Origin of the sequence: Aeromicrobium halocynthiae (assembly GCF_039531385.1) — a bacterium.
Classification (GTDB): domain Bacteria; phylum Actinomycetota; class Actinomycetes; order Propionibacteriales; family Nocardioidaceae; genus Aeromicrobium; species Aeromicrobium halocynthiae.
In genome coordinates, this window is the sequence record NZ_BAAAPY010000010.1 from 54,046 (window position 1) to 95,774 (window position 41,729).

Sequence of the window (41,729 nt, forward strand, 5' to 3'; positions counted from 1 at the left end):
TGCCCGAGCCCCTGCACGGACGGATCGTGGAGATCATCTGCGGGACGGTGGCGCGAGCGTCGTCGCGACGCTGATGCACAGCTCTGGTTCGTCGCGCCCAGCCGGTTGCCTGCAGGACCGGTGACGTGGAACCGGCGAGGGCCGGGGAAGGCGAAGACGTCGTCGACGAGCGCTGCGTGGGTGTCGAGCACGAGGAAGGCCTCGGCAGTGGCGGGGTCGGCAGCAGGCAGCTCGACGTCGTCGATGGCGTGGTGCGGGTGCGTCGGTGGGGACGGACCACCGACGGAACGGGTGTCCTCCGCAGGGCCGTCCGCGGACCGGCGGGGCCCCGGCATCGCGGGCGGTATCGTCGTCCCGTGGCTGACGCAGACTTCCTGTACTCCGACCTGCTCCCCCTCGGCGCGGACGACACCCCGTACCGCAAGATCTCCTCCGAGGGGGTGGAGACGTTCGAGGTGGCGACCCCCGACGGCGGCAAGCGCACGTTCCTGCAGGTCGACCCCGAGGCGATCCGGCAGCTCACCGCCGAGGCCATGCACGACATCAGCCACTACCTGCGCCCGGCCCACCTCGCCCAGCTGAGGACGATCATCGACGACCCCGAGGCGTCCGGCAACGACCGCTTCGTCGCGCTCGACCTGCTCAAGAACGTCAACATCTCCGCCGGCGGTGTCCTGCCCATGTGCCAGGACACCGGCACCGCGATCGTCATGGGCAAGAAGTCCGAGGGCGTGCTCACCGGCGTCGACGACGGCGAGGCGATCAGCCGCGGCGTGTACGACGCCTACACCCAGCTCAACCTGCGCTACAGCCAGCTCGCGCCCCTGACCACGTTCGAGGAGAAGAACACCGGCACCAACCTGCCGGCGCAGATCGAGCTGTACTCCACTCCCGGCGATCCGGCCAAGCCCGAGTACACGTTCCTGTTCATGGCCAAAGGCGGCGGCTCGGCCAACAAGTCGTTCCTGTTCCAGGAGACCAAGGCGATCCTCAACCCCGACCGGCTGCTCTCCTACCTCGACGAGAAGATCAAGAGCCTCGGCACGGCCGCCTGCCCGCCGTACCACCTCGCGGTCGTCATCGGCGGCACGTCGGCGGAGTTCGCCCTCAAGACCGCCAAGTACGCCTCGGCCCACTACCTCGACCACCTGCCCACCGAGGGCTCCATGAGCGCCCACGGCTTCCGCGACCTCGACCTCGAGCAGCAGGTCTTCGAGCTGACGCAGTCCTTCGGCATCGGGGCGCAGTTCGGTGGCAAGTACTTCTGCCACGACGTCCGCGTGGTCCGCCTGCCGCGCCACGGCGCCTCGTGCCCCGTGGCGATCGCCGTCTCCTGCTCCGCCGACCGCCAGGCACTGGGCAAGATCACCCCCGAGGGCGTCTTCCTCGAGCAGCTCGAGACCGATCCCGCCCAGTACATGCCCGACGCCGGCACCGCCGAGGACATCCAGGGCGGCGAGGTCGTGCAGATCGACCTCAACCGGCCGATGGAGGAGATCCGCGCCGAGCTGAGCAAGCACCCGGTCAAGACGCGACTGTCCCTCACCGGGCCCCTCGTCGTCGCCCGCGACATCGCCCACGCCAAGATCGCCGAGCGTCTCGAGGCCGGCGAGCCCATGCCGCAGTACCTGCGCGACCACCCCGTCTACTACGCCGGCCCCGCCAAGACCCCCGAGGGCATGGCCTCGGGCTCCTTCGGGCCCACCACCGCGGGCCGCATGGACTCCTACGTCGAGCGCTTCCAGGCCGCCGGCGGGTCGATGGTGATGCTCGCCAAGGGCAACCGCAGCAGGCAGGTCACCGACGCCTGCAACGCGCACGGCGGCTTCTACCTCGGCTCGATCGGCGGCCCCGCCGCCCGCCTCGCGCAGGACTGCATCCGCAGCCAGGAGGTGATCGAGTACCCCGAGCTCGGCATGGAGGCGGTCTGGAAGATCGAGGTCGAGGACTTCCCTGCCTTCATCGTCGTCGACGACAAGGGCAACGACTTCTTCACCGACCCCTCCGGCGAGGTCACCGTCCCGCTCAGCGGGATCCGCGTCCGTTCGGCCGAGTAGCCCGTCCGTCGACCGCGCACCGGCACGACAGGGCAGACCATGCCCCGCTCGTCCACCGCCGATAGGCTCGACCACATGAGCCAGGACAACGCGCAATACCGGATCGAGCACGACACGATGGGCGAGATCAGGGTGCCCGCCGACGCCCTCTGGCGAGCTCAGACTCAGCGCGCCGTCGAGAACTTCCCCATCTCCGGCACGCCGATCGAGCCCGCCCAGATCCGCGCGCTCGCGCAGATCAAGGCGGCCTGCGCCCGCGCCAACGGCGAGCTCGGCATCCTCGACGCCGACGTCGCCGAGGCGATCGCCACCGCCGCCGATCAGGTGGCCGCGGGCGACCACGACGACCAGTTCCCGATCGACGTCTTCCAGACCGGTTCCGGCACGTCGAGCAACATGAACACCAACGAGGTCGTCGCGACACTCGCCACCCGGATCCTCGGGCGAGACGTCCACCCCAACGACCACGTCAACGCCTCGCAGTCCAGCAACGACGTCTTCCCGACGTCCATCCACGTGGCGGCGACGGCTGCCGCGACGCACGAGCTGGTGCCGGCGCTGTCCCACCTCGCCGAGAGCCTCGAGCGCAAGGCCGCCGAGTTCTCCGACGTGGTGAAGTCCGGTCGCACGCACCTCATGGACGCCACCCCCGTCACTCTCGGTCAGGAGTTCGCCGGCTACGCGGCCCAGATCCGCAAGGGCGTCGCCCGCGTCGAGTCCGCCGTCCCCGCCACGGCGGAGGTGCCGCTGGGCGGCACCGCCGTCGGCACCGGCATCAACACGCCGATCGGCTTCCCCCAACGGGTCATCGAGCTGCTCGCCGAGGGCACCGGACTGCCCATCACCGAGGCCACCGACCACTTCGAGGCACAGGGTGCCCGCGACGGGCTGGTCGAGATGTCCGGCCAGCTCCGCACCGTCGCGGTCAGCCTCACGAAGATCTGCAACGACCTGCGCTGGATGGGCTCGGGCCCACGCACGGGTCTCGCCGAGATCCACCTGCCCGACCTGCAGCCCGGCTCGAGCATCATGCCCGGGAAGGTCAACCCGGTGCTGCCGGAGGCGACGCTCATGGTGGCCGCGCAGGTCATCGGCAACGACGTCACCATCACCACGGCCGGCCAGTCCGGCTCCTTCGAGCTCAACGTCCAGCTGCCGGTCATCGGCCGCAACCTGCTGGAGTCGATGCGGCTGCTCGCCAACGCCTCCCGCGTCCTGGCCGACCACTGCATCGACGGCATCACCGCCGACGTCGAACGCTGCCTCGAGTACGCCGAGTCGAGTCCGTCGGTCGTCACCCCGCTCAATCGGCACATCGGCTACGAGAACGCCGCCGCGATCGCGAAGAAGTCCGTCGCCGAGCGCAAGACGATCCGCGAGGTCGTCATCGACGAGGGGTACGTCGAGCGCGGGGAGATCACCGAGGCCGACCTCGACGCCGCCCTCGACGTCATGTCCATGACGCGCCCCTGACCGCCATGAACCTGCTCGATGTCGTCCTCGTCCTCATCGGACTCGTCCTGCTCGTGGGTGGGGGCGAGGCCCTCGTGCGGGGCGCATCCTCCATCGCCCAGCGACTCGGCATGTCCTCGCTCGTCGTCGGGCTGACCGTGGTCGCCACCGCGACGTCCGCGCCGGAGTTCGCGGTGACCACCGGCGCCGTGCTGCGAGGCCAGCCCGAGCTCGCGGTCGGCAACGTCGTGGGCAGCAACATCGCCAACATCCTCCTGATCCTCGGCATCTCGGCGATCATCCTGCCGCTGCTCACCAGCCGCCGGCTCCTGCGCATCGACATCCCGTTCATGGTCGCGCTCTCGGTCCTGCTGCTCGTCCTCGCGCTCGACGGGTCCATCTCGCGCTGGGACGGGTTGCTCCTGCTGGGGCTGTTCGTGGCACACCTGGCCTACAGCGTCACCACAGGGCGGAGTGACCCGGACGACCCCGCGGCCGACGAGGCAGCGACACCGCTCCCCCTCGGCCGGGCCGTGGTGGTCCTGGTCGTCGGCGTCGGCCTGCTGGTGCTCGGGTCGCGCTGGCTGGTCGACGGCGCGAGCGCCATCGCCTCCGACCTCGGCCTGAGCGACCTCGTCATCGGCCTGACGGTCGTCGCGATCGGGACGTCGTTGCCGGAGCTGGCGGCGTCCGTCGTCGCGGCCCGCAAGGGCGAGCGCGACCTCGCGATCGGCAACATCGTCGGCAGCAACATCGTCAACATCGGTCTCGTGCTCGGCGTGCCCGCGCTGCTCGTCGGTGACGGCATCGACGTGCCGCGCGCCGCCGTCGTCCTCGACCTCCCCCTGATGATCGCCGTCGCCGTCGCGCTGGTGCCGGTCGCGTTCACCGGGTTCGTCATCCGGCGCTGGGAGGGCGCGATCTTCGTCGCGCTGTACGTCTCCTACCTGGCCTATCTCGTGCTGTGGGCCACCGACCACGACGCCCTCGACAGCTTCACCCTCGTCGTCGGTGCGTTCGTGCTGCCGATCGTGGCGCTGACGCTCGTCCTGCTGGCCGTGCACGAGTGGGGACTCATCCGGGGCCGGGCCCAGGCGCGACGCGAGCGAGGTTGATCGCCTCGCTGCGCGCGGCGAGCTGGAAGCCGGCGTCGTCGGCGACGAGCTCCCAGGCCCCGCCGAACGTCGACGTGGCGTACGCCAGGATGTCCTCCGGCGACCCGTAGCCTCCGGCCCGGTCCAGCAGGACGTGGTCAGGGTCCGCGTCACCGACCGTGCCCAGCCAGTACACCTGACGCTCCGTGCCGAGGTGCGTGATCAGGCCGATGTCCGTCACGACGGACGCGTCGTCGGGGATCTGGGCGATCACCCGGGCAGCGGCCGCCTCCCGAGGGCCCTCGCCCCACAGGTCACCGCGCAGGAGCTCGCCCACCGGTCCACCGACCAGCAGGACGACGGTCACGACCAGGGCCGGCACGCTCGCCCAGCGCAGGCCCGGCTGGCGCCGCATCGCATCGATCGCCGCGACGAACACGATGGGCATCAGCACGAGCGAGTAGTGCCACTCGATGCCCCAGTAGAACTCGACGTCGCCGACGAACCGCCACGCGAACGTGGGCAGGACGAGCAGCGCCCACCGCGAGAACAACGCCGCGAGGCCCGTCACGGCGAACGTCAGCAGCACGGTGAGGAGCTTGCGCTCGACATCGGTGAAGAACGTGATGGCGACGCCGGCGTCGCCTCCGACGTTGCCGGTGTAGTCGTACGCACCGGCGGGGTTGAAGGACGGCAGGACCACGAGCACCACCAGCGCCGTCGTCAGCACGCCGACGGCGCCGAGCACCAGCCCGCGACGACGTTCCCCGACCGACCACAGCACGAGGCCCACGACGGCGACCGTCAGTCCGAGGTCCTCCTTGACCAGCAGCAGTGGCACCGTCCAGAGGACCACCGCACGCCAGCGACGCTCGACGTACGCGGAGCCGGCCAGGGCCAGCAGTGGTGCGGCGAAGGCCACCTCGTGGAACTGTGCGGCGACGGCGTTGACGAGGCCGAAGGACAGCCCGTAGGCGACGCCCATCGCCGTCCCGAAGCGGGTCCCGAGGTGACGCACCGCCAGGGCCGTGATCACCAGGACCGACCAGGCCAGCAGGACGGCCTGCGCGACGAGCAGCGTCTCGGCCGCGGGCGCGAGGCGGTACACCGGGGCCAGCACCGCGATGATCGGGTGGAAGTGGTCGCCGAGCAGGTTGAAGCCCGGGCCCTTGATGTCGACGATCGGCCAGCCGAGGTCGGCGTACCCGCGCAGCGCCTGCTCGAAGATCGCGTTGTCCCACGACGTCGGGACGAGTCGGCGGTGCCGCAGCACCGCGAGCGTCGTGTAGAGCACGGCGCAGGCGAGTGCCCACGCACCGGCGACCGCCCATCCGGTGCGTCGCTGCGTGAGGGTCGACGTGCTCACTCGTCGCGGTCCGTGGCCGGCTCGGAGGACGCGCGGGGACCGGTGCCCGCCGGACCGGGGTCCGCCGACCCCGGCTCCGTCGTCGCCTCCGGCACCGCGACGGTCGGCTCCCAGGACCCCTGCGGCTCGTGCGGCGCCTCGACGGTCGGCTCCCAGGTCGGGTCGCCGTGGGAGCCGGACGCGGTCTCGAGCGTGGCCTCCGGATCGGTTCCCAGCCCGGTCTGCACGTGCTCCGGCTCCGGCTCGGACAAGCGCAGGTTGCGACCGGTCGTCATGTCGAACAGGTGCAGGCGTTCGCGCGGCACGGCCACCTGGGCACTCTGACCCACCTGCAGCCGGCTCGAGCGTCCCCCGATGGTGGCCGGCAGCTCCGCCACGAAGAAGTTCTGGAACAGGTCGAAGTCGAAGGCGTCCTCGATCGCCTCCAGGGCCGACTCGGTCTCCTCGTCGACCTCGTGGCCGAGGTACAGCAGCTGCGTGCCGCCACTCCACTCCACGTCGTCGACGCGCGAGGTCAGGCTGAGCGCGGCCCCGGCCTGCCCGCCCGCGGTCGCGTCGAGGCAGTGCTCGGGGCGGACCCCGAGGATGACCTCGTCCCGCTCGCCGACCAGTCCGGCGAGCTCGGGGTCCAGCGGCACGTCGACCAGCTCCGAGACGAGCCGGTCGCCGCGACGTCGCGCCGGGAACAGGTTCATGGCGGGATGCCCGAGGAAGGCCGCGACGAACAGGTCCGCGGGCTCGGCGTAGATCGACTCGGGCGAGCCCACCTGGCGGACCCGGCCCTGGTGCATCACGACGACCTGGTCGGACAGGGTCAGGGCCTCGTCCACCCGCGACGTCGTGAACACCGAGCTGTGGCCGCTGTCGCGCTGCCACTGCACGATCACCGACCGCACGTGGGTGCGCACCCGGTCGGCCTGCGCCGTGAAGGGCTCGTCGAACAGGTAGCCGAGCGCGTCGCGGACCAGGGCCCGGCCGATCGCGACCCGCTGCCTCTGCGGCTCGTCGAGGTCGGCCGGCTTGAGGCCGAGCAAGGACCCGAGGGCGAGGAAGGCCGCGACCTCGTCGATCCGCTCGACGAGCTCGGCCTTGTCGTGCCGCCGCAGTCGAGCGGCGAAGGCGAGGTTGGCGCGGACGTCGAGGTGCGGGTGCAGCGCGAAGTCCTGGAAGACCATCGCGAGGTCGCGGTCCCTCGCGCCCACCGCGTTGACGACGACGCCGTCGAGCAGCACGTCACCGGCGGTCTGCTCGTCCAGGCCGACGAGCACGCGCAGCAGCGCGCTCTTGCCGGACCCGGGGGGACCGGCGACGGTCACGGCGGTTCCCGAGGGGACGACCAGGTCGACGCCGTCGAGGACGGGCGTGCCGTCCGGGCCGTCGAGGGTGACGCCGCGCAGCTCGATGGTGGTCATCGGTGGGTCCTTCCGATCAGGTGGACGATGCGTCGCGGGGCGAGCAGGAGCAGGACGAGCACCGGCACGAGCCACAGCAGTCCCGCGGCCGCGACCTCGCTGTTCCCGGCCGGTGAGGTCTGCGCGGCCAGCAGCAACGAGGCCGGCAGGGTCTGCGCGTCGGGGCCGGCGGCGAGGGCGGCCCCGGCCACCGTGTCACCAGCCGTCACGAGGAAGACGACCCCGGCGACGACCAGCAGCCCGGGCGCCAGGGCGGGCGCGGCGAAGTGGCGCAGCTCCTGCCGTCGAGTGGCGCCGTCCGCACGCACCGCGTCGCGCAAGTGCCACGGCGCCGCTCGCATGACCGTGACGGACAACCACGACGCCAGCGGCAGGGCGACGAGCAGGCTGAGCGGGAGGGTCGACCACCACCGACCGGCCATGCCGACGTCGAGCAGGGCGACGGACGTCGGGCCGGCGAGCGTCACCAGCGGCGCCACGAGCAGGATCACGAGGACCAGGTAGAGCCATCGACGACCCGGGACCCTGCGTCGCACGAGCGCGTAGGAGGCGGGGACGGCGAGGAGCATCGCGATGGCGGTGGCGGCCGCCGCGACCGCCGCCGACGTGAGCATCGACGTCCGCAGTCCGTCGGCGGCGAGCACCCCTCCGAAGGGCTCCCAGGAGACGGCGCGCGGCCACATCGACGTCGGGGGGTCCCCGGGCGACGTCGCGACGGTGAACGTCCACAGCAGCGGAAGCACGGTGAGGACGAGCATCAGCTCCACCCCGAGGACCGCCCAGAAGGAGACCGGCCGTGCCGTGTCGGCCAGCAGCACGCCGACCGCCCCGGTGATCATCAGGACGATCGCCACCGCCAGCCACACCCACCGGTCGACGCCGGGCACGACGAGGACGCCGACGTTCGCGACGGCGAAGCCCAGCACGAACGCCGTGCCGGCCGCCCACAGTCGCGAGCGGACGGTCGGCCTCACAGCGTCCTCCTCATGCGGGACGTGACGGCGAGCGCCACCCCGACCAGCACGGCGAGCAGGAGCAGGCCGAGAGACAACGCCGCGCCGAGACCGACCTCGAAGGTCTCGAACGTGGTGTCCCACACGAGGGTGGAGACGGTGCGGGGTGCGGCGGCGTCGGCCATCAGGGGCGCCTCGAGGGCGCGGAGCGCGTCGAGGCTCCGGTAGACCACGGCGACGGCGATCGCGGGGGCTGCTGCCGGCCGGGTGACCCGCCACACCCGTTGCCAGGCCGTGGCACCGTCCGCGACGGCGGCCTCGCGAAGGCTCGAGGGGACGCGCGCCAGACCGGCCAGGAGGATCACGGTGGTGATGCCCGTTCCGCGCCACACCTCGGCGGCGACGACGGCCGCCATCGACGCGCTCCGCGAGTCGACGTCGTAGCCGAACCACGCGGGAGCGAAGCCCGCCGTGAGCCCGTCGCGCCACGTGACGGCGGTGACGACGGCGAGCGTCGCGAAGGGCACCAGCAGCAGGACCTGCAACCACCTGGTGCCGTGGGTGAGCCGGCGCAGGGCCGTGGCGAACGCCGCCGCGAGGACGAGCTGGAGGGCGACGGCGACCACCACCAGCGCGAGGGTGACGGCGACGGCCGACCACCACGTGCTGCTCGAGAACACCGAGGCGACCGTCTCGATGCCGACGAAGGTGCGGTCGTCGGGCACCACGAGCGAGGACTGGAAGAGCGACTCCCGCACCGCGACGACGAGGGGCCACCCGACGACGCCGAGCACGACGAGCACTGCCGGAAGCACCCACGGGAGGCCGCCGCGGTTCGGGTCGACGGGCCGGCGCGGCCACTGCGGGCGCGTCGGTGCCGGAGCCCTCACGGCAGCCGCCCGGCGACCGCGTCGGAGACCTCGTCCTGCGACGCCTGAGGGGTGGAGCGGGGCTCGATCCGCTCCAGGGGTTCCCACGTCTCCAGGAGCGCGGAGCGGATCCGCGCCCAGTAGGGCGACGGGGGCACCGTGACGGCGGACCGCACCGACGGCTCGGTGACGTCGGCCAGGGGGTAGGCCGCGACGACGTCCTCGTCGGCGTAGAGCGTGGACCGGGCCGGCCCGTGCCCGGACTCAAGCATCAGGGTGCGTTGCGACGCGGTCGACGTCAGGCAGCGGATCGCGTCGTAGGAGAGGTCGGTGCGTGCGGCGTACAGGGGTACGGCGAGACCGGCGCCCTCCCCCGGCGGGGCGGCCTCGTCGACCACCGGGAACGCGGTCCACTGCAGCTCACGGCCCACGCCGACGAGGGCGGGGTCGGACACGACCGAGCTGGGCGCGAGGAGGAAGGTGGCGTCGGCGACGGCGAATCGTCGTGGCGCGAGCTCGTCCGGCTCACCGGCTCCCAGGTCACCGACGGTGCGCAGGATCTCCGCGGCGGTGCGGCCGGCGTCGGTGTCGAGCCCCACCCTCGGACTGCGTCCCTGGCCGTCGAGCATCGTGCCCCCCGCTCCCTCGACGAGCGCGTTGAGCACGACCGGCACGGCGTTCCCGGCAGGGTCGTCGATCTCGATCGTGGCACCCGTGCGCTCGGCCCCCTCGAGCAGCTGGTCCCACGTGATGGGTCCGCTGGGGTCGAGACCGGCACGCTCGGCCGTGGCGCCGGCCCACCACAGCAGGTACGGGTCGTACCACCACGGCGCCGCGACGAGCTGCTGGCCGTCGCTGGCGGCGAGCAGGGCGGCGGGGAAGACGTCCTCGGCGAACGGTTCCTTCAGGTCCTCGGGGATGGGCGCGAGGAAGCGGGCCGCCGAGAACTCGGTCGTGAGCGACCCGTCGAGGGTGAAGAGGTCGATGGAGTCGTCCTCGGCGAGCATGCGGCGCACGAGGAAGGCGTGGCGCTCGTCGAAGTCCGTCGGCAACGACTCCACGGCGATCGTGTAGTTGCCTGCCGCCTGCACGGTGCACTCCCGGGCGAGCGCCTCGGCGTCGACGCGGTCGGGACCGGTGTACCAGACGAGCTCGGGCGCCATCTCGTCCTGTTCCGCCGCGGCACCACCGCACGCGGCCGAGACCGCCAGCACGAGAGCGCACGCGACGGCGACTCCTCCCTTGCGATGCACGGTGCCACTGTGCCACAGCGACGGTGCGCCCACGCCCGATCGTGACCGGGCGTGGGCGGTGCCGTCAGCGCCTCGAGCGAGGCGGCTGCACGCCTCAGGCGCCGACGTCCTCGAGCATCTCGGTGACCAGCGCCGCCACCGGCGAGCGCTCGGACCTGGTGAGCGTGACGTGGGCGAACAGCGGGTGCCCCTTCAGCTTCTCCACGACCGCGACGACCCCGTCGTGGCGCCCGACCCGGAGGTTGTCGCGTTGGGCGACGTCGTGGGTCAGGACGACCTTGGAGTTCGCGCCGATGCGCGAGAGGACGGTCAGGAGCACGTTGCGCTCCAGCGACTGCGCCTCGTCGACGATGACGAACGAGTCGTGCAGGGAGCGACCACGGATGTGGGTGAGGGGAAGCACCTCCAGCATGCCGCGGGCGAGGATCTCCTCCACGACGTGAGGGGAGACGACGGCCCCGAGGGTGTCGAAGACCGCCTGGGCCCACGGGCCCATCTTCTCGTCGGAGCTGCCCGGCAGGTAGCCGAGCTCCTGACCGCCGACGGCGTACAGGGGACGGAAGACGACGACCTTCTTGTGCTGGCGTCGCTCCATGACCGCCTCGAGCCCGGCGCAGATCGCCATCGCGGACTTGCCGGTGCCGGCCCGGCCCCCGAGGGAGACGATGCCGACGTCGGGGTCGAGCAGGAGGTCGAGGGCGATGCGCTGCTCGGCGGAGCGTCCGTGGATGCCGAAGGCGTCCTTGTCGCCGCGCACGAGCTGCACCCGCTTGTCGGGGGTGACTCGCCCGAGTCCGCTGCCCTTGTCCGACAGGAGCACGAGCCCGGTGTGGCACGGCAGGTCGCGTTCGCCCGTCTCGAGCATCGCGAGGTCGATCGAGCCGTCCTCGTAGAGCGCGTCGAGGTCGGCGCTGGTGACCTCGAGCTCCTCCATCCCGGTCCAGCCGGACTCCAGCGCGAGCTCGGCGCGGTACTCCTCGGCGGCGAGGCCGACGGCGGACGCCTTGACGCGCATCGGCAGGTCCTTGGAGACGAGCACGACGTCGCAGCCCTCGAGCGAGAGGTTCTTGGCGACCGAGAGGATGCGGGTGTCGTTGTCGCCGAGGCGGAACCCAGCCGGCAGGGTCGTGGGGTCGGTGTGGTTGAGCTCGACGCGGACGCTGCCGCCCTCCTCCCCGATCGGCAGGGGGACGTCGAGGGTGCCGTGCTGGACCCTGAGGTCGTCGAGACGACGCAGGGCGTTGCGGGCGAAGTAGCCGAGCTCGGGGTGGTGGCGCTTGGCCTCCAGCTCGGTGACCACGACGACCGGGATGACCACCTCGTGCTCGTGGAACCGCGTGATCGCCCCCGGGTCGGCGAGCAGGACGCTGGTGTCCAGGACGTAGGTGCGGTGCTGGCGCGCTGCGCCGGGCGTGGTGTCGTTCACGACTACTCCTCGGACCCGCGCGCCACCTGCGCCGGCCCTACTCCTCGACTCGAGTGGGGCGGCTGAACTCAGGGGCGAGTCTCAACACACCTGCAACGTACGTCCGCCCCCGCCGCCCGGGCGTGGCGACACGCTGGGGGGCGCGTTACGCCCGGGTGAACTCTCGCCGGACGACCGATTCCCATGAGGTCCTGGTGATCCGACCTCGCTCCCAGGAATCGGTCGCAGACCACGGGAAGCAACCCTGGGTGTGCGCAGGAGAGCCAGGCCCCGTGGACGCCGGCCGCTGATTCCCAGGACCTCATGGGAACCCGACCTGGACCGCGAAGATCCGGTGCCGACCACGGGTCGCTTCCCTGGACACGCGCAGCAAAGCCGTGCTCCGCACCCCGCGAGCCGCTGATTCCCATGACCTCATGGGAATCAGCGGGACGTCAGCGCCGGACCTCAGGCCCCGAAGCGACGCTCCCGGGCAGCGTAGGAGCGCATCGCGCGCAGGAGGTCCACGCGGCGGAACGCCGGCCAGAGGACGTCGGAGAAGTAGAACTCGCTGTGGACGCTCTGCCACAGCAGGAAGCCGGACAGCCGCTGCTCGCCCGACGTGCGGATCACGAGGTCGGGGTCGGGCTGTCCCTTGGTGTACAGGTGCTCGGCGATGTCGTCGACGACGAGGGTCGAGGCCACCTCCTCGAGGGTGCGACCCTTGCGGGACTCCGCACGCAGCAGCGACCGCATCGCGTCGGTCAGCTCCTGACGGCCGCCGTAGCCGACGCAGACGTTGACTTGGAGCAGGCCGTCGTCGCACGGAGTGGCCTCGGCGGCACGCTGCAGGCGGTCGGCGGAGTCCTGCGGGAGCAGCTCGAGGTTGCCGATCAGGCGCAGCTGCCACCGTCCGTCGTCCGCGAGACGACCGACCAGGGCCTCGACGGCGTCGAGGATGCTCGCGAGCTCGCGCCCCGGGCGCTGCAGGTTGTCCGTCGACAGGACCCAGAACGTGACGGTGCCCACGCCCAGCTCGTGGCACCACTCCAGGAACTCGTCGACCTTCGCCGCACCCGCGGCATAGCCCTGCTCCAGATCCATGCGGGCGTCCTTGGCCCATCGGCGGTTCCCGTCGACGATCGCGCCGACGTGGCAGGGCAGCCGATCGCGGTCGAGCCCGCGCAGGATCCTGCGCTCGTAGGTGGCGTACGCCAGGTCACTCAACCCCATGGCGCTAATCTCACCACATGCCCCGCACCGACTCCGAGTCCATGACCGACGAGCTCGGCGAGCGCTTCCGGGACAACTTCGAGGACCTCAAGCCTCACCTGCGCGGATGGCTCCACGCGGCCACCGCTCCCCTGTCGTTCGTCTCCTTCCTCGTCCTGCTCGTCATCGCCGACGACGTGCTGGTGCGTGCCGGTGTCGCGGTCTACATGGTGAGCGCCCTCGCCCTGTTCACGTGCAGCGCGCTCTACCACACCCGGTCGTGGTCCGACGAGGCGACGATCGTGTGGAAGCGCGTCGACCACGCCAACATCTTCGTGCTCATCGCGGGCTCCTACACGCCGTTCTCGCTGCTGCTGCTCGACACGCGGCAGGCCGTCACGATGCTGGTGCTGGTGTGGGGTGGCGCAACCGCCGGCATGCTCTTTCGGATCTTCTGGGTCGGCGCGCCGCGGTGGGCCTACGTCCCGCTGTACGTGCTCCTGGGCTGGGCGGCCGTCCTGTACTGGGGCGAGTTCAGCGCCAACGCCCCGGCGAGCGTCCTCGTGCTGATGGTCGTCGGAGGCGGGCTGTACACGCTCGGCGCGCTCGTCTACGGCTTCAAGTGGCCCGACCCGTACCCACGCTGGTTCGGCTTCCACGAGGTGTTCCACACCCTCACCATCGCCGCGTTCATCGTCCACTACATCGGCGTCAGCATCCTCGCCTACCAGGGCGTGTGAGCGCGGCCGGCCGGCTCGACGTCGCGGCGGGCACGTCCCCGGACGACGTCTACGCCGCGGTCACCGCCTGGGTCGAGGACCGGGGACTCTCGCTCTACCCCGCCCAGGACGAGGCGATCCTCGAGCTCGTCTCGGAGGCGAACGTCGTGCTGGCGACGCCGACCGGATCGGGCAAGAGTCTGGTGGCGACGGCGGCGATCGCCGCGGCGATGGCGCGCGACGAGTGCGCCGTCTACACGGCGCCGATCAAGGCGCTGGTGAGCGAGAAGTTCTTCGACCTCTGCGCGATCTTCGGGCCGGAGAACGTCGGGATGATGACCGGCGACGCGTCGGTCAACGCCGACGCCCCCGTCATCGCGGCGACGGCCGAGGTGCTGGCCAACCTCGCCCTGCGCGAGGGCGCCGACGCCGACGTCGGGCTCGTCGTCATGGACGAGTTCCACTACTACGCTGACCCGGACCGGGGTTGGGCGTGGCAGGTGCCGCTGATCGAGCTGCCAAGGGCCCAGTTCCTGCTGATGTCGGCGACGCTCGGCGACACCACACGCCTGGAGCGCGACCTCACCCGCCGTACCGGCCGGGAGACCGCCCTGGTGACGTCGGCCGAGCGTCCCGTGCCGCTCGTGACCTCCTACGTGACGACGCCGGTGCAGGAGACCGTCACCGAGCTCGTCCAGACCCACCAGGCGCCCGTCTACATCGTGCACTTCACGCAGGCCTCGGCACTGGAGCGGGCGCAGGCCCTGAGCAGCGTCAAGCTCGTCGACCGCGAGCACAAGGACCGCATCGCCGAGGCGATCGGTGGGTTCCGGTTCACGTCGGCGTTCGGCAAGACGCTGTCGCGGCTGGTGCGCATGGGCATCGGCGTCCACCACGCCGGCATGCTGCCGCGCTACCGCCGCCTCGTCGAGCAGCTCGCTCAGCAGGGTCTGCTGGCGGTCGTGTGCGGCACCGACACCCTCGGCGTCGGCATCAACGTCCCCATCCGGACGGTCCTGTTCAGCGGACTGTCCAAGTACGACGGCCGTCGTCAGCGGGTCTTGCAGGTCCGTGAGTTCGCGCAGATCGCCGGACGGGCCGGACGAGCCGGGTTCGACACCACGGGCTCGGTGGTCGTGCAGGCGCCCGACCACGAGGTCGAGAACCTCAAGGCGCTCGCCAAGGCCGGCGACGACCCCAAGAAGCGCCGCAAGGTCGTGCGCAAGAAGCCTCAGGAGGGTCACGTCACGTGGAGCGAGGCGACGTTCGACAAGCTCACGACGGGCACGCCGGAGGCCCTCACGTCACGTCTGCAGGTCAGCCACTCCATGGTCCTGAACCTGCTGACGCGGCCCGGCGACGCCCGCGCGGCGGCCGAGCGACTGATCCGCGAGAGCGACGAGGACGACGCCGCGCAGGAGCGGCTGCTGGCGGAGGTCGACGCGATCGTCGAGGCGCTGCTCGCCGGCGGGGTGGTCGAGGCGGTGGATCCGCCGGACGCCGACGGGCGGACGCTGCGCCTGACCGTCGACCTGCAGGCCAACTTCGCCCTCAACCAGCCCCTCTCCCTCCTGGCGGTCGCGGCGCTGGAGCTGCTGGACCGCGACGCACCTGACTACGCGCTCGACGTCGTCTCGGTGATCGAGGCGATCGTCGAGGACCCCCGGCCGATCATCCGCGCCCAGCTGGACCGTGCCCGCGGGGAGGCGGTCGCGCAGATGAAGGCCGACGGCATCGAGTACGACGAGCGCATGGAGCTGCTGGAGGAGGTCGAACACCCCAAGCCACTGCGTGACCTGCTGGAGACGGCCTACGAGACGTACCGCCAGGGCCACCCGTGGGTCGCCGACCACGAGCTGCGGCCCAAGTCGGTCGTGCGGGAGATGGCAGAGCGGGCGATGACCTTCGCCGAGCTCGTCTCGGAGTACTCGCTGGCACGGTCCGAGGGTCTCGTGCTGCGGTACCTGACCGACGTCTACCGGGCGCTGTCGCGCACGGTGCCCCAGTCGGCGCGCACCGAAGAGCTGACCGACCTGATCGAGTGGCTCGGGGAGGTCGTGCGCCAGACCGACTCCAGCCTGCTCGACGAGTGGGAGGACCTCGTCGACCCCAAGGACCCCGAGACGGTCGCCAGGGCTCGGGAGGTCGCCGAGCAGGGCGGAACCACCCACGCCGTCACCCGCAACGAGCGGGCGTTCCGCGTGCTGGTGCGCAACGCTGCCTTCCGGAGGGTGGAGCTGGCGGCCTTGCGACGCTGGGAGGCGCTCGCCGAGCTCGACACCGACGTCGACTGGCACGAGGCGGTGGCGCGCTACGCCGAGGAGTACCCAGGTGCGGGCCTCGGCACCGGCCCGCAGGCCCGCGGCCCGGCGATGTTCTCCGTGCGCGCCGAGGGCAGGACCTGGCACGTCCGTCAGACCTTCGACGACCCCGAGGGCGACCGTGACTGGGGCTTCTCGGCCGTCGTCGACCTCGACGCGAGCGACGAGTCCGGCACCGCCGAGCTCACGGTGACGTCCGTCGGTCCGCTGTCGGAGCAACCCGCAGGCTCCTGACCCCTGATCGGTGCCTGCGCAACCGAATGGCTGGGGTTCACCGTGATCGGTGCCTGCGCAACCGAGTCCCGGGGCTTGCCGTTGGTGAGGCACCGATCGGCACCGTTTCGCCGATCGGTGCTTGAGCAACCCGTCGGCGCGCCACACGGTTGCTCAGGCACCGATCAGGCCGGGCCGGCCGTCGGTCACGTCCTCAGAGGGCGCCGGGGTCGGTGACGGGCAGCGAACAGACGAAGTCGCGGCACACGTACGCGGTGGCGTGCCCGTCGACGGCGACCCGTCCGGCGAGCAGGGGGACGGCGTCGGTGGGCTCCCCCGCGACCACCACTGCGCCTGGGCTCGTGCGCGCCAGGGCCGCGCGGTGCATCGCATCGCGTTCGGGCCCGTCGTGACCGACCACCGCGATCTCCTCCGGCCCCGCCAGCACCGCCTCCGCCGCGGTGAGGGACCAGCCGGCGAACCGCGGAGCGGCCGTCGACAGCCGGGCAGCACTGGCCAACGCCTCCTCCGCGCCCGCGCGCCAGCGCTGCTCCCCGGTGACCGCTGCCAGCGCGACGAGCGCGTTGGCCAGCGCCGACGTGCCCGACGGGTGCGCGTTGTCGGAGGCGTCCTGCGGCCGGACGAGCAGCTGTTCCCCGTCGGCGGCGGTGTCGAAGAACCCGCCCTCCGGGTCCGCGAAGTGCTCGAGGGCACGACCGAGGAGTCGCTCTGCCCGCTGCAGCCACACGGCCTCGCCGGTGATCCCGAGCAAAGCAACGAACGCCTCGGCGACGCAGCCGTGGTCCTCGAGGACGGCATCGTGCCCGCCGGCCCGTCCGTCGCGCGACGTGCGCACGAAGCGGCCGTCGTCGACGCCGTGCACCGTGGCGAGCAGCTCGGCCGCCTCGCGAGCGGCCGCGCCGTAGCGCGGCTCGGACAGCAGCACCGATGCCTCCGCCAGAGTGGTGACGGCGAGACCGTTCCAGGCGGCGACCACCTTGTCGTCCCGAGCCGGCCTGACCCGCTCGGCCCGCGCGTCGAGCAGGCGCGCCCGCACGTCGGCCCAGCGAGCCGGGTCGTCGGGGTCGCGCAACAGCTGCAGGGTGGAGTAGCCGCGCTCGAACGTGCCCGGCCCGGTGACGCCGAGCAGCTGGACGGCCCAGGCGCCGTCGGTCGTGCCGAGCGCCTTCATCAGCTCGTTCGGGTTCCAGACGTAGTAGGCGCCCTCGTGCACCTGACCCCGGGCGTCCGGGCTGTCGGCGTCGAGCGCCGAGGCGAACGCGCCCTCGGGGGTGCGCATCTCGGCGAGCAGGAAGTCGGCGGTCTCGCGCGCCACCCGCTCGGCCAGCGCAGCGTGCTCGCTCGAGGGATCCAGCGCGCGCTCCGTGCGCCACCAGTGCAGGTAGAAGCGCAGCAGGAGCGCGTTGTCGTAGAGCATCTTCTCGAAGTGCGGCACCCGCCAGAACCGGTCGACGCTGTACCGCGCGAAGCCGCCGGCGAGCTGGTCGTAGATGCCACCGCGGGCCATGGCGCCCGCCGTCGATCGGACGACGGCCAACGTCGCGTCGTCCCCGCTGCGCGCATGACGACGCAGCAGGAACTCCAGCGCCATCGACGGCGGGAACTTCGGGCTCGCCGCGCCGATGCCCCCGGCCTCCTCGTCGTGCTGGCCGACGAGCGCGTCGGCGGCGGCGTCGAGGGCGTCAGCGCCGAGCGCTCCCCCACGGGCGTCGATGCGCTCGTTCAGGTGGTCGAGCACCTGGGAGCCGACGTCGAGCACCTCGTCACGGCGGTTCTCCCACGCCTCCGCCAGCCCCTGCAGCACCTGCGTGAAGGCCGGCATGCCCTGCCGTGGCTCGGGCGGGAAGTAGGTGCCGGCGAAGAACGGCCGACCGTCGGGCGTCAGCACGGCGGTCATGGGCCACCCGCCTTGGCCGGTCATCGCCTGCGTGGCGCGCATGTAGACGGCGTCGACGTCGGGGCGCTCCTCGCGGTCGACCTTCACGTTGACGAAGTGGTCGTTCATGAACGCTGCCGTCGCGGGGTCCTCGAACGACTCGTGCGCCATCACGTGGCACCAGTGGCACGCGGCGTAGCCGACGCTGAGCAGGATCGGCCGGTCGAGGGACTCCGCCAGCGCCAGCGCCTGCGGCCCCCACTCCCACCAGTCGACGGGGTTGTCGGCGTGCTGCTGCAGGTAGGGGCTGCTGGACGCGGCGAGTCGGTTGGGCATGTCCTTCACGCTAGCGACCACCACCCCGGCTGGCCGCACGAGCGTCGACGACCACGCCGCCGTGGGACCATGGGCCCGTGACGCCCCCCGACCACGGCCGCGGACCGGGCGACTACCAGGCCCGCGTCGCGATCTCCGCCGGCATCTGCGTCCTGCTGCATCTGGGGGTCGGCACGGTCGGGCTGTTCGTCATGTTCCTCTTCGCCTACGGGTTCGCCGACGAGGTGACCGCGGAGCTGCACGTCGCCTTCCTCCTCGGCGTCGCGATGGTGGCCGGCCTGTCGGCCCTGTTGGCGACGGGCGTGGCGATGACCGCGCGCCTGCACTGGCGCGCGGCCCTGGGGCTCGGTGCCTCGACGGCGCTGTTCGCCTACGCGCTCGCCCTCGCCGGCGGCACGGTCGTCAGCCTGCTCGACGAGGACCAGGGGTCGGTGACGGCGGACCAGCCGAGCTGGCCCTTCGTGCTGCTCGTCGTCGCTGGACTCGCGGCGTCGTTCCTCGGCGGCCGCAACGCCGTGCGGATCGTCCGCACCGCGCACCCCTGAGCCAGGGTGCGGAGTCGGTCCCAGAGCTGGAGGACCCGAACGGCTAGCCCTGCTTCTCGTCCCGTGGCTGGTCGTCGGCCCGCTCCCCCTCCCAGGGCTGGTTCGCCCGACGGGTGTGCTTGGCGAACGAGCGGACGAGGACCGTCACGCCGAGCGCGAGCCCGAGGACGACGGCGAGCCCGAGCCAGCCGGGCTTGACGTTCTCCGGGTCGAGTCCGGACGGGTCGGCCGCAGCGACCCACATCAACAGCTCCATGCTCCCAGCCTACGCCCGCGGGCCCCGGCCGCCCTCAGCGCAGGCCGGCGAAGAGGTCGTCCTCGGGGACCGACGTGTCCACGCGGGAGTCGACCAGCTGGTAGTCCTCGGTCGGCCACGCCTCTGCCTGCACCTCGTTGGGCACGGCGAAGAACCAGCCGTCGGGGTCGATCTGCGTGGCGTGGGCGAGCAGGGCCGCGTCGCGCACCGGGAAGTACTCGGCGCACTCGACCCGCGTGGTCAACCGGTCCTCGTCCTCCGGCTTGCGCTCCCACGTCTTCATCCGCTCGACGTAGGGGTTCTCGAGACCGTGCCGCTCGAGCGCCTCCGACAGCGCCGTCAGGCGCTTCCAGCTGAACCCGAGATGGTAGTAGAGCTTGCTGACCTGCCACGCCTCGCCGAGGTCGGGACGCCACGTCGGGTCGGCGGCCTTCTCGTAGGCGAAGACGCTGATCTCGTGGCACTTGATGTGGTCGGGGTGGGGGTACCCGCCGTTCTCGTCGTAGGTCGTCAGCACCTGCGGCCGGAAGGACCGCACGAGCCTGACGAGGGGCGCGGCGGCCTCCTCCAGCGGCACCAGCGCGAAGCAGTCCTCCGGCAGCGGGGGCTTGGGATCGCCCTCGGGCCACCCGGAGTCGACGAAGCCGAGCCAGTCCTGCGTCACGCCGAGGATCTCTCGTGCCCGGTCCATCTCCTCGCGGCGGATCTCGGTGATGAGGTCGGGGTTCTCCTCGATGCCGGGGTGCTGGAACTGCGGGTTGAGGATGCTGCCCCGCTCACCGCCGGTGCAGGTGACGACGTGGACGTCGACACCCTCGGCGACGTACCTGGCGGTCGATGCCGCGCCCTTGCTCGACTCGTCGTCGGGGTGGGCATGCACGTGCATGAGTCGCAGCGATTCGGTCACGTGCTCCAGTTTCTCACCAGGGGCGCAGGGACGTCCCGCGAGGTCTGACCGGTGGGACGTCACGGTTCCGTGCCCCGCGGGCGGTGCCGCTCGGGACGCCCTGGGAGAATCGGCACGTGTCCACCCTGGAGAGTCGTTACGGCCGACGCGAGCGTCCCCGCTGGTTCTGGTGGGCCGTCGCGTCCGTGGGCGTCGTGCTGGGTGTGGCGTGGGCGGCGTGGGTCGCCTTCGACGACCCGGCCGTCAGCGCCGACGTGTGGAGCTTCGAGGTCGTCAGCGAGACCCGCACGGTCATCGTGCTCGACGTCCGTCGGGCCGAGCCGGTCGCCGTCACCTGCACCGTGCAGGCGCAAGCGCAGGACCGGTCTGTCGTCGGCGAGCGCACCGTCGACATCGCCGCCGACGACCCCCGCCGCACCCGCCTCGAGATCGACGTCGAGACGCAGCGTCGTGCGGTCACCGGGATCCTGAGGACGTGCCAACGGGCGTAGCCGCTGCTAGACTGATCGATCAACCCCGAGCAGGTGCTCGGGGTTCCGTACGTCGAAGGAGCCGCACATGACGCAGCCCACCGAGACCATCTGGGTCACCCAGGAGGCCTACGACCGCCTCGCCGAGGAGCTCGACCACCTCAAGGGAGACGTGCGCGCCGACATCACCGCCAAGATCGCCGCCGCCCGTGACGAGGGTGACCTCAAGGAGAACGGCGGCTACCACGCCGCCCGCGAGGAGCAGGGCAAGACCGAGGCCCGCATCCGCCAGCTCGAGGACATGCTCCGTCGCGCCGAGGTGGGCGAGAAGCCCGCCGACGACGGCAAGGTCGAGGCCGGCATGAAGGTCACCGTCCGCTTCGCCGGCGACTCCGAGACCGAGACGTTCCTGCTGGGCTCGCGCGAGCTCCTGAGCATGGACTCCGCCGTCGACCTCGACGTCTACTCCCCCACCTCTCCGATGGGCGCCGCGCTCCTCGGTCACCAGAAGGGTGACGAGGTCTCCTACGAGGCCCCGAACGGCAAGAGCATCAGCGTCGAGATCGTCGACGCCACGCCGTTCTGAGCCCGTACGGACCGCCAGGGCGCGTCCGGACGGACGGTCGCGTCGTCAGCTGAACCGGTAGCCCAGCTCGCGCAGCCTGGTCAGCACGTCGGCGCGGTGGTCGGGTCCGCGCGTCGCGCCCTCGATCGCCACCTCCACCTCGCGGACGCCCAACGCGTCGGCTGACCGGTCGTGGGCGACCTCGAGGACGTTGACCCCGAGGTCGGCCAGCACCGACAGCAAGCGCATGAGCTCGCCCGGGGAGTCCGAGAAGCGCACGCGCAGGTGCATGAACCGCCCCGCGGCGGACAAGCCGTGGCGGATCACGTCGAGCAGCACGAGCGGGTCGACGTTGCCGCCGGACAGGACCGTCACGACCGGGGAGCGGAAGGCGTCGGGGCGGTCGAGCAGGGCGGCCACACCGGCGGCACCCGAGGGCTCGACGAGCATCTTGGCGCGCTCCAGCAGACCGATCAACGCCTGGCTCATCGAGTCCTCGCTCACGGTGACGACGTCGTCGAGCTCGGCGGCGATGACCTCGAAGGGGATCAGGCCCGGCTCGGCGACGGCGATGCCGTCGGCCATCGTCGGTCCCATCGCCCCGCGGACCGGCCTGCCCTCGGCGAGGGACCCCGGATAGGCCGCGGCGTCCTCGGCCTGGACGCCGACGATCCGGACGTCCGGACGTCGTTCGCGCAGCAGGGCGATGCCCGCGGCGAGGCCGCCCCCGCCGAGGGGCACGACGATCGTGGCGAGGTCCGGCAGCTGCTCGACGATCTCCAGCCCCACCGTCCCCTGGCCGACGAGGATGTCCCGGTGGTCGAAGGGATGGATCAGCTCGGCACCCGTCGACGCGCTGATCTCCTGGGCCCGCACGAGCGCCTCGGTGACACCCGAGCCGTGGAACTCGATGTCGGCACCGTAGCCACGGGTGGCCTGGACCTTGGGCAGGGCGGCACCCTCGGGCATGACGATCGTGGCACGGCACCCGAGCAGCTGGGCGGCGAGGGCGACGCCCTGGGCGTGGTTGCCGGCACTGGCCGCGACGACACCCCGCGCCCGCTGGGCGGCGCTGAGCCGCGCGATGCGCACGTAGGCTCCGCGGATCTTGAACGACCCCGTCCGCTGGAGGTTCTCGCACTTGAGGTAGACGGGCCCACCCACCCGGGAGGTGAGCCACCGTGAGTGCGCGAGAGGGGTCTCCTCGACGACCGCGTCCAGCAGAGTGCGGGCCTGCTCGACCTCGCGCAGCGCGATCCTCACGACTCCCTCGTCCGTCCGTCGTCGTCGCTGCCCGCACCCGCCTCGTCGGCGTCGGCACCGGCGTCGGCGTCGGCGCGGAGGTCGGCGCTCGTGCTCGCATCGGGTGGTCGTCGCTCGGGAAGCCCGTCCGGTTCCAGGGGCGCTCTGGCCGTCTCTGCCAGGTGACGGACGACCCCGTTGAGTGCGGCCACGATCGGCACGGAGATGAGTGCCCCGAAGATGCCGCTCACCGTGATGCCGGCGGTGATCGCCAGCAGGATCCCGAGGGGGTGGACCGCCACGAACGCCCCCATGAGGAAGGGGTGCAGCACCTGGGACTCGATCTGCTGGACGGCGACGACCGCGAGGAGCATGAACAGGGCCGTGAGCGGACCCTGGGCGACGAGCGCGACCGCGACCGCGACGAACCCCGACAACAACGCGCCCACGATCGGGATGAAGGCGAGCAGGAAGACCAGCACCGCGATCGCGAAGGCGAGGGGTACCCCGAGCAGCCAGGCGGCGATGCCGATGCCGACCGCGTCGATGAAGGCGACGATGACCGTCGCCCGGACGAACGCCGTCAGGCTCTGCCACGCAGCAAGGCCGGAGCTGTGCAGCTTGGCACGGGCGTCGCGCGGGAAGAGCACCACGACGAAGGCCCAGATGCGCCGCCCCTGGTAGAGGAAGAAGAACGCTGCGAACAGCGCGATGAAGAAGCCCGCGACGAAGTACGTGAGCGAGGTGCCGAACGAGGCGACCCGGCCGACGGCCCCGTTCTGCCCGAAGTTCTCGATCGCGTCCTGCACCCGCTCGATGGCCTCGGAGATCTGTGAGTCCGTGAGCCCGAGAGGCCCTTCCTTCGCCCAGGTCTGGATCTCGTCGATCCCGGCGACGACCTGGACGCGAAGCTCGGCGAACTGGGTCGAGAGCTGCTGACCGACGAGCGTCAGGAGGCCGAAGAAGGCGACGAGGAGCCCGACCACGACCGACAGCGCGGCGACGAGCCGCGGGACGCCCCAACGCTCGAGACGGTCGACCGCTCCGACGGCGAGGGCGGCGCCGAGCAGTGCGATGGCGATGGGGACGGTGACCTGGGAGAAGAACCGCAGGAGCCACAGGATGCCGTAGCCGGCCGCACCGATGATGATGATCCGCCAGGCCCACTGCGTGGCGATCTCGACGCCGGGGGGTACCCGGTAGGGCTCGCTGCTCATCGCCGGTTCTCCGTCACCCTGCCGACACTATGCGACGACGTACGCTGATGCTCGAGAGGACAGGTGATGGATCGATGTTCGGAACCCGCAAGGCCGAGCTCCCCAGCCCCGACGAGGCGCTGCCGGGTCGCTCGAGCAGCCCGCACGCGCTCGGAGGTCGTCACGCGGTGCTCGGCACCCCGGTGCAGACCGACGACGTCCCCGACGGGCTCGAGGTCGCGGTGTTCGGGCTGGGGTGCTTCTGGGGCGAGGAGAAGACGTTCTGGGAGACGCGAGGGGTGTGGTCGACGTCGGTCGGCTACGCCGGCGGGATCACCCCGCACCCGACGTACTCCGAGGTCTGCACGGGTCGTACCGGTCACGCCGAGGTGGTGCGCGTGGTGTTCGACCCGCAGGTCGTCACGTTCGACGACCTCCTCACGGTCTTCTGGGAGAACCACGACCCGACGCAGGGCATGCGCCAGGGCAACGACCGGGGCTCGCAGTACCGCTCGATCATCCTCACGACCTCGCCGGAGCAGGCCGAGGCGGCTGAGCGGTCGCGAGAGCACTACCAGCAGAAGATGACCGCGGCCGGCTACGGGAAGATCACGACGGCGATCGTGCCGCTGGAGGCGTACTACTACGCCGAGAGCGAGCACCAGCAGTACCTCGCCAAGAACCCGTACGGCTACTGCCCCATCCACGCGACGGGCGTCGCCTACCAGTGACGGCGGTTCCTGCCGGGCGTCCGGGCTCCTGACCGGTGCCTGTACAACCCGAAGGACGCATTCGGTTGCTATGGCACCGATCGGGCGAAGCCCGCAGATCGGTGCCATAGCAACGGAAAGGGCGCTCATCCGGTTGGCGAGGCACCGATGGGCGGATACTTCTGATCGGTGCCTCAGCAACGCCAATGCCGGCCATACGGTTGCGGAGGCACCGATCACGAGACGTCCACCGCATTCGGTTGCTCAGGCACCGATCAGGGGGTCATAGGCTGCGCGGGTGACCACGACCTCGACCTTCCCGCAGCGGCGCACCCTCGGGGTGCTCGCCGGCTCCCAGGTGGTCGGCGGCATCGGGAACGGCGCGGGACTCTCGGTCGGTGCCCTGCTGGTACGTGAGGTCTCCGGCTCCGCCGGCTGGGCGGGCACCGCCACCGTCGCCCTCACCCTCGGCGCTGCGGCCGCGACCCTGCCGCTCGCCACCCTTGCCGCCCACCGCGGGCGCCGACCGGCACTGGCCCTCGGGTGGCTCGTGGGGGCCGTCGGTGCGGCGCTCGTGGTGTCGGGTTCGGCAGGAGGCTCCCTCGCCCTGGCACTGGCCGGCCTCGTGCTGTTCGGCGTCAGCACCGCGGCCAGCCTGCAGGCGCGGTTCGCCGCCACCGACCGCTCCGACGGCCCCACCGTCGGTCGCGACCTGTCCCTCGTGGTCTGGGCGATGACGATCGGCGCGGTCGCCGGACCGAACCTCACCGGCCCCGGCGCCGCCCTCGGCCGCGCCCTCGACATCCCCGAGATCGCCGGTCCGATGCTGTTCTCCCTCGCCGCGTTCGCGCTCGCCGGCCTGCTCACCCTCGTCGGCCTGCGGCCCGACCCCCTGCCCGCACGCGACGCCGCCGCTCCCCCACCGGTGCGCATCCGGGCCGCCCTGCCCCACGTCCGCGGAGCCGCCGCGACGGCGATCGTCGCCGTCGCCGCGGCTCACGCCGTCATGGTGGCCGTCATGGCCCTGACCCCCGTGCACATGCAGGACCACGGCTCGGACCTGGAGGTCATCGGACTGACGATCAGCCTGCACATCGCCGGGATGTACGCCCTGTCGCCGGTGATGGGCTGGCTGGCCGACGCGTGGGGTCCGGCCCGCACCATCGTGCTCGGTCAGCTCCTGCTCGTGGCCGCCGTCGTCGTCGCCGGGACCTCGGGACACTCCGACCTGCAGATCACCGTCGGACTCGTGCTGCTCGGGATCGGATGGTCCGCGAGCGTCATCGCCGGAGCGGTCCTGCTGACCCGCAGCGTCGACGACGACGTCCGCACGCCGCTGCAGGGCTTCAGCGACATGGCGATGAGCCTGTCGGGGGCCACGGGGGGCCTGCTCGCCGGTCTCGTGGTCGCCTGGCAGGGCTTCGCGGTCCTGAACGCGGCCGCCGGCCTGCTCGTGGTGCCGGTGGTCGTGCTGGTCCTGGCCGGACGACGCACCGCACGGCAGGTCAGCGGCGGAACACCGTAGCGCGCACCCAGTCGACCGGCGGCAGGACGAACCGGAACCACCAGTCCTCGACGCGGTCCGCCAGCGCGTACCAGGCGTCGACGATGCGGTCGGTCACCGGTGCCGTGACGTCCGCGACCGCGTACCCGAGGTCCTCCCACAGGTCGTCGCTGAGGAAGAGCCCGGTGACCGCCACCACTGCGAAGGCCGACCACAAGGTGCCGAGCACGATGCCGAAGAAGAGGTTCACGGCGACGGCGAGCACGACCACCGTGTTGCGAGTCGTACGGTTCACGAGGGCGGGGACGAAGAACAGCTGGGAGACGAGCACCGCCCAGGTGACGAGGGCGAGCGGAACCGTACCGACGCTGAGCAGGTCCGAGAGCCACGGGAACGGCCGGTACTCGGGCAGCTGCAGGGTGCCGAACAGAGCGGTGCCCTGCTGCCACTGGGGCTGGGCGACCTTGGCGAGCCCGGCCGCCAGGTAGGCCAAGGCCACCTGCGTCCCGAGCCCGAGCAGTCCGACGTTGTGCAGACCCGTGCGCAACCACTCCGGCACCGCCTGCTCGCTGCCGGGACGTTCCAGGCGTGCGGCGTCCAGGGACCACACGTCCGCGAGCCGCATCAGCAGCATCCACAGCAGCGCGATGCGCAGCAGGTTGTCTGACGCCGTCGAGAGCAGCGGGTTCTGGCCGGTGACCGCGATGAAGCCGACCAGCAGCAGGACGTTGGCGGCCTTGGTGCGCCAGCCGAGGACGAACGCGACCGCCGCCAGGATGACCGCGACGTAGACCACGGTGAGGATGTCGGCGCTCACCCCGTCGAGCAGCGCGATCTCGGGGAACCGGCTCACCGCCCGCGTGGGCTCGGCCCACAGGGAGGCGTCGCCGACCCAGGCCTGCCGGTTGCCGAAGTTCGTGACCAGCAGACCCAGCACTGCGAGCCCGACGCCGATGCGGGCGGCGGCCAGGGCGTGCACGGCGTGGCGCGACTGCGTCAACCATCCGACGACCTCGCCCCTGGACTCGGACACGGCGATCCTGGACACCGTCTCAGTCTCCCTTCACCCACGTGTCGAAGGCGCGCTGCTCGCGCTCCTGTGTCGTGACCGCCGGGCGCCACCCGACCGTGAACAGGCCGAACTCGAGGTCACCGACGCGCACGTCGTCCCGGTCCTCCCTCGGCGGCACGACGCGGCGTCCCACCCGGTACTGCACCTCGACCACCGGGTCGTCCAGACTCGCCCGAGCGTACAGGCTCGCGAACCTGGTGAGCATGGTGTCCAGGCGCGTGAACCGGGCAACGAGCTGCGGATCGACGCCCTCGTCGGCCAGCCCCGCGGCGACGCGGTTGCCCTCGCCGTCGGTCGTCGAGGCCCCGACGACCGCGCGGCCGCCGATGCCGAGCTCGAACATGACGCCGTTCAGGTTCGTGGCGAGGCGTCGGGCGGCCGTCGACATCCGGTCCGGGGCGGCGTTGCGGCGCAGCGTCCGCAGGTCGGCCGCAGTGACGTCGATCCACCCGGTCTCCTCGACCGTCTCCTCGTCGACCTGGACCCGAGCGCGGATCTGCAGGGACTCGTCGACCCGCTGTGCGCTGGGCTCGAGCACGTCCCACGACTGCTGGAAGTAGGGGTTGACGTAGAAGGCCAGCCGGGTCGGGCCGGCGGCGTCGCGCACCGGACCGTCGGGCGCGAGGAACAGGGCGATGACGACGGAGTGGATGACGGCGACGGTCGCGAGCGCGAGGATCAGCACCGCGCGCCAGCCCTGGCTGGCGTCGGGAGGCGTGTGGCCCACGGGCGGTGCGGCCTCGGTCTGCGGCGCGTCATCCGGCGCGGTGGCGGACTCCGTCCGGACCCTCACCTCGTGCTCGGCCACGGACCGATCGGTGTCGACGGCGTCGCCCGGGGTCTCGGCGGGATCGCGAGGGTCGCGCGGGTCGGTCTCGTCGTTCACCGGGACTCCCTCCCTCGTCGACGCGTGCATTAGGTGGACACGGGCACGGGGTCGAGTATCCCGCGCCCAGAAAGACCTCTGCCCGGTGACGTCACGTCACCGGGCAGAGGTCGTGATCTGGATGGATCAGATCAGGGCGCGTCGCCGCTCGTTGACGAGCACCGCGGCACCGAAGGCCACCAGGCCCAGACCCAGCAGCCAGAACGGCAGCAGGTTCGGAGCACCGGCGTTCGGCAGCGAGCTGGTCACATCCGCGTCGGCCTGGGCGTCGGCGTCGGCGATGGCGTCGGCCTGCGCGTCGGCAGCAGCGTCGGCGATGGTGCCGTCGGCCTGCGTGCCGTCGTCACCGGCGGCCGCCTGATCCTGCTGGACGATCGGCGTGCGGCTGTTGGCACCGACAAGCGAGTTGCCAAGGAAGAGGTCCGCGAGTCCGCCGTCGCCGGCAGCGCCGAGGACCGTGACCCGAACGGCGGTAGCGGAGTAGACGTTGGTCGTCGTCTCAAGCCGGTCGCCCACGAGTCCGACGTACTCGTCGATCACGTTGACGTCGACGCTGATCGCCCGGCGAAGCTCGGTGGTCAGCGTGTTCAGGCCGTCCGTCAGAGCAGCGGACAACGGCGCTACGGCCGAAGTGATCAGCGTATCGATGGCGGTGGTCAGCGCTTCCACAAGTTCCGGGGCCACAGCGTCCAAGGTGATGGGCGTGATGGTACCGAGGGTGTCGAGCTGAAGCCCCGCCGTGCCGATGGCCCCGAGCACCTGGGTGTTGGCCTGCGCAAGCAGTCCGGGCAGCGCTTCGGTCACGCCAGTCGCGACAAGATTGAGCAGGTCCTGTTGACCATCGGCGCGACTCAGCGACGCGAAGTTGACGTTGCCGTCGGTGGCCGCCTCGAGGAGCTCGTCGATGTTCAGCGTCACCAGACCGGTCTGAAGGTTCACCGTGACGCCTCCATTGCTGACCGTCGTCACGGCGTCGAGGGTGTTCTGGACGCCCGTGACGCTGACGGCCAGTACGCCCGGCTCGCCGATCGTGATGTCGGGGTCGCCCAGGGTGTCGCCGATGGCGTCGAGGATCGTGCCCAGCGCGACGACCTCTGCGCTGATGGAGCCTTGTGCGATGCCGACGGTGCTTGACGGGCTGGTCGGGGCGTTCTCCTCAAGCGACGCCTGCGATCCCAGCGCGCCGAGGTCGAGCGTGACGTTCGCGAGCGCGTTCAGCGGTTCCAGCGGCTGGCCCGGACCGGACAGGTTGAGCACCGCATTTGCCGGAGGCGCGTCTCCGCCGCCGACCTGAACGAGTCCGGCGTTGGTCACAGCACCGGACGCTGCGTCGGACGCGTCGCGCTGCGCGAAGGCGTAGCTGCCGACAGCGCCAACACCCTCGGAACCGAGTGCATCGCCGACCGGACCAGTCAAGGCCTTGAGCGGGTCGAGCGGACCGGCCACATAGTTGGGGCCGTCGGTCTCGGGAGTACCTGCCGCGGTGTCGACGAAGGCGTTGGCGCCGCCGGCGCCGACATCGGTTCCGGCGAACTCGCCGCCCTCGAGCACGTCGCCCAGAGGATCGATCAGCGGATCACCCAAGGCGCCGGTGGCAGCGATGTACTGCGCCTCGGCGTAGGACTTGTAGTCGAATCCTTCTGCGGCGTTGGCCGACAGCGAGACGGCGCTGGTCACCAACAACGTGGAGAGACCCACCGCCAAGGTGTTTCTTCCGAGCTTCTTCAAGACGTACTCCCAGTCAAATCGGCCGGACTCTTCCCCAAGTCCGACACAGGTCCGTGTGACGACGCCCACCTGTGGCGTGGCGCACTGGCCGACATCTTAATCACATCTCAGGCAGGTTGAGGAAACCGGAGTTACAAAAGGCTGGACACCCCTGCACGCCGTCAGTCGCCTCGCACCGGTTCGGTCGCGGACCGCACCAGGCGTTCATCGCCGTCGTTCCAACGATCCCGGCCCACTCTGCGACGCACCTCGTGCTCGATCCGGCGCCATGTGACGTCACTCACCAGCATCATGTCGACGGCGATCATGACCAGCGAGAAGTACATGATCCCCATCGCCAGGCCGATCGACAGGTGCATGCCGGTGATCATGACGAGGGCGATCGCCCGCAGGGGCCGGTACAGCAGGAGGACGGGGAACATCAGCTGGATCGCGACGGAGACCCACGTGGCGGCCAGCACGATCGGCTCGGCGCTGGTGATCGGGTGCAGCAGGTCGCGCCACGGCGAGTAGGCCTCGACCTGCAGCGGGAAGTACACCGCGGTCCCGTCGAGCCAGACCGGGCTCTGGACCTTCCACAGCGCCGAGGCGACGTAGACGATCACGACCTGGTGGATGATCAGGACGACGGCGAGGTTGTGCAGCGTCGTGCCGAACCACTCCGGCAGCCGGGGCGTCGGGCGCCCGCGACGTGCGTCGAGGGACCAGAAGGCGCCGGACTCGGTGAAGCACAGGTAGAGCAGCACCATCCGCAGGACCGCGTCGCCACCGGAGCCCACGAACGGGTTCGTCGTGTACATCGACAGCCACAGCAGCAGCGTCGCTGCGGTCATCGTGCGGGTGTGCCAGCCGAGCATCAGCAGGAACCCGGACGCAATGGTGGCGAGGTACAGCAGGTCGAAGAGCCGACCGTCGGCTGCGACGAACGCCCCCAGGAAGGACGGCCACGCGTCGAGGCTGCGGATCGGTTCGCTCCACGCGGTCCCGTCGCCCCACGTGTAGTGACGGTCGGGCAGGTTGACGAGGAGCTGGGTCCACACGATCAGCCCGAGCACGATGCGCGTGACGGCCAAGCCGCGGCGTGCGTGCTTGGCCTCCATGAGCCACGTGGTCGCCGGCTCGAGCAGCTGCCTCATCGGTGCCTCCGGTCGAAGCGCTCTACGGCGTCCAGCTCGGCCCCGGTCGGGGGCAGCGCCGCGCGCCAACCGCTCGTGCGCTCGACCGGTGCGGGGCGAGCGGCCTCGCGCTCGTCGCGTGGGAGCCGACGGTCCGCGTACGGCGTGACCGCCTGCGTGCGCAGCCGGTAGCGGACCGCGACGAGCTCCACGTCGCGATGGCGTGCCTGCACGACCACGGTGCCGAGCGCGATCACCGACCCCTCGTAGGTGAGCCACCGCTGCGCCCGCAGCCGTTGGCTCGGGTCGGCGCCCGCACCGGTCACGCGTTGCTCGACCTCCTCCCACGAGGGGGTCGCCACCGGGTCGACGACGTCGACCGCTCGACGCTGCTCGTCACTGAGGGCACGGTGTCGCCCGGCGAGGGAGGAATGGAACTTGTTGGTGACGTAGCCGGCTCGTCCGCCGATGACGTGCTGGCGCACCGCACCCAGCTCGACGTCGGTCCAGTCGACCCAGTCGGTGGTGACGAGCTCACCGTCGACCTCGTACGCGGCCTGGAACAGGATCGAGCGGTCCGAGGAGATCGGCGACGGGGCGAACAGTCGCCAGTTCTGCGTGAAGAAGGGGTTCTGGTAGCTCGTCGCAGGCCGCAGCGCCTCGCTCGCCCGGTTGGGCGGCATCGCGGCGGCGGTGATGAACACCAGCTGGGTCGCGGCGACCAGCACCGCGCAGAGCACGAACGCCGTGCGCAGCGCCGACGGCCGCTCGGCCGCTTCGCCGGCCGCCCCCGGAACGCGCTCGGCGCGGTCGTCGGCGGTGTCGTCGCTCGGCTCGGTCACGGCGTCACGGTACCCGCGGTCGCGGTGCGGGAGCGACGCCCGACGTACCGGCAGGCAGGATGGGACGGTCACCGCACCCAGCCGGCTACCGGAGGACCCGACGTGAAGAACCCCGTGCAGCAGTACCTGGAGGAGATCGTCGAGGCGTGCGCCGGGACCTCGGGCGCCGTCGCGGACTACATCCCCGAGCTCGCCGAGGCCGACCCCGACCGGTTCGCCCTGTGCCTGGCCACGGTCGACGGCCGCGTCTACACCGTCGGCGACGCGGAGGCACGCTTCAGCATCCAGTCGATCAGCAAGCCGTTCACCTACGCGCTCGCCCTGCAGGACAGCGGGAAGGAGGCCGTCGCCGAGAAGGTCGGCGTCGAGCCGTCGGGCGATGCGTTCAACGAGATCAGCCTGGCCCCGGACTCCGGTCGTCCCTTCAACCCCATGATCAACGCCGGTGCCATCACCACCACGTCGCTGCTCGCCGGGGAGGACGGCGACGAGCGGTTCGCCCGGGCCCTGGAGGGCTTCGGCCGGTTCGCCGGCCGCGAGCTCGACGTCGACGAGGCGATCTACGACTCCGAGCTCTCGACGGCCCACCGCAACCGCGCGATCGCGCACATGCTGCGAGAGTTCTCCATCCTCGAGGGCGACCCGGAGGACGTGCTGGCCCAGTACGTCCGGCAGTGCTCGATCTCCGTGGACACCCAGGACCTCGCCCTGATGGCCGCGACCCTCGCCAACGGCGGGGTCCAGCCGCGCACCGGTGAGGAGGTGCTCGACGCCCAGCTCGTCGAGCACGTCCTGAGCGTCATGACCACGTGCGGCATGTACGACGCGGCCGGGGACTGGGTGACCGCCGTCGGGATGCCGGCCAAGAGCGGCGTCAGCGGCGGCATCATCGGCGTGCTGCCCGGCCAGGTCGGCATCGCCGTCTTCTCGCCTCGGCTGGACTCCCACGGCAACAGCGCCCGTGGCGTGACGCTGTTCGAGCGCATGTCGCACGACATGGAGCTGCACATCATGCACGTGAGCCGTGGTTCGAGGAGCGCTCTGCGCGCCTCCTTCCCGCTGTCGCAGGCGCGCTCACGACGCCGCCGGACCACCGCGGAGCAGGAGGCCCTGGACCGGGTGAGTGACCGGTGCCGTGTCTACGAGCTGCACGGCGACCTGCTGTTCTCCGGTGCCGAGTCGGTCGTGCGCTCGATCGTCGACGACGACCCCGAGCTGGCGGTGCTGGACTTCACGCACGTCAACGAGATCGCGACGGTCAGCCGCCAGACCCTCATCGCGTTGCGCGACCGGCTGCGCGAGTGCGGCGCCGAGGCGGTGGTCGTCGACCCCGGCGAGGTCATCCCCGACCCGGACGCCGGCACCGACCGCGCGACACGACGCTTCCCCGACGTCACCAGCGCCCTGGCCTGGGCCGAGGACGAGCTGATCCGCCGACACTGCGGCGACCTCACCACGAGCGACCCCGTCGGGGAACATCCGCTGATGAGCGGACTCTCCGACCATGCGTCCGAGGTGGTGCGGGCCGCGCTGGAGTCGCGCGAGCACGCCGACGGCGAGATCGTCCTCGAGGCCGGGGGTGACTTCTCCGGCGTGCACCTGATCATCGACGGTCGCGCCGTGGCCTGTGCCGAGGCGCCGGACGGCTCGCGCATGAACCTCGTGACGATGGAGCCCGGCACGTCCTTCGGCGAGCTCGCGCTCGGCACCGAGGACGTGCAGGAGACCGAGATCCGCGCTGACGGCGACCTCAGCTTGCTCGTCCTCTCCGCGGACTCCATCGAACGGATCACCGAGGACGATCCTGCCGTGGGCCTGGAGATGTGGCGGGCGATGGCACGCGACGGCTACCGCGTCGCCGACAAGGCCCTCCGTCGCGGCGCGACACGGCTGGCGTGAGCGAGGGCACGAGCTCAGACGGCGGGGACCTCGTCGTCGGAGAGGACGGTCTGGCACGGCCGGTGTGGGCGGCGTCGGACCCGATGCTGCGGGCCTACTACGACACCGAGTGGGGCATGCCGGTCCGCGACGAGCGTGGGCTGTTCGAGCGGCTGAGCCTCGAGGCGTTCCAGTCCGGACTCTCCTGGGCGATCATCCTGCGCAAGCGCGAGGGCTTCCGGGCCGCGTTCGACGGCTTCGACCCCGACCTCGTCGCCGCCTACGACGAGCACGACGTCGACCGGCTGCTCGGCGACGCAGCGATCGTGCGCAACCGCGCGAAGATCGAGGCGACGATCACGAACGCACGAGCGACGGTGGACCTGCGGTCCCGAGGTGGTCTGCCGGATCTCGTCTGGTCGCACCGGCCCGCGCGGACGCCCGAGCCGCGGACGTTCGCCGACGTCCCGACGACGTCGCCGGAGTCCGAGGCCCTGGCAAGGGCGCTGCGGCGCGAGGGATTTCGGTTCGTCGGCCCGACGACGATGTTCGCGCTGATGGAGGCCGTGGGGATCGTCGACACCCACCTGGTGGGGTCGCACCGACGTGGGACGTCGGGGGTCTGGTCCTCCTCCGACACGCCCTGGTCGGCGGCGTCGCGGACCTCGTAGACCAAATCGCGCGAACGATCCGACCTTCTCCGCGCCGGCCAGGCGGAGCCGCTCGCTCCCGACGCGCCGGGGGAAGAGCGGGGCGCCCGCGCCGACCGGCACCTCCGGCCGACGCGTGGTGAAGACGAACACGGCACGGTCGCCGAAGAAGTCCGCCCACGTCTCGGGTCGGGCGAGCGGGTCGTCGTGACGCAGCAGCCACTCGTCGATGGTCGACCCCTGCACCATGACGCGGGCCTGCGCCGGGAAGAGGCCGTCGAGCGACTCCTCGCCGCCCTCGACCGCGAAGAGCCAGTCGAGGGAGTCGTGCTCGTCGGCGATCCGGCCGTCGATGCTGGTGGCGGTGTCGAAGAGGAAGCGGCCCACGGTCCGAGCCTGGACCCCAGAGCCGACAGCTCCCGGACGCCGCGGAGCCCGGGACCCACGTGGGGTCCCGGGCTCCGCCGACCTGTCGGGCTCAGGCCAGGTCGAACCGGTCGAGCTCCATCACCTTGGTCCACGCAGCGACGAAGTCGTGCACGAACTTCTCGTGCGCGTCCTCGCTGGCGTACACCTCGGAAAGGGCGCGCAGCTCGGAGTTCGAGCCGAAGACCAGGTCGACGGCCGTGGCGGTCCAGAGAACCTCGCCGCTCGAGGCATCACGGATCTCGTAGACGCCCTCCTCGTCCTGCGACGCCTTCCACTGCGTCCCGGGTGACAGCAGGTTGACGAAGAAGTCCGTCGTGAGCGCGCCCACCCGGCCGGTCAGGACACCGTGGCGCGTGTCGGCGACGTTGGCGCCCAGCGCACGCATGCCGCCAACCAGCACCGTCATCTCCGGCGGCGTGAGACCGAGCAGGTAGGCCCGGTCGACCAGCGCCGACTCCGGCTGCAACTTCTCGCCGGAGGTCCAGAAGTTGCGGAACCCGTCGGCGCGGGGCTCCAGGTAGCGGAAGGAGTCGACGTCCGTGTCCTCCTGGGTGGCGTCCGTGCGACCCGGACGGAAGGGCACGGTGACGTCGTACCCTGCGTCCTTGGCGGCCTTCTCCACCGCGACGGCACCGCCGAGCACGATGAGGTCGGCCAGGGAGACCTTCTTGCCGCCGGCCTGGGCGGCGTTGAAGTCCTGCTGCACCTGCTCCAGCTTCTCGATGACGACGCCGACCTGCTGTTCCTGGTTGACGGCCCAGCTGCGCTGGGGCTCCAGCCGGATGCGGGCACCGTTGGCGCCGCCGCGACGGTCGGTCTTGCGGAAGGTGGAGGCCGACGCCCACGCGGCACCGGCGAGCTGCTGGACGCTCAGGCCGGATGCGAGCAGCGTGCGCTTGAGGTCGGCGACGTCCTGCTCGTCGACCAGCTCGTGGTCGAGCGCCGGCACGGGGTCCTGCCACAGCTGCGGCTCGGGCACCCACGGCCCGAGGTACTGGTTGCCGACCGGGCCCATGTCACGGTGCAGCAGCTTGTACCAGGCTCGACCGAAGGCGTCGGCGAACTCGTCGGGGTTCTCGAGGAAGCGACGGGAGATCTTCTCGTACGCCGGATCGAACCGCAGCGAGAGGTCCGTGGTGAGCATCGTCGGCTTGTGCTTCACGCCCGGCTCGTGGGCGTCGGGGATGATCTCGGGCGCATCCTTCGCGACCCACTGCCATGCACCGGCTGGGCTCTTGGTCAGCTCCCACTCGTAGCCGAAGAGGATCTCGAGGAACCGGTTGCTCCACTCGGTCGGTCGGTCGGTCCACGTCACCTCCAGACCGCTCGTGATGGTGTCCTTGCCCTTGCCCGAGCCGTAGGTGCTCATCCAGCCCAGACCTTGAGCCTCGAGCGGGGCAGCCTCTGGCTCCGGCCCGGCGTACTCGTCGCCGTTGGCGGCGCCGTGGGTCTTGCCGAAGGTGTGACCGCCGGCGATCAGGGCGACCGTCTCCTCGTCGTTCATCGCCATCCGGGCGAAGGTCTCGCGGATGTACGGTGCCGCCGCGGCCGGGTCCGGGTTGCCCATGGGGCCCTCGGGGTTGACGTAGATGAGGCCCATCTCGGTGGCCCCCACCCCGGTCGCCATCTTGCCCTCCTCGGTGTACCGCTCGTCACCGAGCCAGGAGTCCTCAGGTCCCCAGAAGATCTGCTCGGGCTCCCACACGTCCTCACGACCGAACGCGAACCCGAAGGTCTCGAAGCCCATGGACTCCATGGCCACGGTCCCGGCCAGCACCAGCAGGTCGGCCCAGGAGACCTTCTGACCGTACTTCTGCTTGACCGGCCACAACAGGCGGCGAGCCTTGTCGAGGTTGGCGTTGTCGGGCCAGCTGTTGAGGGGGGCGAAGCGCTGCCCGCCGTCGCTGGCGCCGCCGCGGCCGTCCTCGAGCCGGTAGGTCCCGGCTGCGTGCCAGCTCAGTCGGATCATCAGGCCGCCGTAGTGGCCGAAGTCCGCCGGCCACCAGTCCTGCGAGGTCGTGAGGACCTCGACGACGTCCTGCTTGAGCTGCTCGACATCGACCTTGGCGAACTCCGCCGCGTAGTCGAAGTCCTCGCCCAGCGGGTTGCGCAGGGGCGACTGGGCCGCCAGGACGGTGAGGTCGAGCTGGTTGGGCCACCAGTCACGGTTGGTACGGGGCCGCGAGGTCTGGGGCTGGGGCGACGGCATGCCCGGGTTCTCGCTCTCGCTGCCGTGGGGCTGGGTGATGCCGTCGTGCGCGATGGGGCAACCCCCCTCCGGCTTGCTGTTGGCGGCCTGGGCGCTGGGGTCGTTCTCGGTCATGGGCTTCCTTCCGGTCGGAGCGGTCGTGTCGTGCGGATGGTCGAGGTGGTTCAGGCGCTTGTCGCCACACACTGGGCACAGGTGCCCCAGTAGACGACCTCGGCCTCGTCGATCGTGAAGCCGTGGTCGTGCGAGGCCACCAGGCATGGGGCGGAGCCGACGGCGCAGTCGACGTCGGCGATGGCGCCGCACGAGCGGCAGACGACGTGGTGGTGGTTGTCGTCGATGCGGCGCTCGTAGCGGGCGGCGTGGCCCGTGGGCTGGATGCGACGGACGATGCCCGCAGCCGTGAGGGCGGCGAGGCCGTCGTAGACCGCCTGGTGGGAGACGTCGGCGACGTTGGCTCGCACGACGTCGATCACCGTGGCGGTGTCGGCGTGCGGGTGCTGCTCGAGGGCGTCGAGGACGGCCAGCCGCGGCTGGGTCACACGGAGGCCGGCCCCTCGCAACAACTCTGCGGTGCTCGGCTCGGACATGGCTCCATCATGCCAGTTTTCTTGAACGAGTCAAGATATGCGGTGGGCGCGTCGATCGCGCTCGACCCGCCGTCGGTGGAGGTCGCGCATCACGGGCTCGAGCTCCTCGACCGGTCCGTCGACGACGGCACCTGGCACGAGCTCCTCGACCGTGAGTGACGCGACGGGCGCCGGCGGCTCGCCCCACTCGGCGAGCCACTCCCCCAACCGACTCGAGCGCACCGCGACGACGATCCGTCCGAGCCCCACCCACCCGTGCGCGGCCGCGCACATGGGGCAGTGCTCGCCGGAGGTGTAGACGGTGGCCGCAGAGCGTTCGTCGGCGTCGAGGTGCGCGGCGGCCCACCGGGCGATCGCGAGCTCGGGGTGCTGCGTGCGGTCGCCCCCGCTCACGTGGTTGTGGTCCTCGAGCAGCACCTCGCCGCCGGCGGAGACGAGCACCGACCCGAACGGTTCGTCGCCGACGTCCAGCGCCCGCTCCGCCAGCTCGACGCAGCGACGCAGGTGGGTCAGGTCGGTCTCGGAGACGCTCATCGACTCATGATCGCGCGGCTCGCGACCCGCTGCAGCGGACCGGTCGTCGCGGCCGGACGTGGCGCGCCTGCTCGGCCGGGAACGACGAGGGCCCGGACCATGCGGTCCGGGCCCTCATCGTGCGGGTGGAGCATAGGAGATTCGAACTCCTGACCTCTTCCATGCCATGGAAGCGCGCTACCAACTGCGCCAATGCCCCTCGCGGGTGGTGCTCGACTCTCGTCCAGCGCCGATAGAGAACTCTACCCGCTCACGGCCACGCGACCCAAACCGGGGTCACTCGTCGTCGGACATGACCGGCTCGGGGAGGGTGCCGGCGTTCCACTCGGTCAGGCGCCAGCGGCTGTCGTGCTGCGGCGCGATCTGCTCCAGAGCGATCCACGAGCAGTTCGAGAGCCCGGCGAAGGACCGCCAGGTGGACTCCGGGAAGCCGAGGAACGTCGCCGTGCCGACGCGCAGGACCGCGCCGTGGGCCACGAGCACGAGTGTCCCTCCGTCGGTGAGCCCGTCCAGCGCCTCCGTCAGCGCCTCGGCCAGTCGCGCGCCGGCCTCGGCGTGCGTCTCAGCCCCCGGGAAGCGCGGGTCGGAGCCGTCGAGCATGCCCTGCATGAGGTCGGGGAACGTCTCCCACGACTCCTTCCAGGTGAGGCCCTCGCGGGCGCCGAAGTTCATCTCGCGCAGCCGCTCGTCGGTCTCGACCGACACCCCGGTGAGCGTCGCGAGCTCCTCGGCGGTGTCCCGCGCCCGGCGCAGGTCCGAGGACAGGATGCGCTCCGGCTTCAAGGAGGCGAGTCGTGCTGCGGCCGCCCGGGCCTGCTCACGGCCGGTGTCGTCGAGCTTGGTGTCGGTCTGACCCTGGACGCGTCGCTCGAGGTTCCAGGCGGTCTGGCCGTGACGCCACAAGATGACGTGACGGCTCACGACAGCGCCACCGTCGGACAGTCGCTCCACAGCCGCTCGAGGGCGTAGAAGGCGCGCTCCTCGGTGTGCTGGACGTGGACGACGACGTCGGCGAAGTCGAGCAGGACCCAGCGGCCCTCGCGCTCGCCCTCGCGGCGGACGGGCTTGACGCCGAGCGGCAGGAGGGCCTCCTCGATCGCGTCCTGGACGGCACGCACCTGGCGCGGCGTCGAGGCGCTGCAGATGAGGAAGACGTCGGTGATGTACAGCTGCTCGGAGACGTCGAAGGCGAGGATCTCGGTGGCGAGCTTGTCGTCGGCAGCAGCGGCGGCGACGCGGGTGAGCTCGATCGCTCGGTCGGTGGCGGTCATGCGTCCTCTCGGGGTTCGGGCGAGCGGTAGAGACGGTGCTTGCCGATGTACTGCACGACGCCGTCCGGGACGAGGTACCAGACCGGCTCCCCCGCACCGACGCGCTGGCGGCAGTCGGTCGAGGAGATGGCGAGCGCCGGGATCTCGACCAGGGTGACGCGGTCCTGCGGGAGGTCGGCCAGCGTCTGGGCGTCGAGCTCGTGGCCGGGTCGGGTGCAGCCGACGAAGTGCGCGAGGTCGAACAGCTCGTCGTGGTCGCGCCACGTCAGGATGGCGGCCAGCGCGTCGGCGCCGGTGATGAAGTACAGGTCGGCGTCGGGGTTCGCGGCGCGCAGCTCACGCAGCGTGTCGATCGTGTACGTCAGGCCGTCGCGCTCGATGTCGACCCGGCTCACCTCGAACCTCGGGTTGGCAGCCGTGGCGATGACCGTCATCAGGTAGCGGTGCTCGGCCGGGGAGACCTCGCGGTCGGCCTTCTGCCAGGGCTGGCCGGTGGGGACGAAGACGACCTCGTCGAGGTCGAACCACGACTGCACCTCACTGGCCGCGACGAGGTGGCCGTGGTGGATGGGGTCGAAGGTGCCGCCCATGACGCCGACACGACGTCGCACGGGTGCGGGACCGGGCGCGGTGCTCAGGTGTGCTCGCGGCCCTTGCCGAACACGAGCAGCGCGATGAGCAGGAGCATCAGGAACCCGAAGGCCAGCGCACCGATGCCGATGGCCTGGAGGAGGAAGTTGCTCTCTTCGGCGCCCTCTTCAGCGGCCTGCAGGATCGTCGTCAACATGGTCGCAATCTACCAGCGTCCGAGGACTCGACGCCGATCGGCCGCGCAGCCACGGGTCAGCGGACGTGACCCTCGCCAGTGACGACGTAGGTGGTGGTGGTCATCTCCGGCAGGCCCATCGGGCCGCGGGCGTGCAGCTTCTGCGTCGAGATGCCGATCTCGGCGCCGAACCCGAACTCCCCTCCGTCGGTGAAGCGGGTCGACGCATTCACCATGACGGCCGCGGAGTCGACGCCGAGGGTGAAGCGCCGAGCGGCGTCGAGGTCGGCGGTGACGATCGCCTCGGTGTGGCCCGACGACCACCGCCGGATGTGGGCGACGGCGTCGTCGAGGGAGTCGACGACGCGGGCCGCGATGTCCATGGAGAGGTACTCGACTTCCCAGTCCTCCTCCGTCGCGGTGGTCACGGCGCCGTCCACGGCCTGGAAGCGGTCGTCGCCGTGGACGGTGACGCCGGCGTCGAGCAGGGCTGCGGTCACGCGCGGGAGGAACTCCTCGGCGACGGCGGCGTGCACCAGCAGGGACTCCGCCGCGTTGCAGACACTCGTGCGCTGCGTCTTGGCGTTCAGGACGATGTCGAGGGCCATGTCGAGGTCGGCAGCGGCGTCGACGTAGACGTGGACGTTGCCGGTGCCGGTCTCGATGACGGGCACGGTGGACTCCTCGACGACCGTGCGGATCAGGCCGGCCCCGCCGCGCGGGATGACGAGGTCGACGAGCCCGCGGGCCCGCATGAGGTGCGTCACGCTGGAGCGGTCGTCAGCGGGGATCGCCTGCACGAGGTCGGCCGGGAGACCGGACGAGGCGATCGCGTCGCGCATGGCGTCGACGATGACGAGGTTGGAGCGCTGTGCCGAGCGGGAGCCGCGCAGGAGCGACGCACTGCCGGCCTTGAGGCAGATGGCGGCGGCGTCGGCGGTGACGTTCGGGCGACCCTCGTAGATCATCCCGATGACGCCCATCGGGACGCGCACCTGCTGCAGCCTCAGCCCGTTCGGCAGGGTCGACCCGCGGACGACCTCCCCGATCGGGTCCGGAAGCGCGGCGACGTCGCGCACCCCCTGGGCGAAGGCTGCGACGCGGTCGGCGTCGAGCAGGAGCCGGTCGATCACGTTCTCCGGCGTGCCGTCCGCCCTGGCGGCCTCGACGTCGGCGGTGTTCGCCTCGACGATCCGGTCGGTGGCCCCGACCAGGGCGTCGGCCGCGGCGAGGAGAGCGGCGTCCTTCTGCGCACGGGTGGCCAGGGCGAGCACGGACGCGGCGTCGCGCGCCCGGCGGGCAGCGTCGTGGACGATGTCCTTCACGACGGGGAGTCTAGGCCGTGGTCGTGGCAGGGACGGCCCGAGGATCCACGTCACGAGGTCGTCGACCATCGCCTCGGTCGCCGTGGCGAGCCTTGTCATCAAGGAGCGCTGGCGTCTGCCCGAGCCGGAACCCTCTTCGTCCACACCTTCGATGAAGGCCGATGACACTGTCGGCGAGGGACCCTAGAATAGAAACACATCGTCGATAGGAGGATGTTCCCCGTGGTAGCCGTCCCGCTCGAGCCCGTCACTTCCACCGAGGTGTCCGGTGTGCTTGCGGGGCTGCATGCCCAGCTGGACCGCCTCGAGACGAGCATCTACGCCGGGCTCGACGGTCGTGATCAGCGCGACGCCGCCCGGTCGCTGGCGCGGTTGAAGGCCCGGGTCGCCGCGCACGAGCTGGCGGCCGTCGCGGCGGTGGAGTCCGCGGGGACCGCTCGGCGTGAGGGGGCCTCCTCGACCGGGTCGCTGCTGGCCGGT

Annotated in this window: 39 protein-coding genes and 1 tRNA gene (1 of these 40 running past the window's edge); 14 read left to right on the forward strand and 26 right to left on the reverse strand. The window is 71.3% G+C overall.

The window, feature by feature from the left end; all coding sequences use genetic code 11:
- The 4 genes from ABD213_RS12800 to ABD213_RS12815 form a co-directional block, all read left to right on the forward strand.
- Positions 1–74: the 3' end of an alpha/beta fold hydrolase gene (locus tag ABD213_RS12800; protein ID WP_344329301.1), read on the forward strand. The gene continues 832 nt to the left of window position 1, outside the view; the window shows 74 of its 906 coding nt (coding positions 833–906); the start codon falls outside the window, past its left edge; its stop codon occupies positions 72–74.
- Between the two features lie 282 nt (positions 75–356).
- Positions 357–2,057 carry a fumarate hydratase gene (locus ABD213_RS12805; RefSeq protein WP_344329306.1) on the forward strand — a complete coding sequence of 567 codons (1,701 nt, stop codon included), beginning with the start codon at positions 357–359 and terminating at the stop codon, positions 2,055–2,057.
- A 75-nt stretch (positions 2,058–2,132) separates the two neighbouring features.
- A complete protein-coding gene (locus ABD213_RS12810) occupies positions 2,133–3,530 on the forward strand; it encodes a class II fumarate hydratase (RefSeq protein ID WP_344329310.1) in 1,398 nt (465 codons plus the stop codon).
- A 5-nt stretch (positions 3,531–3,535) separates the two neighbouring features.
- Positions 3,536–4,624: a calcium/sodium antiporter gene (locus ABD213_RS12815; RefSeq protein ID WP_344329315.1), complete on the forward strand. Its 1,089-nt coding sequence runs from the start codon at positions 3,536–3,538 to the stop codon at positions 4,622–4,624.
- Here the strand turns inward: ABD213_RS12815 and ABD213_RS12820 are convergent.
- The 7 genes from ABD213_RS12820 to uppS all read right to left on the reverse strand — a co-directional run bounded on the left by ABD213_RS12820 (position 4,584) and on the right by uppS (position 13,094).
- Positions 4,584–5,969 (reverse strand): DUF2079 domain-containing protein, encoded by a 1,386-nt coding sequence (locus ABD213_RS12820; protein ID WP_344329320.1) that lies wholly within the window; start codon positions 5,967–5,969, stop codon positions 4,584–4,586. The genes ABD213_RS12815 and ABD213_RS12820 overlap by 41 nt on opposite strands.
- On the reverse strand, positions 5,966–7,381 hold the full coding sequence (locus ABD213_RS12825; protein ID WP_344329324.1) for an ABC transporter ATP-binding protein: 1,416 nt from the start codon (positions 7,379–7,381) through the stop codon (positions 5,966–5,968). The genes ABD213_RS12820 and ABD213_RS12825 overlap by 4 nt, the downstream gene beginning before the upstream one ends.
- Positions 7,378–8,355 (reverse strand): ABC transporter permease subunit, encoded by a 978-nt coding sequence (locus ABD213_RS12830; protein ID WP_344329330.1) that lies wholly within the window; start codon positions 8,353–8,355, stop codon positions 7,378–7,380. Before ABD213_RS12830 ends, ABD213_RS12825 begins: the two co-directional genes overlap by 4 nt.
- Positions 8,352–9,224: a carbohydrate ABC transporter permease gene (locus ABD213_RS12835; RefSeq protein ID WP_344329335.1), complete on the reverse strand. Its 873-nt coding sequence runs from the start codon at positions 9,222–9,224 to the stop codon at positions 8,352–8,354. Before ABD213_RS12835 ends, ABD213_RS12830 begins: the two co-directional genes overlap by 4 nt.
- A complete protein-coding gene (locus tag ABD213_RS12840; RefSeq protein WP_344329339.1) occupies positions 9,221–10,456 on the reverse strand; it encodes an extracellular solute-binding protein in 1,236 nt (411 codons plus the stop codon). Before ABD213_RS12840 ends, ABD213_RS12835 begins: the two co-directional genes overlap by 4 nt.
- 94 nt (positions 10,457–10,550) lie before the next feature.
- Positions 10,551–11,882 (reverse strand): RNA 5'-3' helicase PhoH2, encoded by a 1,332-nt coding sequence (gene phoH2 / locus ABD213_RS12845; protein WP_344329345.1) that lies wholly within the window; start codon positions 11,880–11,882, stop codon positions 10,551–10,553.
- Between the two features lie 447 nt (positions 11,883–12,329).
- Entirely contained in the window at positions 12,330–13,094 is a 765-nt protein-coding gene (gene uppS, locus ABD213_RS12850) for a polyprenyl diphosphate synthase (RefSeq protein WP_344329349.1), read from the reverse strand.
- Positions 13,095–13,111: 17 nt separating this feature from the next.
- Here uppS and trhA point away from each other — a divergent pair, with 17 nt between their 5' ends.
- Together trhA and ABD213_RS12860 are read left to right on the forward strand one after the other, a co-directional pair.
- On the forward strand, positions 13,112–13,813 hold the full coding sequence (trhA, locus tag ABD213_RS12855) for a PAQR family membrane homeostasis protein TrhA (RefSeq protein WP_344329364.1): 702 nt from the start codon (positions 13,112–13,114) through the stop codon (positions 13,811–13,813).
- The gene (locus ABD213_RS12860) at positions 13,810–16,347 is read left to right on the forward strand and encodes a DEAD/DEAH box helicase (RefSeq protein WP_344329369.1); all 2,538 of its coding nucleotides are present in this window, start codon (positions 13,810–13,812) and stop codon (positions 16,345–16,347) included. Before trhA ends, ABD213_RS12860 begins: the two co-directional genes overlap by 4 nt.
- A gap of 193 nt (positions 16,348–16,540) precedes the next feature.
- Here ABD213_RS12860 and ABD213_RS12865 read toward each other — a convergent pair whose 3' ends face one another.
- Positions 16,541–18,559, reverse strand: coding sequence for a thioredoxin domain-containing protein (locus ABD213_RS12865; RefSeq protein WP_344329374.1), 2,019 nt, complete (start codon positions 18,557–18,559; stop codon positions 16,541–16,543).
- Between the two features lie 77 nt (positions 18,560–18,636).
- Between ABD213_RS12865 and ABD213_RS12870 the strand changes: the two genes are divergently transcribed.
- Positions 18,637–19,104, forward strand: coding sequence for a hypothetical protein (locus ABD213_RS12870; RefSeq protein WP_344329379.1), 468 nt, complete (start codon positions 18,637–18,639; stop codon positions 19,102–19,104).
- Between the two features lie 43 nt (positions 19,105–19,147).
- Here ABD213_RS12870 and ABD213_RS12875 read toward each other — a convergent pair whose 3' ends face one another.
- Together ABD213_RS12875 and mca are read right to left on the reverse strand one after the other, a co-directional pair.
- Positions 19,148–19,360: a hypothetical protein gene (locus ABD213_RS12875; protein WP_344329385.1), complete on the reverse strand. Its 213-nt coding sequence runs from the start codon at positions 19,358–19,360 to the stop codon at positions 19,148–19,150.
- Positions 19,361–19,394: 34 nt separating this feature from the next.
- Positions 19,395–20,267 carry a mycothiol conjugate amidase Mca gene (mca, locus tag ABD213_RS12880; RefSeq protein WP_344329390.1) on the reverse strand — a complete coding sequence of 291 codons (873 nt, stop codon included), beginning with the start codon at positions 20,265–20,267 and terminating at the stop codon, positions 19,395–19,397.
- Positions 20,268–20,383: 116 nt separating this feature from the next.
- Here mca and ABD213_RS12885 point away from each other — a divergent pair, with 116 nt between their 5' ends.
- Entirely contained in the window at positions 20,384–20,758 is a 375-nt protein-coding gene (locus ABD213_RS12885; protein ID WP_344329396.1) for a DUF4307 domain-containing protein, read from the forward strand.
- A 67-nt stretch (positions 20,759–20,825) separates the two neighbouring features.
- Entirely contained in the window at positions 20,826–21,323 is a 498-nt protein-coding gene (gene greA / locus ABD213_RS12890; protein WP_344329400.1) for a transcription elongation factor GreA, read from the forward strand.
- A gap of 45 nt (positions 21,324–21,368) precedes the next feature.
- Here greA and ilvA read toward each other — a convergent pair whose 3' ends face one another.
- Positions 21,369–22,565 (reverse strand): threonine ammonia-lyase, encoded by a 1,197-nt coding sequence (gene ilvA, locus ABD213_RS12895; protein ID WP_344329406.1) that lies wholly within the window; start codon positions 22,563–22,565, stop codon positions 21,369–21,371.
- The gene (locus ABD213_RS12900; protein ID WP_344329410.1) at positions 22,562–23,761 is read right to left on the reverse strand and encodes an AI-2E family transporter; all 1,200 of its coding nucleotides are present in this window, start codon (positions 23,759–23,761) and stop codon (positions 22,562–22,564) included. The genes ilvA and ABD213_RS12900 overlap by 4 nt, the downstream gene beginning before the upstream one ends.
- A gap of 74 nt (positions 23,762–23,835) precedes the next feature.
- Here ABD213_RS12900 and msrA point away from each other — a divergent pair, with 74 nt between their 5' ends.
- The gene (msrA, locus tag ABD213_RS12905) at positions 23,836–24,471 is read left to right on the forward strand and encodes a peptide-methionine (S)-S-oxide reductase MsrA (RefSeq protein WP_344329414.1); all 636 of its coding nucleotides are present in this window, start codon (positions 23,836–23,838) and stop codon (positions 24,469–24,471) included.
- Between the two features lie 277 nt (positions 24,472–24,748).
- Positions 24,749–25,975 carry an MFS transporter gene (locus tag ABD213_RS12910; protein WP_344329419.1) on the forward strand — a complete coding sequence of 409 codons (1,227 nt, stop codon included), beginning with the start codon at positions 24,749–24,751 and terminating at the stop codon, positions 25,973–25,975.
- On the opposite strand, the gene ABD213_RS12915 is transcribed toward ABD213_RS12910, so the two are convergent.
- The 5 genes from ABD213_RS12915 to ABD213_RS12935 all read right to left on the reverse strand — a co-directional run bounded on the left by ABD213_RS12915 (position 25,956) and on the right by ABD213_RS12935 (position 31,597).
- Complete coding sequence (locus ABD213_RS12915) at positions 25,956–26,987, reverse strand: HTTM domain-containing protein (protein WP_344329423.1); 1,032 nt, start codon at positions 26,985–26,987, stop codon at positions 25,956–25,958. The two genes, ABD213_RS12910 and ABD213_RS12915, sit on opposite strands and share 20 nt — an antisense overlap.
- Before the next feature lie 19 nt (positions 26,988–27,006).
- Positions 27,007–27,912, reverse strand: coding sequence for a DUF5819 family protein (locus ABD213_RS12920; RefSeq protein WP_344329425.1), 906 nt, complete (start codon positions 27,910–27,912; stop codon positions 27,007–27,009).
- Between the two features lie 126 nt (positions 27,913–28,038).
- Positions 28,039–29,640: a choice-of-anchor G family protein gene (locus tag ABD213_RS12925; protein WP_344329426.1), complete on the reverse strand. Its 1,602-nt coding sequence runs from the start codon at positions 29,638–29,640 to the stop codon at positions 28,039–28,041.
- 161 nt (positions 29,641–29,801) lie between these two features.
- Positions 29,802–30,776, reverse strand: coding sequence for an HTTM domain-containing protein (locus tag ABD213_RS12930; protein ID WP_344329427.1), 975 nt, complete (start codon positions 30,774–30,776; stop codon positions 29,802–29,804).
- Positions 30,773–31,597 (reverse strand): DUF5819 family protein, encoded by an 825-nt coding sequence (locus tag ABD213_RS12935; RefSeq protein WP_344329428.1) that lies wholly within the window; start codon positions 31,595–31,597, stop codon positions 30,773–30,775. Before ABD213_RS12935 ends, ABD213_RS12930 begins: the two co-directional genes overlap by 4 nt.
- Before the next feature lie 102 nt (positions 31,598–31,699).
- On the opposite strand from ABD213_RS12935, the gene ABD213_RS12940 reads away from it, so the two are divergent.
- Positions 31,700–33,496, forward strand: coding sequence for a glutaminase (locus tag ABD213_RS12940; protein ID WP_344329430.1), 1,797 nt, complete (start codon positions 31,700–31,702; stop codon positions 33,494–33,496).
- Complete coding sequence (locus tag ABD213_RS12945; protein WP_344329431.1) at positions 33,493–34,146, forward strand: DNA-3-methyladenine glycosylase I; 654 nt, start codon at positions 33,493–33,495, stop codon at positions 34,144–34,146. The genes ABD213_RS12940 and ABD213_RS12945 overlap by 4 nt, the downstream gene beginning before the upstream one ends.
- A gap of 457 nt (positions 34,147–34,603) precedes the next feature.
- On the opposite strand, the gene katG is transcribed toward ABD213_RS12945, so the two are convergent.
- From katG to ABD213_RS12990, 9 genes are all read right to left on the reverse strand, one after another.
- A complete protein-coding gene (gene katG, locus ABD213_RS12950) occupies positions 34,604–36,877 on the reverse strand; it encodes a catalase/peroxidase HPI (protein WP_344329433.1) in 2,274 nt (757 codons plus the stop codon).
- A 50-nt stretch (positions 36,878–36,927) separates the two neighbouring features.
- Complete coding sequence (locus tag ABD213_RS12955; protein ID WP_344329435.1) at positions 36,928–37,353, reverse strand: Fur family transcriptional regulator; 426 nt, start codon at positions 37,351–37,353, stop codon at positions 36,928–36,930.
- Between the two features lie 30 nt (positions 37,354–37,383).
- Positions 37,384–37,887, reverse strand: coding sequence for a nucleoside deaminase (locus tag ABD213_RS12960; protein WP_344329436.1), 504 nt, complete (start codon positions 37,885–37,887; stop codon positions 37,384–37,386).
- 126 nt (positions 37,888–38,013) lie between these two features.
- Positions 38,014–38,086: transfer RNA gene (locus ABD213_RS12965), tRNA-Ala, on the reverse strand.
- Between the two features lie 77 nt (positions 38,087–38,163).
- Entirely contained in the window at positions 38,164–38,808 is a 645-nt protein-coding gene (locus ABD213_RS12970) for a histidine phosphatase family protein (protein WP_344329438.1), read from the reverse strand.
- Positions 38,805–39,158, reverse strand: a complete 354-nt coding sequence (gene rsfS / locus ABD213_RS12975) for a ribosome silencing factor (protein WP_344329447.1) — start codon at positions 39,156–39,158, stop codon at positions 38,805–38,807. Before rsfS ends, ABD213_RS12970 begins: the two co-directional genes overlap by 4 nt.
- On the reverse strand, positions 39,155–39,769 hold the full coding sequence (nadD, locus tag ABD213_RS12980; RefSeq protein WP_425546065.1) for a nicotinate-nucleotide adenylyltransferase: 615 nt from the start codon (positions 39,767–39,769) through the stop codon (positions 39,155–39,157). Before nadD ends, rsfS begins: the two co-directional genes overlap by 4 nt.
- A 23-nt stretch (positions 39,770–39,792) precedes the next feature.
- The gene (locus ABD213_RS12985) at positions 39,793–39,945 is read right to left on the reverse strand and encodes a hypothetical protein (protein WP_344329452.1); all 153 of its coding nucleotides are present in this window, start codon (positions 39,943–39,945) and stop codon (positions 39,793–39,795) included.
- Between the two features lie 56 nt (positions 39,946–40,001).
- Positions 40,002–41,249 (reverse strand): glutamate-5-semialdehyde dehydrogenase, encoded by a 1,248-nt coding sequence (locus tag ABD213_RS12990; protein ID WP_344329455.1) that lies wholly within the window; start codon positions 41,247–41,249, stop codon positions 40,002–40,004.
- A gap of 222 nt (positions 41,250–41,471) precedes the next feature.
- Here ABD213_RS12990 and ABD213_RS12995 point away from each other — a divergent pair.
- A partial coding sequence (locus tag ABD213_RS12995; protein WP_344329457.1) for a hypothetical protein occupies positions 41,472–41,729 on the forward strand: 258 nt, incomplete at its 3' end.

Excerpts from the sequence above, each read along its gene's own strand:
- ABD213_RS12810 (WP_344329310.1), top strand. The coding sequence starts at position 2,133 with ATGAGCCAGGACAACGCGCAATACCGGATCGAGCACGACACGATGGGC.
- ABD213_RS12815 (WP_344329315.1), top strand. The coding sequence starts at position 3,536 with ATGAACCTGCTCGATGTCGTCCTCGTCCTCATCGGACTCGTCCTGCTC.
- ABD213_RS12825 (WP_344329324.1), bottom strand. The coding sequence starts at position 7,381 with ATGACCACCATCGAGCTGCGCGGCGTCACCCTCGACGGCCCGGACGGC.
- uppS (WP_344329349.1), bottom strand. The coding sequence starts at position 13,094 with ATGGGGTTGAGTGACCTGGCGTACGCCACCTACGAGCGCAGGATCCTG.
- trhA (WP_344329364.1), top strand. The coding sequence starts at position 13,112 with ATGCCCCGCACCGACTCCGAGTCCATGACCGACGAGCTCGGCGAGCGC.
- ABD213_RS12865 (WP_344329374.1), bottom strand. The coding sequence starts at position 18,559 with ATGCCCAACCGACTCGCCGCGTCCAGCAGCCCCTACCTGCAGCAGCAC.
- ABD213_RS12875 (WP_344329385.1), bottom strand. The coding sequence starts at position 19,360 with ATGGAGCTGTTGATGTGGGTCGCTGCGGCCGACCCGTCCGGACTCGAC.
- greA (WP_344329400.1), top strand. The coding sequence starts at position 20,826 with ATGACGCAGCCCACCGAGACCATCTGGGTCACCCAGGAGGCCTACGAC.
- ABD213_RS12900 (WP_344329410.1), bottom strand. The coding sequence starts at position 23,761 with ATGAGCAGCGAGCCCTACCGGGTACCCCCCGGCGTCGAGATCGCCACG.
- msrA (WP_344329414.1), top strand. The coding sequence starts at position 23,836 with ATGTTCGGAACCCGCAAGGCCGAGCTCCCCAGCCCCGACGAGGCGCTG.
- ABD213_RS12930 (WP_344329427.1), bottom strand. The coding sequence starts at position 30,776 with ATGAGGCAGCTGCTCGAGCCGGCGACCACGTGGCTCATGGAGGCCAAG.
- katG (WP_344329433.1), bottom strand. The coding sequence starts at position 36,877 with ATGACCGAGAACGACCCCAGCGCCCAGGCCGCCAACAGCAAGCCGGAG.
- ABD213_RS12955 (WP_344329435.1), bottom strand. The coding sequence starts at position 37,353 with ATGTCCGAGCCGAGCACCGCAGAGTTGTTGCGAGGGGCCGGCCTCCGT.
- ABD213_RS12960 (WP_344329436.1), bottom strand. The coding sequence starts at position 37,887 with ATGAGCGTCTCCGAGACCGACCTGACCCACCTGCGTCGCTGCGTCGAG.
- rsfS (WP_344329447.1), bottom strand. The coding sequence starts at position 39,158 with ATGACCGCCACCGACCGAGCGATCGAGCTCACCCGCGTCGCCGCCGCT.
- ABD213_RS12985 (WP_344329452.1), bottom strand. The coding sequence starts at position 39,945 with ATGTTGACGACGATCCTGCAGGCCGCTGAAGAGGGCGCCGAAGAGAGC.